Below are 51,606 nucleotides of genomic sequence, written 5' to 3' on the forward strand. Positions count from 1 at the left end.
GCCAGATACTTTTTTGCGCGCTGGTGAGTGGAAAGTGTTTACGCGCTTTATCGGTGCAACGCTGAATACCGTCAGAAAGATGACCCGCAGCATGTAATTTTTTTTGCTGAGCCAGTTTTTTAATGTCGTCCAGGCTTAGTGAACGAATGTCATCGCTTTTATTTGTCATAGTCTTTTTCCCGGGTTAGAGACCGCGTTATCGCGCCCGCAGGCGGCGATAACGCGGAACATTCACGCGACAGGTAATTATTCGATTAATTCGCCGACCAGCAGGTTCGCCAGGCCTCTGATGGTCTGATCCTGATAGAAAAGATCAACACGGATATCCACTTCAAATATGCCCGAGACAATCGAGACTACTTGTACCGCCAGCAGCGAGTTACCACCAAGTTCGGTAAAGTTGTCCAGCGCGCCGATGCCTGAAATACCCAGAATCGATTGCCATACTTTGGCAATCTCTTTTTCGATTTCGTTTTCCGGCGCGACATATTCCACGGACAGCGCCGGGCGGCCATGCGAATCGGCAATACTGGCTTCGATTTGTAAATTCTCTTCCTCTTCTTTTTCCGGGATCGCTTCAAAAATGAATTGATCCAAATCGGAGGTCACCACCACAAGCTGCGGGAATTGCAGGTGATTAAGCAGACGTTTTACCGCTTCCAGTCCTTCAAAATAAAGAATGTCTTTATTTTGTAAGTTCACTTTCACTTCCGCCATTTTGGTCATATTCCCGGCGTGGACCTGATTATTATCGGCAATTTTAATCAGCGTATAATTCTCAAGCGTTAATAGCCGTTTCCCTTGCGCCGAGAAAAAGACAATATTCATTACGATAGTATTGTCTTGCGGGTGATAAGGCTGACTGAGTTTAGCATGAACAAAACATTCGCTATCTAATGGTGCGTGGAAATCGATGTGCCCGTAGCTGATGGGCAGATAATACTCCTCCGTTATGCCTGACAGGCAGGCGATAGCCACCGAGTCGATCATGGACGGATGGAATGCGTAACGTTGTAAATCGCCAGTGAATGCCGGAGCTAATGCCTGACGAATAAACCATTCACTGTCATTTTTGCGTAGTTCCGCCGTGGTATTCCAGCGCGCGCTCAGCGCCAGGAAATCCTCACTGGTGCTCAGGGCGTAATCGCTGATAACGACCGGGCAACGCTTGCGGATCTCGTCCGGCAGCGCGTATTCCGTGTCCTGCGCTTTTAGCTCGCCAATCTGCCCGAAGGCGTGTTCCTGCCAGTTAAAGTCGAGAATGCCGCGGCTTTTCAGGCTGAACCGGTAGCCTTTGTCCTGTTGTGCGACCACCAGATTCATTTCACGTGGCCAGGCGTGATGGTAAAGCACTGGCGTACTCAGCATCAGATTTTTGACCTGTAGCCCTTCACCTGCTTTGAAGACGGCCAGATATTCATTCAGCAGGGAGAGAATAGTGGTGCCGACCAGGGTTGGCGTATTCAGTAAGCGGTGCTCGTCAATTACCCAGTCCTGGTTTACGGCCAGATTGACGCGAAACGCCTCTTCACCGGCTTTGCTGTCGATTTGCGTCAGCAGATCGCCGGTGATTTTCTCAAAGGCGTTGTTGCGGCTTTTCTCATTGAGCTGCTTATTCCAGCGTGCCGCCATTCCGATGTCACCCCACTGTCCCCAGTTAATCGACATGCTAAAGCCTGGGCGATGTTGATTACGGTAATGGGCGAACACGTCCATAAACGCGTTACCGGCACAGTAATCAATCCGCGCCGGATCGCCCACAATGGCGGTAATGGAGGAGAACAGCAGGAAGAATTCTGGCGCCCGGTCAGCCAGCAGTTCATCGATGATCAGAGTGCCGCGCACTTTGGGATCTAACACGTCAGCACAGTTGGTGCTGTTTTTGAGCGGGATGATGCCGCCGCCCGCCACACCCGCCGTGTGGAATACGCCGTCAATCCTGGAAAATTCCGCCAGTCCCGCCTTCATTCCGTCATAGTCGCACACGTCCACGTTCAGTAAATGCACGCGATTGCCGTGTTCTTCCAGACGCAAGATGCAGGCGAGTTTTTCACTGGTAGGGTCATCCACCGCGTGCTGCTGGAGCCAGTATTGCCACTCTTCGCGTGCCGGCAATGGCGAGCGGAAGGTGAGGATCAGCGTTGCATTGCTGCTCTGCGCCAGTTGCTCAGCCACCAGCATACCAAGCCCGCCTAAACCGCCGGTGATCAGATAGACGCCGTCATCACGGACAGACACGGGTTTCTGGCTTTCTTGCGAGACGAGCGGCACCTGTTGATATGCCTCTTCCCAGCGATGGAGCTGACGATAAGCCACCAGCTTGCCGTCGGTATCGATGTTACTTTCCTCGATCAGCAGGCGGGCAATATCTGCTGCTGGCGCATCCAGAGCCACATCTACCAGATGGCAACGTACTTCGTGATATTCATGGTAGAACACGCGGGCAGGGCCGGTGAGCAGGGCTTTATGCGGTGAACCGATAGGCTCGCCCGCCACGCTGAAGATATTATTAGTCACCAGCAGTAAGCGCAGGCCTGCTAACAAATTTTCGCCAATCAGCGCCTGTTGCAGATACATCGGGCTGTAGAAGGCGGCGCGGGTGAGTGGCTCGCAGACATCCATCAGACGCGTATCGTCGTTTTGTTCGCAGAGACTCCACAGATGCAGAACGCGGGATGGCGTGAGTTCGCGTGATTTCAGGCGACTGAACAATTCCACGTAGTGCGCACTGTTATCCGGATCAATAACGAACGCATCCTGATCCTCCTGGAATGCGTTGCCCTGTGCGACGGTGATCGCTGTAAAACCAGCCTCTCTTAACTGCATGAGCAGCGCATCCGCGACGCCATGATTATCGGTAAAAATCACCCAGCATTCCGTCGCTACGGAAGAGACCTTGCCGTTCATGTACTTCGCCGGAATGGTCTGGCGCCATGTGGGCATATAAAACCAGTTGCTGATGCTGGCCTGCTTTCTCTTACGCGCATTAAGCGATCGATTATCGAGTCCATTTAGCGCATCCACACTTATTAGCGGAAGACGGAATTCTTTACGTTCAAAAGGATAGCCCGGTAGCGGGAGACGCAGACGGCAATGGCCATCGTAGTAACCCGTCCAGTCAATCGCGACGCCGCAACACCACAACTGACCTAACGTGGACAGGCACTGTTCACCGGTCAACGCCACATCTTTCGCTGTAGGCAGGGAGGCGAAAATCGCCGGGTTTTCAGCGGTATTAATGTGCTGTTTCGCGGCAGACTCCAGCGAGCGGCCCGGGCCCACTTCAAGGAAAACAAACGAATGATGATCTTCCGCAATCAAAGTCTTGAACGCATGAGTGAACAGCACCGGCTGACGCACATGGTTAATCCAGTAATCCGGGTTCTGGGCCTGGCTGTCGGTGATCCAGTCGCCGGTCACAGTGGACACAAATGGGATGACGGGGGGGTTAAAGGTGATTTTCTCAATCACCTTGCGGAAATCGTTAAGCATCGGCTCCATCATGTACGAGTGGAACGCGTGCGAGGTGTCGAGGTGTTTGCAGAAAATCCCTTCGTCTTCCAGTTTGTTCTGGAAGGCTTCAATTTCAACCAAACCGCCTGCAATCACACACAATCCGGGATAGTTGGCGGCCGCAATCTCAAGCTGGCCTTCCGCTAATCGTGCGCGCAGCGTCTCCTCGTCCATCAGCACGGCAAGCATCGCACCCGCAGGTAGTTGCTGGACCAGTTTGCCGCGCATGGCGACGGCGGTAAGCGCATCTTTCAGAGACAACACGCCAGAGAGGCAGGCGGCTACGTATTCCCCCACACTATGGCCAATCATCATGTCGGGTTTTACGCCCCAGGACAGCCACAGTTGCGCCAGCGCATACTCCACCACAAACAGGGCTGGCTGGGTATACTGCGTCTCGTTGATCAGATCTTTATGGGCGCTATCGACGTCCTGGAAAATGATGTCGCGCAGGTTGCGTTCGAGGATATTCTCAAGATGAGCGCAGCAGCGATCCAGGGCCTGGCGGAAGGTTGGGTAGCTGTCATACAGCTCGCGTGCCATGTTGATGTACTGGTTGCCCTGGCCTGGGAACATAAACACCACTGATTTGGGTTTTTTGCCCGATTGCGGCGCAATCATCGTGGGCTGCGCGAGTTTACTGAGCAATGTCTCGCGATCGCGCGCAACCACAAATCCGCTGTGCGCCATATGCTGGCGTCCCACCTGAAGGGTGTACGCCACATCCGCCAGATTCAGTTCATCATGCTGTTGCAGGTGCAGTCTGAGGTTTTCACGCATCTTTTCCAGCGCGGAAGGAGTTTTCGCCGAGTAAGGAAACAGCAAGTGGCCGTCCGCCGCGCTGCTGACCGGAGCCTCAGGCGCTTCTTCCATAATCACGCAAGCATTAGTGCCGCCCACGCCGAAGGAGTTCACCAGTGCCCGCAGTGGCGCGCCGTTAGCGTCCAGCGGGTGCGTTTCGGTGTTCATGATGAACGGGCTGTGTTCAAAATCGATATTGGGGTTTGGCGTTTTGTAGTGCAGCGAAGCAGGCAACACGCGATTTTTCAGGGCCAGTGAGGCTTTGATTAGACTGGCAACCCCGGATGCGGCATCAGTGTGTCCGATATTCGTCTTGACTGATCCGAGAAGGCAGTACTGATTTTTCGCTGTGAACTCCTGGAACGTCTGGCTCAGGGAGCTGAACTCAATGGGATCACCGAGTGCCGTAGCGGTACCGTGCGCTTCCACAAAATTAATGGTAGCGGGATTGACCTCTGCGCGTTTCAGAGCTTCATTGGCAACGGCAATCTGGCCGGCGATACCCGGTGCGGTAAAGCCCGCTTTGGTATTGCCGTCATTATTAATCGCACCGCCTTTAATCACCGCGTAGATATGATCACCATCGCGTATTGCATCGCTCAGGCGTTTGAGTAACACCACGCCTACGCCACGGCTAAATACGGTGCCGTTGGCTCGGGAATCAAAGGCATAGCAATGGCCGTCGGCAGATTCCATGCCGCCCTGCATATAGAGGTAGCCACGACGCTCAGGCGTATCAATAGACACGCCGCCGGCAAGCACCATGTCGCTTTCACCGTTCAGGAGGCTGTTAACGCCCATGACAATCGCGACCATCGCGGTGGAGCAAGCGGTTTGTACGTCCACGCTGGGGCCTTTGAGGTTCAGCTTATAAGACACGCGCGTGGTGACATAATCTTTGTCGTTATTAGTCACCAGCGACGCGCCGCTTGCATATTTCTGAACCTCCTGGTTAGCGCCGGCCTGTTGCAGGTGCCAGGCTGTGCCGGTGCCGCCAAACACACTGACTTTTCCCGGATAGGTTGAAGGTACGTAGCCCGCATTTTCAAAAGCCAGCCAACTGCACTCCAGGAAGTTGCGGTGTTGGGGATCCATGATTTCCGCATCACGAGGCGTAATATCAAAGAAGCTGGCGTCAAAATGCTGTGCATCACCCAGGATCCCCCGGCGGCGAATATAGTTTGGCGCGCCGATAAGTTCTTCATCAACACCGGAGGCGCGTAGCTCTGCATCCGTAAAGGTAGTAATTGTTTCCAGACCATCGAGAAGATTACGCCAGTAGGTAGTGATATCTTCCGCGCCAGGGAAGCGACCCGCCATGCCAATGATGGCGATATCTTTATCACGAATGTTAGCGAGATTATTCATGAGCGGTGATCCCATTAGATTTATTTTCTGCTTGATCATTTTTGTTTCCTGCTGCGAACTTATGGCTTTTATCAGCCAGATAAGCGCTCAGTGTTTTAACAGTTGGATACTGAAAAAGATCCATAATCGAGACCGGAATTTCCAGATGCTTTTTAATTTCCCGGTGTACTTTTGACATTAGCAACGAGTTGCCGCCAGCATCAAAAAAATTTTCATGAACGGATAGGTTTTTATTATTGAGCACCTGTTCCCATATTTTGATAATTTCCGCTTCAATGCCTGATGAGGGAAGGACGATATTTTTTGTCATGCTTACTTGACCTTTTTTAAAAATATGATGTAGAGAAGGGCTATCCACTTTTCCATTGGGTAGCGTGGGGATAAAATCCTGTTCAATAAAATATGAAGGAATCATATAAAAAGGCAGGATGTTATAAAGATGCTCTTTTAATTGTTGCTCCTCGACAGTTTCATTTTCTTTAATGACATAAAATGCCACCATTTCCGGAATCCCCGAACGGACGTTATTTTCCAGAATGACAGCCGCATTCGCTAATTTGCTGTAATTTCGCAAAATGGCTTCTGTTTCATTTAATTCCACACGATGACCGCGCAATTTTACCTGGCTGTCGATGCGGCCGAGAAATTCCAGCACACCATCTTCCCGTGCCCGTACAATATCGCCGGTTTTATACATCAGGCCAGGCGCATCCGCTGCGAACAGCTCATTTACGAAACGACTACGGGTTTGTTCCGGGTCATTAATATAGCCCTGTGCCAGTGTATCGCCTGCCAGATAAAGCTCCCCTGAGGCGCCTGCCGGAAGCTGGTTACCCTGTTCATCCAGCACGTATGCTCTGACATGAGGAATAGGGGTGCCAATAGGCACAATGGTGTAATCCGCACCGGGCTGACACAACCAGTGGCAGGCAAAAATCGTGGCTTCTGTCGGGCCGTATAGGTTGTGAATTTGACCGGAAAACTGCGCTGCCAGATCGTCGACCAGTTTCTGGTCCAGCGCTTCGCCGCCAGAAAAAATATGCTGTAATTCATTACAGACTGCCAGCTTTTGCACTGCAACAAGGGCGCGCAGCGCCGTGGGAACAAATTGCGCCACGGTGACGCTGTGTTGCTGCATAAAATGGATAACCTGATTAGGATCATACTTCCTTTCATCGGAAATCAGTGCGCAGCTCGCCCCGGTAATCAGTGGCCAGAAAATTTCCCATACCGAGACATCAAAACTAAACGTGGACTGATTAAGCACCACATCGTGCTGCGTTAAACCAAACGCTTGTTGCATCCACCAAAGGTAATTCACTACCGTGCGGTGCCGCACCATGACGCCTTTCGGTTGACCGGTCGAACCTGAGGTATACATGACATAGCAGAGCGCATCATCATCCACCACAGGCAACGCTGTATCACTGACGGTATTCAGGTTCAGCGCGTTGATATTCAATTTTTTATCTTCATCGACCGCTATTTTAGAGGCTAATGACGGATCCGTAATAACAAAAGAGACGTCAGCATGGCGTGCGATATATAACAGTCGTTCCTGGGGGTACGAAGGATCAAGCGGAACATAACATGCACCCACCTTTAATATTCCCAGCAGACTGGTAATCAGTGAGATCCCTTTATTAAGATAAACCCCAATTTTGTCGCCAGGTTTGACGCCTTGTTTAAGAAAATAACCGGCCAGTGCGGTTGAGCGATTATCCAGTTCCTCATAACTGACTGATGACTGTTCGCTTCTCAGCGCGACGGCATGAGGCGTTTTTGTTTTCTGCGCTATAAATTGCGCATGAATTGTTTTTTCCGATTTCATAACCGGCTTCCTTTAGTATTATAAAGAATAATAATTGATGACTTTATTGAATGTGAAATCCTGACAGCAACGCAAGATACTCGTCAGATAATGTTTTTATATTATTTGCAGAGAAAACCTCTGGGTTATAATTAAAACACAACGTAAAACATTCAGCGTCCTGAATAAGCAAAGTCAAATCCAGTTTAGAATAGTGACTATATATTTCACTGACGCTTAACTGACAACCCTTGATAAGTCGCTTTTCGGGTAGTGTCGTTAAATAGTTAAAACCTACCGAAAAATGTAGCAACGGTTCATCAGATGAATGACGTAATGCATGCACGAGGTCCTGATAAGACAAATATTGGTTCTCCAGCAGGCCAAACAGATGTTTTTTGCAGCGCGCAAGGAAGTGTTTAAACGGCTCTTCGTCTTCGGTATCAATAAAGAAACTGGTCATATTAACGAAACAGCCCAGCGTCCCGGCATCCTCCTGCGAAACCCGATCGGTCGTTGGAATGCCTATCGGCTGATGACAATATGAAGTGTTCTGCAATACAAGACGGAATGCAGCAAGCAAGGTGATAAAGGGTGTGACATTATGGTGGTGCGAGAAGCGGCGCAGCCGCTCGCTCTGTTCATTTGTCAGAGTTACCAGTAAATTTTGGCCCTCTGTACAGGCAGATTGCATGACAGGTGAGGGTAATGCACCCTGACGGCGATATCCTGCCAGGGTTTGACGCCAGAATTCAGTCGCCTTCGCGTGCTGTTCCGGAGTGTTTAGCTGGCGTTGTTCATGACAATAATCGGCATACTCCCAGCCCGCGTTGATGCGATACTTCACATCACCTGCCAGGAATGCCTGATAATAACTGACAAACTGCCGGAAAAATGGCGCGATCGCGTCATGATCGAAAAGCGTGTGATGCACTCTGCCCAACAGGACATAATGATCCTTCGCGTGTTCAAGCAGCCAGAAATCCGTAAGCGGCAATTGTTCAAAATCTTCTGTGTCACGACAGGCAATCTCAAGCATCACGCTATCGCGCAATGGGCGCGCTTCAGGCAAAACCACTTTCAGCACAGGAATATTTAGTGTTGTGGGAGGGGTTATTCGGCCAGAAACCGGCTCGCTATCAAGATCAAACTGAGTACGTAGCACTGCGTTCTGCTCGAGAATACACGACACACTATGGTTAACAGCACTTTTATTAATGTTGCCCTGAATATCGATGGCGAAATAAATTTGGTAAAGCCACGGATTTTCATTCATCAATTCCAGAGTAAGGAAATAGCGTTGCCGGGAAGACAACATTCCTTCGTCTGCATCCTTAACCTCATTACCGACAAGTTCATTATTGCTGTAATAAGGAACGACGCCTGCCAGCATTCGCGGCGTGGGATTGCCAAAAAAACAGTCGAAATCAATTTCTGAATAGAACTGATGACGAATACGATGGCGAACCTGCATGATTTGTAAAGAATTGCCGCCCAACTCGAAGAAATTATCATTCGCGCCCAGGTTGATGATACCCAGCACATCCTGCCAGATATCTATCATCTCCTGCTCAAGTTCATTTGCCGCCGTCGCATACGGTACGGTGAGTGCAGGGCGCAGTGGAGACGGTTTCGGCAAACGGTGAACGTCGAGTTTGCCATTCGGCAATTTAGGTATCGCATCCAGATAAATAAAGCAGGCGGGGATCATCACTGCTGGCAATTTTGCAGCAACGAAACGGCGCAACTCCGTTTGTGGGATCCGTGCTTGCGCCGTGACCAGGTAAGCAATAATCCTGGGCATGCCCAGACTTTCATCGCAGCGAACAATAGCTTTCGCAATCCCTGGGTGAGAAATCAATGTTTGTTCAATTTCTTCTGCGGCTATGCGAACGCCATTGAGCTTAAATTGTTGATCGCGACGGCCCAAATAAAGTACGTCATTATTACTGAGCGTTTTGCCTAAGTCACCCGTGCGGTGCACTCGCCAGGTGCGACCCTGGCGTTCGAGTTGATAAAATCGCTCAGCAGTCAACGCTTCGCGATTGATATATCCCCGGGAGACGCCATCGCCCAGAATACAAATCTCACCCACTTCGCCCGGTGCAACTTCCTGACATTGCTCATCAACAATCAGTAATTCGCTGCCGCGTAAAGCTTTGCCAATAGTGACGGTATTTTCCGCTTGCAGCTGACAGAATGAGCCATTAGCAGTGGCTTCTGTTGGACCGTACAAATTAAATAAAAGAATATCCGGGACTTCGCAGAATGTACGATTTTTAAGATTGTTCGATACCGGTTCACCTGATAAAAACAAGGTCTTTGGTAGCGAAAGCGAACTGGCATCAGTTTGCTTCTGTACATAATTTAGCAACTCTTCCCAGATTGTTGGGACGCAGTAAAGGGCGCCATCCGGATATTGCTTATACCAGTCTAATAATAACGGATACTGTTGCAGAACGTTTTTTGGAAGAATATGTAATGTATCACCCCGTAATAATGGCGCATACAATTGCGTGACGGCTGCTGCAAAGCTCAACGAGGCTGTTAAGGGTAATCTGGCACGGGTTACTGGCCATAAATCTTCATTAAACCAGGAGAGATAGTAATCCATATTGGCATGCTCAATCAGTACGCCTTTCGGCACGCCGGTGGAGCCAGAGGTATAAAGAATATAGGCAAGGTCTTCGCCAGCCACATCGGGCAGTGTACAGACAGGTGGGTTTTCCGACAAAGCCAGTAAATCCTCCAGAAATACAACGGGCGTACCCATATATTTCAGTGCATTAAACTGGTTGCTTTCTCTGGACGTGATGACCAGGAAAGATGAGGAATCCTCAACAATGGTTGCTATCCTCTCTGGAGGATGAAAGTCTGAAAGGGGAACATAGGTAAATCCCGCTTTCATGATCGCCAGCAACACCGCGGGTAAATGAAGGCATGGTTCCAGGTAAACTGCGATTACACCGTGGCGATTTCCTTGTCCAAACGCATTAAATAAGTACTGTGCGATTTGCGTTGAAGTTTTTTTAAGTTGCCCGTAAGACTGAGTCTGTTGCTCAAACATTACGGCGATCGAGTCATATTTTTCCGCTGCAATTCTCTCTATCTTATTAAAGACAGGGTGTAATGAATTTTTCATTTTCCAACCTCTATCGCACTTAAAGGAATATATCTAAAACCATTTCTGAATAAAAACTCAATTCTTAAAAAGCATATTTACCAATGCCGTTGTGAAAGAAGTGTAATTGAGGTGTTTAAATTTTTTTTAAACCATCCGTCAACAAAATTCTAATAGTCGCGGTATGAAATTAAATATCAAAGGCAACGGATGACAATAATTTACAAGAAAAAACTATGTGTAATTATTTGCACTGGTAAAATCACTTACAAATAGCAATAAATATGAAGCCGGGCTGGCGATTAATATTATTTTTATGGGTAAATTATTTCTGACTGAAACAGGAGGAGGAGGTTGTTTATTAGCTTTTTTCATTTGCGCCTGATAAAAGACACAAGACTTTACAGATCTCAGTAAAGAAACTGAGAAGTTCGATGCGCGTTTTAACCTTTGTTGAACTTCATCCAGGTAGGATGGGGAAAGTAAAAGGCTGAGCTCTGGTTATCTTTTTGAAATTAAATATCTTTATTTCTGGGCGGATGGCAAAAATGGATAAATATAATGGATTCTGTAGCAAAGCAAAAAAAAACGTAAGAATAGAAAGAGATGACATGACCGACGTAAAGCATTCAACATCAGATTTCATGGCCAGCAAATTGCAAATTCTCATCCCGTCGTTTTCAGGGGTGTGCTACCAGAGTAATTTTTATGTGGAAAGCTATACAGACGCTTTAGCCTGCACATTGCTCGCTACCGAACTGAAACCAGAGATTACTCACGCAGTAATTAAAAGAAGGGCGGAATTTGTTGCCGGGCGCAGTCTGGCCAGGCACGCGTTGCAACAACTTGGCGCGGATGACAGTGTCGTTGATATTGACAAGCACCGAGCGCCGGTCTGGCCGGCAGGATTTGTCGGCTCAATCAGTCATACTGATACTCTGGCGGTCTGCGCGGTTGCTCGATGCCAGGACATAGAAAGGCTCGGTGTGGATATCGAAGAATACATCGCTGATGAGATGGCTTATTTTGTCTTCGCAAGTGTAGTAACAGAGGCGGAACGCGTGCTGTTTGACCAATACCCCCTATATCGGCATGCTTTACTTACAGTGATCTTTTCAGCCAAAGAGAGTCTCTTTAAAGCGCTGTTTCCTGTGGTGGGGCATTACTTTGGGTTTGAAGTGGCGAGGCTTAAAGAAATTAACTTTTCTGCGGGCACCCTCGTGATGGAACTGACAACGGATCTTATGCCAGAACTGGCTGTGGGACGCTGCTTTAACGGCCAGTTTCGTCTTCATGACAGCTATGTATTTACCATGATAATGGAACGAGCTGGCGCGTATTAGAGTCTGATAGAAAATGTACCGACGCTTTCTTGCAAAGGGTAGAGTGTTGGTCCCGGGAACGCGTTCTGGCATAAAGTAATGCGATCGGGACCAAATCTTGGAGCAGGGAGCGCGTGATGGCCATCAAGGGAGTAAGGCTACGTAACGTTATATGCAATTTAACATAATATACATTATGCGCACCAATAGAGAATCCCATGAAATCTGCCGTATCGTGGCGATGATTATTCTGCTCAATCAACGCACCGGCTAATTCTTCTTTCCGGATAAGCTTTCCATAAATCGTTAGTTCACGCCGCCAGGCACACACAGGATGATTGATGAGATCGAATAACAAAGGAATTCATCATCATGCACCTGTACGGCACCGAGCAGTTGATTAACTGGCGACGGGAACTGCACCAGAACCCGGAACTTTCAAACCAGGAGTTTGCCACCACAGAACGTATTACCCGCTGGCTCCAGCAAGGCGATATCCGGCTACTTCCCCTAAAGCTCAAAACCGGCGTAGTGGCAGAAATTGGCCAGGGCGAGCCGCTCATTGCGCTGCGCGCCGACATCGACGCCCTGCCGATTGACGAAAAAACTCAGCGTCCCTGGGCATCGCAGACGCCTGGCGTGATGCATGCCTGCGGCCATGACGTCCATACCACCGTGATGCTCGGCGTGGCGCATCGCCTGAAACAACAGGAATCGCGGCTGCCTGGCCGGGTGCGGATTCTGTTCCAGCCCGCTGAAGAAACCTTTAACGGCGCACAGCAGTTAATTGATGCCGGCGCGCTGGATGGCGTTCAGGCAATTTTTGGCATGCACAATACCCCGGATCTGCCTCTGGGCGAATTCCGCACCTGCGGCGGCGCGCTGTATGCCAACGTCGACCGCTTTGTGATTCGCATTCAGGGTAAAGGTGCACACGCCGCACGACCACATGATGGCGTGGATACCATCGTGATCGGCAGCCAGATTGTCACTGCGCTGCAAACCCTGCCTGCGCGCATGTTCAGTTCGCTGGAATCGGTCATCGTCAGCGTTACGCGCTTCACCGCGGGGAATACCTGGAACGTACTGCCACACACCATCGAACTGGAAGGCACAGTACGCACCCATGACGCCGCCATTCGTGAAGCCGTTCCGCAGAAGATCCGCACATTGATTCAGGGCATCGCCTCAGGCTACGGGGCCAGCGCCGATCTGGAATGGATTGCCGGGCCGCCTGCGCTGATCAATACCCCGCAATGGGCCGATTTTTCCCTGGAACTGGCGCAACGCAATGGCTATCGCACTGCCCTCGCCTCACCGCAAATGGGCGGCGAAGATTTTGCTTTTTACTTGCACCACGTACCGGGCGTTTTTATCAATGTGGGCAGCGCCAGCGACGCGGGTCTGCACCATCCAGCGTTCGATCCTGATGAAAGCCTTATCGAACCGGCAGTCAACTATTTTACCCAACTCGCTCCCCGCGCCCTTAATGCCGTGGCGGGCCTTTGAGAAAAAGGAATCATGCAATGACGTTTCCCGTTCCCGTGCTCGACCATGTGGTGATCAATGTCGCCAACCAGCTTGAGGAAGCCAGCACGCTTTACCGTCGGCTGGGCTTTCAGCTTTCTGAGCGTGGTCATCACACCCTCGGCTCCAGCAACCATCTGGCAATCTTTGAGGAGAACTACCTGGAGTTACTCGGTTTTGAACCTGGCCGTGGCGATAAGCGCAAAGATCTCTGGGAAGCCCCGCTCGGTCTGACCGGCCTGGTGTGGAAAACCCAGAGCGCTGATGATGAATTTAGCCATCTTGAACAACAAGGGCTGGATGGCGAACCGCCCGCCTCGTTCCATCGCCCGGTCCGTCTGCCGGATGGTCATGAAACCGAAGCGCGATTTAGAACGGTGCGCCTGCGCCCGTCGCTGATCCCTAATGGCCGCAGCTTTTTCTGCCAACATCAAACGCCAGACGCCGTCTGGCAACCCGCCTGGCAAGTGCATCCAAACGGGGTGAAAAACATCAGTGAATTTGTGATTGTCGCGCAGGACCCGGCGGGATCGGCGCTGGTCTACAGCCGTTTATTTGGTGAAGAGCGTTTCCAGGCCTCCCATGACGGCGCGCTGGTTCTCAAAGCCGGTAAAGCCACGGTGCGTATCGCCTCTGAAGCTTATGCCCGCCGTCGTTTCGGCGCGCTGCCGGAAGATTATGACGGAACGCCGCGTATGGCGGGCCTGAGTTTTCTGACAGGCAGTCTGGCTCAGGTGAAAACCAGTTTGCAGCACGGCGATATCACCTTTAGCGAGGAGCCAGAGGCGATCGTTGTTGAGCCTGACCGCGCGTTTAACCTGGCGTTGCGATTCCATCTCTGACAAAAAAGGCGGGATATCTCTCCCGCCTTCTGTTTTATGCCTCCCAGCGCTGTTCCTGTTCCAGCGTACTCGCCAGTTGGCGCAGCGACTGGCGGTCCACTTTATTGGTCGCCGCCCAGGGCAGTTCTGGCAGAAACGCGATGCGTCGTGGATGCTGATACGCCGGGCCGTGCGCCAGGGTATGCTGTTTCAGCGCCTCCCGGGTGACATTCTCCCCTTCCTGCAATACCACAAACGCTACCGGCACCTGGCTGCGCTCCTCATCCGGTAGCGGAACCACGCTCGCCTGACGGACCGCGGGATGGGACTCAAGCAGCTTTTCTACTTCGCCAGGGTAGATATTTTCCCCGGAGCAAACAAACATGTCGTCGGCGCGGCCAATAAAGAAGTAAAAGCCGTTCTCATCCCGACGCATGACATCGCCGCTGTAGTACCAGCCATCCTGCAACACCTGGGCGCTTTTCTCCGGCAAGCGGTGATAGCCGGGCGTCACCGCCGGGTTGCGCATCATCAGTACGCCTTCATTACCATTATGACCGTCAGCGAATTTTAGTTCGCCCGCCGCAAGCGGATACCCCAGCGACAGCGGCGGCGTGGGCAATCCACCCGGATGCGGACCAAACACCGCCGGCCCCGCCTCGGTGGTGCCGTAACCGTGGGTGATTTCCACGCCGGGAAACGCGGCGTTGATCCGGTTAAGCAAGCCGAGGGTGATCGGCGCTGAGCCCAGCATCACCTTACGTAACGCGCTGAAGTTATAGCGATCAATCTCCGGGTCGCGCAGCAGGCGGGCAAACATGGTCGGTACGGCGGTGACAATATTGATGCGGTAATGAGACAGCGCGTGGAGATAGCTCTCAATACTGAACGACGGCAGCACGACCAGCAGACCGTTGGTCGCAAAGACCCGTTTCGCCAGGAACAGGCCATTCATATGGAACAGCGGTTGGGCGACGATATAGCGCGACTGGGCGTCATCCGGCTCTACGCCGCCGCGCGTCACATCCAGCGCCCAGTACTGACCATAATGTGTCAGCGGCACGCCTTTCGGTCGCCCGGTACTGCCCGAGGTATACAGCATCATCGCCAGTTCATCTTTTTCCGGGATGACGGCGTTAAAAACCTGCGGGGTAACGATCTCACTGAAGTCGCTATCAAAATCCACCACCGCCACCCTGTCCTTCAGCAGTTCGGCGCGTGCTCCATCGGCAAAGACCAGAGCGATTGCGGCGTCTTCAATAAAATAGTGCAGCGTCTCCTGCGGCACTTTGATGTTAAGCGGCACCGCCACCAGGCCCGCGCGCATAATGCCAAAATACGCCGCCAGATATTCCGCGCGGTTCAGCGCAGCAATCCCGATGGCGCTGCCGCGCGCGTAGCCGCGTTGCTGGAGGTACTGCGCCACGCCGCCAGCCAGCTCGTCTATCTGCTGATGGGTATAGTCGCGCGGGTGTTCCGGGTCGCGCAGGTCAATAATCGCCAGCCGTGACTGGGGTAAAGCGCGATCGGTCAGATCGCCCAGGTTACGCAGTGTTTGACTCATGAATGTGCTCCGACGTCAGCTCAGATGAAAATGACAGGCCACCTGTCGCTCAGAAGTTAAGGATTGCAGGGGCGGCCGCTGCTGTTGGCACAGCGGCTGCGCATAAGGACAACGGGTATGGAAGGCGCAGCCGGACGGCGGCGAAAGCGGGCTGGGCAGTTCGCCTTCCAGCAGGCTTTCTCCGCGCGGATGGCGCGGGTCGGCAACCGGCGCGGCGGCTAACAGCGCCTGGGTATAGGGGTGCGCGGGCGCGGCCCAGATTTGCTCCGTCGGGCCACTCTCGACCACCCGGCCCAGGTACATCACCATCACACGGTGCGCGATGTACTCCACCACCGACAGATCGTGGGAAATAAACAGGTACGCGACGTGGGACTGCTGCTGGATATCGCGCATCAGGTTGATTACCTGCGCGCGTACCGACACGTCCAGCGCCGAAACCGGTTCGTCGCAGATTACGATGCCTGGCTCCAGCGCCAGCGCACGGGCGATGCCAATCCGCTGGCGCTGGCCGCCGGAAAACTCGTGAGGAAAGCGCGACGCCGCCGAAGCGGGGAGCCCTACCACTTCCAGCAATTCGGCGATCCGCGCCTGAATGGCGTCACGCGACCACCCCGCCACTTCAAGCGGTCGGGCAATAGAAATCCCGACGCGCTGGCGCGGATTCAGCGAGCCTTGCGGGTCCTGAAACATCATCTGCACATGCCGGCGAAAAGGCAGCAGTTGACGGCCCTGACGCGACAATACGTCGTCGCCGTTGAGCCGCAGTCGCCCTTGCGCCGGGATCAGCCGCATCAGGGCTTTACCCAGCGTCGACTTGCCGCAGCCGGATTCCCCCACCAGGCCGACGGTCTCCCCGGCGCGCAGTTGCAGATCGACCTCTGACACCGCGTGCACCCATCCTCCTTTGACCGGATAACGGACCGATAAACCTTCAGCTTCAAGAAGTGTGTTCATGGTATTCCTCTGCATAATGTTGCGGCGCGGTAATCAGGCACGCCGCGCGATGTTCCGGGCCGAGGGCGTTAAGACGCGGCACCCGTTCGCTACAGGCCTCGCAGGCCAGCGGACAGCGGTTGCGAAACGCGCAGCCTGACGGCAGCGCGGAGAGCGGCGGCACCCGGCCCGGAATGGCGTAAAGCCGCTCGCCGGGCTGACCACTTTTCGGCGTTGAACGCAGCAGGCCCTGGGTATAGGGGTGACCGGGCTGTTCAAACAGCGCCATTACATCCGCCTGTTCAACGATACGCCCGGCATACATCACGGCGACGCGCTGCGCCATGGCGGCCACGACCCCGAGATCGTGAGTAATCAGCAGCAGCGACATCCCTGATTCCCGCTGGATGTCGCGCAGCAGTTGCAGGATTTGTGCCTGAATGGTGACGTCCAGCGCGGTGGTTGGCTCATCGGCTATCAATATCCGCGGCTGGCAGGCAATCGCCATCGCGATCATCACCCGCTGAGACATACCGCCGGAAAGTTGATGGGGATAATCGCCCATCCGTCGCGCCGCATCGGGGATTTTTACCCGCTCCAGCAGCGCCACCGCCCGTGCAAAAGCCTCATGACGTTTAAACCCCAGATGCAGCCGCAGCACTTCCATTAGCTGATCGCCAATGGTTTTCACCGGGTTCAATGCGCTCATCGCATCCTGGAAAATCATGGCGATATCCCTTCCCCGCACCTGCTGGTACTGGCGGTTACTGAGCAGCATGAGGTCGCGGCCTGCGAACAGGATTTGCCCCTGGGAAATGCGCGGCGACCGGGTATTCAGCAGGCCCATCATTGCCAGTGCGGTCATGGATTTACCACAGCCTGACTCGCCAACCAGCGCCAGGGTTTCTCCGGCGTGCAGGTCAAATGACACCTGGTTCAGCGCGGTCACATCTTTGCCGCCGCTACGCAGCGTTACGCTAAGGTTATTTACTGACAGTAGCGCCATTATTCTCGCTCCCTGAGTTTCGGGTTGAGGGCATCGTTAAGCCCGTCGCCCACCAGGTTCAGCGCCAGTACCGCCAGCATGATCGCCACGCCGGGCACCGCGCAGATATACCAGGAGGAACGGATCAGCGTACGCCCTTCCCCAACCAGCCGTCCCCAGCTGGCGAGATTCGGGTCGCCGAGCCCGAGAAACGACACCACCGATTCGTACAGGATGGCACCGGCAATCACCAGCGACGCCATGACGATCACCGGCGGCAGTACATTGGGCAGGATCTCTTTCAGCACGATTTGGTGGTCCGCCATGCCGCTGGCCCGGCAAGCCAGTACGAACTCGCGGTCGCGCCAGGAGAGGAATTCCGCGCGGGTTAAGCGGGCGATGGGCTGCCAGGAGATCAGCGCCACGGCAATAATAATATTGCCCATATGCGGCCCCAGCACCGACACCACCGTCAGCACAAACACCACGTTGGGGATCACCTGGAACAGCTCCGCGATACGCATCAGGGTTTCATCCACCCAGCCGCCAAACCAGGCAGCGGCGGCCCCGACGCTGACGCCAATCAGCGTAGCGGCCAGGCTGGCGGCCAGGCCAATCATCAACGTCGCCCGCGCGCCGTGAACGATCAGCGCGGCAATGTCGCGCCCTAAGGAATCGGTGCCCAGCGGATAGCGCCAGTCGGTAAATGGCCAGATTTCCGGCATTGCAACGATACGCAGCGGGTCTTTGGGATAGACAATCCCGGCGCTTAACGCCATCACCACCATTACCGCCACAATAAGCGCGCCGCACACCGCGCCGGGATGGCGCAAAAACTGCCGCAGCCAGTGCGGTAACTCAATGCGCAGGGTACGCCGCAGACTTGCCAGATTTTCACTCATCGGTTGCTCCTGACACGCGGGTCCAGGCGTGAGTAAGTGACGTCGACAATGATATTAATCACGATAACCAGTAACGCACTGAGCACCAGAATGCCGAGGATCAGCGGATAGTTACGGCTCATGACGCTATCAAGCAGCACCTGCCCGAGACCGGGCCAGCTAAACACCGCTTCGATGACTATACTGCCGCCCAGCACGGTGCCGAGCTGCAATCCCAGCAGCGTCACCACCGGCAGCAGCGCGTTGCGCAAGGTATGGTGAATAACCACGGCGGCGCGGTTTAACCCTTTGGCCTGCGCGGTCCGCACGTAGTCCATTTGCGCGACTTCCAGCATCGACGCGCGCATCACGCGAGCGTAAGTCGCGGCATAAAACAGGCCAAGGGTAATCGCTGGCAGAACCAGATGATGGAGAATATCCACCGCCTGGCCCCAGGGTGACAACGTCACGCCGATGGACGCCATCCCTCCCACCGGGAACCACCCCAACTTCACCGAAAACAGGATAATCAGCATGATGCCGAGCCAGAAACTGGGTGCCGCAAAGCAAATCACCGCAAGCGTTGAGATCACTGTATCCCAGACGCTGTTAACACGGATCGCCGCCAGCACCCCGGCACCCACGCCGACCAGCACCGCCAGTGCAATGCTCGCCAGCATCAGGATCAGGGTGGCCGGGAGATGGGCCATAATCACGTCAAACACCGGCATGTTCTGGCGGAAGGAAAACCCTAAATCGAGCTGGCAGACCGACCACAGATAATTGAGCAACTGGGTCAGTACCGGCTGGTCGAGACCATACAGATGCCGCAGCCGCGCAATCATTTGCGGATCGGTGACCTGCTGCTCCGCCGTCATCACGTCCAGCAAGCTCCCTGGCACCAGATTCATCAGCGCGAAGTTAATCACAATCACGCCGAACAGCAGCGGAATGCCCTGGAGCACGCGCCGCAGGATCAGTCTCAGCATCACGTCACCCCGCCAGCCAGATGTCGCTCAGTGCGGTGCCCTGCACATTCGCATCGGAAGTAAAGTTGCGAACGTCCTTACGCGCCAGGGTGTATGACTGCATTTCAATCAGCGGCACAATCGGCACGTCGGTGCTGGCGAGACGGGCAAACTGCTGAACCAGCGCCTTACGCCTGGCTTCGTCGGTTTCGATGGTGATCGCCGCGACCAGTTGGTCCATTTCCGGGCTCTGATAACCGGTGGCATTGCGGAATGCGCCGCCTTTAACGATGCCGTCAGAGGTGTAGAACTGCGTCACCACCGGCACCGGCTCGACCGGGGCGGTAAAGTTTGAAATCGCGATATCGTAGTTGTAGTCGGTGTAGATACGCTTCAGCGCCGTGGCGCGGTCTACCGAATCCAGCTTCACGTCAATGCCGATATCTTCCAGCGCCTGTTTCAGGTACTGGCCGAGTTTGGCGTTTTCTTCAAACCAGGCGGCAGCCAGCAGATTTACGGTAAAGCGCTTGCCGTCTTTTTCCGGCAACCCGGCCTGGTCCAGCAGTTGCTTCGCTTTTTCCGGGTCGAAAGCGTATGTCGGCACATCATCGGTGAAAAATACTGGATTACTGCTGAAAATCGGTGCGACGGCAGGTTTACCGCGCCCGAAATAGATCGTGTTGAGGATAAACTCGCGATCGATGGCATGGAGGATCGCCTGGCGCACTTCCCGGCGCTTAACGTGCTCGCGACGCTGGTTAAATTCTACCGTCACCGTCCAGGCGCAGTTTTCGTAGCCGCGGGTGTCCAGGGTGATATTGCCGCTCTTCACCAGACGATCGATATCCCGCGCCGGAACCGGGTTAGAGTAACCCACCTGCATCTCGCCGGTTTCCAGTGCCGCCGTTCGGGATGCCGCATCGCCCCACCAACGAATAATCAGTTTATCGAGATACGGTTGGCCTTCTCCCCAGTATTTCTCATTGCGCGCATATTCCACATAGCTGCCGCGCACCCAGTTACCGTACTTCCACGGGCCGGTGCCCACCGGACGGTTGTTTAACGGGTTAGTCAGGATCGGCTGCCCGGCATAGAGATGCTTCGGCAGTACCAACTGGTATTGCCCGGCCAGGGTGGATTTCAGGAAGAATTCCGGGACCGGCACCGAGAACGTGAGCTTCACGGTATGCGGGTCAACGGCCTCGGCTTTTTCCAGCGCTTTAAGGGCGATACCGGCGGAGATGGCTTTCCAGTGTTCGGTGGCGTTGAATACCACGTCATCGGCGGTGAATGGCTGACCGTCATGCCAGGTCACGCCCTGGCGCAGCGCGATGGTATAGCTTTTGAAATCTTCCGATGGGGTGACGCTCTCTGCCAGCGCGGGCTGGAATACCAGCTTGTCATCAAGTTTTAACAGGCGTTCGAGGATCTTGGTCGAAGTCTGGAACGGCGAAGAGCCGCCGCCGCCCGGAACCAGTAAGGCCTGCGGCTCCAGCCCGCCCCAGGAGATCACCAGGGTGCCGCCGCGTTTCGGGATGCCGCCGCTTTCCGTCGCCGCAATGGCGCGGGTGACCAGGCTAAACCCGCTGATTTTCGCCGCCACGCCTAACGCGGCCCCGCCTGCGGCCAGGGTCAACAGCTGGCGTCGTTGTTGGTTGATTGTCATGATGATTTCTCTGGAGTCGTTAATTGCGTGGCATAGCTGGCGCGGCCAATGGCGACCAGTTGCCCGCTCTGATTAAACACGTCGACATCGGCAACGCCCACGCTACGCCCTGCTCGTCTGACGCGAGCAATCACCTGGAGATCGGTATCAATGGCGGGACGTAAATAATCGACGCGGAAGTTAATCGTGGGAAGGCCCTGACCAAGCAGCATCCCGAGGGCGAAATCGCCGACAGTATCGATGATTGAAGCCAGCGGTCCGCCGTGCCACTGCCCGCTACCGGCTTTACGCTCAAACTCGGGTCGCATCGGCACGCTGACTTCGAGGATTTGCGCTTCATAGTCGATGGCGGTGACGCTTAAATTCAGCCAGTGGATAAACGGCGAGGCGGCAAAAAGGGTGGCTAAGTCATCCTGATTGAGTAATTTACTCATGCCACCACCACCTTACCGACTACCTGGCGCTGCTCCAGCGAGGCCAGCGCCTGCGCGCCCTTATCTAACGGCCACTGACGGTCGATAATCACTTTAAGCTGTTTCGATTCCACCGCATCCAGCAAGGCGTGCAAATCTTCCCGCTCCCAGCCGTTAGAGCCGAGTATGTGCAGTTCGTAGGTCCAGATGTACCGCAGGTCTTCCGGCGGATTAAACCCGGCCGTTGCGCCGCAGGTCAGCACCCGTCCGCCGACGCGCAGTACGCGCAGGGATTTCACCCAGGTGTCGCCGCCGGTGAAGTTCACGACTACGTCGACACCGCCCGGCTCCGCGCTGCCGCGACGGCGTATCGGCTTGCCATAGCGCTGCCAGACTGCTTTCACAAAATCTTCGTTCTGGTAGAGGATTACGTCATCAGCACCCAGCGTTTTAAGCCGCTCGGCTTTCTCTTCGCTACCGGCACAGGCAATCACGGTTGCGCCCGCCAGTTTCGCCAACTGGACGCAGCACACGCCCACGCCGCCGCTGGCCCCTAAAATCAGCACTTTTTCGCCGGGCTGGATGCGGCCAATGCTTTGCATCATGCGCCAGGCGGTGCCGTAGGCCACCGGTAAGGCAGCGGCATCGGCAAAGCTGACGCTATCCGGCAGGCGAATCAGCTGATGCGCAGGCACCCGGCAGCGCTCCGCCAGCCCGCCGTGGGTGGTTTCACCAATCAGGCCGCCGTTGATCCGGTCAATTGGATCAACCACCACGCGATCGCCGATATTCCAGCCCAGCACTTTGCTGCCGACTGAAATAATCTCTCCGGCCACATCGAGGCCGATAATGATCGGGAATGGCAAATTAATTCCCGGCATACCGCGCCGGGTAAATATATCGTGATAATTTAATGACGCGGCTTTAACAGCAATAATGACATCGCCTTCGCCGGGTTGCGGGTCTGGAAAATCGTGTTCTAACGTAAATTTATCGTTGTCGCCATGTTCCCGTAATACCAGTGCTTTCATTATCTTCCCCAGGATTTTGCAAATAGCCGCCCCGCCCCGCTGGACGCTGTCAAACGGCGAGAAAACTCAACGTTATTTGGATTGCTAACACGTTAATAACAATAATTTTTTAACACCAAACTGGCGGGGAATTAAAATAGAAAAAGTACATTTGGTTATGCGGAAAATGGGATAGCCATATTAATATTCTCTTCGAATCATTTTTCTCAGGCTGGACTACGCTGACACACCCACTCCAAACAAAAAGTTTGCCACCAAACAAAAAGTAAGTTTTTTACGTGATCGCGATCGCTTTTTGCTCACGTAACGGTTGTTTAACACCCACTCTTATCGCTATACATTACAAAAAGTTTTGTTAGCTAACTAAATTTTAGGTTGATATGGAAAACATCACAGAGAATCTCGACTTCATCATTCCCATGATGGAGGGCATCGCCGGGCAATTTGGCGAAAACTGCGAAGTGGTTCTTCACGATCACGCTCAGGGACTGGAAAGCAGCATCATCGCGATCATTAACGGCCACGTGACCGGGCGTAAAAAAGGCGACCCCAGCAGCAACCTCGGGCTGGAAGTGCTGCGCGGCACCGACGTGAATGGCGATCGCCATAACTATTTCACCCAAACCCGCGACGGCAAAACCCTGCGCTCGACGTCAGTTTATTTTCGCAACAGCAGTAACAAAGTGATAGGCGCGCTGTGTATCAACCTTGATATCAGCGACATTTTGCAGGCCGAGAAAATGCTCAACAAAATGGCTGGCCGCCCCGATAGCGCACCTGCGCGTCAGGAAGAAGTGAATGAAGTGTTCGTGAAAGACGTTAACGAACTACTGGATTATCTGATTGCTGAATGCACGACGTTAATTAGCGTTCCGGTGAACAATATGACCCGCCAGGACAAACTCGACGCCATTAAGTTTTTTGACGACAAAGGGGTGTTTCTGATTAAAAAATCCGGTGAAAAGATTTGTGAGTTTCTGAATATCTCTAAATATACCCTCTACGCCTATCTGGGCGAGATTAGAGGCGATGCCCCGCCCGGCGAGGGCGAAAACTCAGGAGGCTAAATGTACACCACACCTTATGTCGCGCTGGACATGGATATCATGGAAAAGAATATAAAAACCATGGTGTCCGGGCTGTCCCGCAATAATATTCAGCACTGGCCGCATATCAAGACCCATAAATCGGTGCGGCTGGCAAAGCTGGAACAGCAGCTTGGCGCCAGCGGTATTACCTGCGCCAAGTTATCCGAAGCGGAAGTAATGGCAAAAGGCGGGATCACCTCGATTCTGCTGGCCTATCCGCTGATCGGTGAGGATAAATGCCAACGGTTTGCCGAGCTGGCGCGGCAGATCAACATCCGCACCCTAATCGATAGCCTTGCCGGTGCCGAAGGGCTTTCAAAGGCAGCGGTGAAAAACGACCTGCAATTTAATGTCGATATCGCCATCGATTTCGGTGCGCATCGCGAAGGCATCCAGCCGGAACAACTGTTGGATTTCGCGAATCAGGTAGCGGCCCTGCCCGGCTTACAAATTAAAGGCGTATTTACTTACGCGGGCACGATTTATCAGTACCACCAGGAAGCGGATATTCGTAAGGCGGCGCGTGCAGAAGCGGCACTGCTGATTAACAGCCGGGACTTATTAAAAGCTAACGGCTTTAACATTGAAATATTATCCGGCGGATCCACGCTCTCATCCTTTTACGCCGATGAATTAAAAGGCATTAGCGAATCACGCGCCGGTAATTTTATTTTTGGCGACATGAATGCCATCAACGGCGGTATTTATACCTCGCAAGATTGCGCCCTGACGATTTGCGCTACCGTGGTCAGTATTCCCCTGCCCGGCTATGCGACTATTGATGCCGGGACCAAATCGCTGACCTCGGATTTATCCAGCGTGGCGGGCTCCTATGGGCATATTCAGGAATACCCGGATATGCAACTGGTGAAACTGAATGAAGAACACGGCTATTTACGCTACGACCCAGAGAAAATCGCGTTAAATATCGGGCAACAGATCCATATTATTCCCAACCACTGTTGTGTGGTGGCCAATCTGGTGGATGAAATTTACGCCTTCCGTAACGGCGAATACTGCGAAACGATCGCTATCGATGCCCGTGGAAAAAGCTATTAAAACCTGAGTTGGGTATTTTTATGACATTGAAGCCATTAACTGCTGATGAACGGCAGGAGCTTATTACGCTCCTTTGCAGCTTGATCCAGCACCCGTCGGAAAATCCGCCGGGGAATGAAAACGCCGTCGCGCATTTTATTGCCGATGTATTAAATAAAGAAGGCATCGACACCGTACTTCAGGACGTGGTGCCGGGTAGACCGAACGTGATTGCGCGTATCAAAGGGCAGCAGCCCGGCAAACGGGTGATCCTCAATGGTCATACCGATGTGGTGCCGTGCGGCGAAGGCTGGTCGGTAGAGCCTTTTGCTGCGGTGATTGAGGGCGATCGGATTATCGGGCGCGGCGCAGCGGATATGAAATCCGGCGTGGCGGCGATGATGTTTGCCGCGATCCTTATTCAGCGCCATCGTTACGCATTCAATGGGGAATTGACCCTGCTGTTTAACGTGGATGAAGAGCGCGTCAATCTGGGAATGGAGCACTTCCTGGCGCAGGGCGTCGAGGCGGATTACGCCATCATTGGCGAGCCGACATCCCTTGAGATTTGCATCGCTCATAAAGGCGTCAGCCGTACCCGCCTGACCACGTTCGGCACCGCCGGGCATGCTGCCAAAGTCCGCGAGCCGGACAGCGCCATCGATAAAATGGCCCGTCTGCTACCGGAACTGGTACAGGAGTGCCAGCGGGTTAAACAGAAGCAGCACAGCCTGCTGGGCAACGCCTCGATGCTGGTCACCACCATCAGCGGCGGCAGCGCGCCGAACATCGTCCCGGCGTCGTGCTTCATTGAAATCGACCGCAGGGTGTTGCCTGGCGAAACGCGTCACGACATTAACAGCAGCCTGAGTGACGCGCTGGCAGGGGTTGGTTTGCAGACGGGCCAGGATTATTCGCTGGAAAACTATCTGTTTATCCCCGCGTCGGCGATTGATGAAAACCATCCGCTGGTTGAACAGGCGTGCGAGGCCGTTAATCACGTTACTGGCCACGCTAAAAAAACGATTTTCGAGGCTACCTGCGAAGCGCCCTTCTTCTCGGTTGGGCAGCATATTCCGACCATTATTATGGGACCGGGCGATCTGGCCCAGGCGCACGTTAAGGATGAATTCGTGCGTATTGAGGAATTACACCAGGCCGCAGAAATTTATTTATCACTGACGCTCGACTTACTGAAATAAACCAACAGGGAAATACTATGACCATAGAAGCTCGCTTAGCAGAGCTGGGTATTACACTCGGCGAGCCCACTGCACCTAAATTTTCGTATATTCCGGTAAAACAAACCGGCAATTTATTGTATACCTCCGGTAATGACTGCCGGGTTAACGGTGAATTAATCTATACCGGCACGCTGGGCCGGGATTTAACCATTGAACAAGGCCAGGAGGCTGCGCGCCAGTGTATTGTGAATATCCTCACCTCGCTTAAAGCTTATCTCGGCGATCTGAATCGTATTTCCGGTTGCGTAAAAATGCTGGGTTTTGTGCAAAGTGCGGATGATTTTAAACAGCAGCCGTATGTTATGAATAGCGCCTCGGATCTGTTAATCGCCCTATTCGGTGAAAAAGGCCGCCATGCGCGTTCTGCTATCGGCACTAACGCATTACCTTTTGATACACCCGTTGAAATTGAATTAATTTTCGAAATTAACGGCAAATAAAATAACCCTTATATCCGATGATAACGCCATTATTCCGTGCAGTGATGGCGTACTTACAATTATTAAAGGAACATTTATGTCTACTCAAGCAAGCTCTCGCCTGAAGCGTTTGCAAATTATGGCATTATTGTTTTTGCTCGTGGCGGGTATTATTAACTTTCTCGACAGAACCTCGCTTTCTATAGCCAATACCACTATTCGTGAGGAAATGGGCCTCACGGCCACCGAAATGGGCTTATTGCTTTCGGTGTTCTCCTTCGGTTACGCATTATGCCAGCTACCCATTGGCATGGTGATGGAGCGCTTCGGCGTTAAACGGGTTTACGGGTTCGGTATTTTCCTGTGGTCTGCCGCCCAGACTGCGCTCGGATTCGTGGGTTCATTCAGCCAAATGATCGTCGCCCGCGTAGTGCTGGGGATTGGCGAAGCGCCGCATCTGCCCACCGGCGTTAAGGTCGTCAACGACTGGTATAACATCCGTAAACGCGGCGTGCCGATGGGCATTGTGAATATGTCGTCCACGCTCGCCCAGGCCCTGGCTCCGCCGCTGTTAATTGCTCTGATGCTGGCGTTCGGCTGGCGCGCCATGTTCATTATCATCGGTGTGGCCGGCATTATCCTGTCGTTCCTGTGGATGATGTTTTATCGCAACCGTGAAGATGCAGGACTATCAGCAGAAGATATTGCCCATCTGGAAGAAGAGACCCCGCCGTCCAGTAAAGAAAAAGTCACGCTGAAAGACTGGGCCGGGCTGTTTAAGCAAAAGTCGATGTGGGGCATGATTATCGGCTTCAATGGCGTGGGCTATATGGTCTGGCTGTTCCTGACCTGGCTGCCGTCGTACCTGGAAATGTCCCGAGGGTTAAGCCTTGAGAAAACCGGCTGGGTTGCGGCCATCCCGTTCCTGTTCGGCGCGGCGGGTATGCTGGTTAACGGCGTGGTGGCAGACTGGGTGATGAAGCGCGGCGCGGATAAAATGAAAAGCCGTAAATGGATGATCTGTTTAGGGCTGCTGTGCGCTGCGGGCTTTACCCTGCCTGCCGCTTATACCGATAGCACCTTTATGGCGGTAGCCTGCATCAGTATGGCGCTGTTTTCGATTCACTTCGCGGGAACATCTGCGTGGGGGCTGATTCTGGTGTCGGTGCCGTCGCGCCTGGTGACGTCCGTGAGCGGTATCCAGAACTTCGGCGGTTTTATTGGCGGCTCGTTTGCACCGATTATTACCGGGATGATCCTCGACAGCACCGGGTCATTTACCCTGGCGCTGGTCGCCTCCTCCGTCATCGCATTTCTGGCATCGCTGGTTTATTTCTTTATGGTGAATAAACCGATTACCGACCCGGCAGCGGTAAACTGATCAACGTTACGCGGCGTGTTTTTACAGCGCCGCGTTACCTCACACCCGTCCCACCCGCATCGCAATCGGCCAGCTGATCTGCCGGGCTTTTGCCGTGTCGCCCCACAGTGTTTCAAACTCAGCAAAAAAACGCTCAACGCGCGCTTTCTCTCCGGCATCGGCGGCTTTTCTCACGGCGGACCAGGTGCAGATATAGCCAACAAAGGCGGCGAAATCCCATTCCACCTGAATCGCCAGTGGCGGCGGCGTGAGTTCGCGAAACGGAAAATCCAGCGTACGGTAGCCCTCATCGACCCGCTTCCGCTCTGGCGGCCAGTAAGGACCGATTTCACCGTCATAAAACTGGCGGAACCGGTCGTTTAATGCATCGTCCAGCTCCATAATCCCGTAGCTGATTAAGGCGATAATCGCCCCCGGCGTGGCGACACGGCGTACCTGCTGATAAAACGCGTCCAGCTTGAACCAGTGCGCGGCCTGCGCCACGGTAACCAGGCTGAAATTTGCCAGGTCGTCAGGCAATGTTTCTGCTGGCGCTGACTGATAGTGAATCCTCGGATGCGGGGTAACGTTTGCAATCTGGCTTTCGCTGGGATCGATACCGACCACCTGATCAAACGCCCCGGCGAGCAGTTGCGTTAACTGGCCCGTGCCGCACCCGACGTCCAGCGCGCGGTGGCGGTCCGGGGCAATTCCGGCAAGGTAATCGACTAACGCAGGCGGATATTCCGGGCGATAGCGCGCATAGTTGTCTCCGCCGCGATCAAACCAGTTAGTGCTTTGCGCCATGTCGCGCCTCCTTTTAGGTAAAGCCTGTTATATCAATGGAGTGTATATTATCGAATACACTCTGGATTAATTCACGGCGCAACGCGCGGAGCCCGCATGTTTTCCCGGTTTTCAACGTTACGGCGCATCCCTTCCGGCGTCTGGGTGGTGGGTGGCGTCAGCCTGTTGATGGATGTCTCCTCGGAAATGATCCACAGCCTGCTGCCGCTATTTATGGCGACTACGCTTGGGGCCAGCGTGCTGGTCATCGGGCTGATTGAGGGGCTGGCGGAAGCGACGGCGCTGATGGTGAAAGTGTTTTCCGGCGTGATTAGTGACTGGCTGGGCAAACGCAAAGGGCTGGCGCTGCTGGGATACAGTCTCGGTGCGCTGAGTAAACCGCTGTTCGCTATTGCTTCTACCTCCGGCATGATCCTCACCGCTCGCCTGACGGACCGTCTCGGTAAGGGTATCCGTGGCGCGCCGCGTGATGCGCTGGTTGCTGACGTCACCCCGCCGGAACTGCGCGGCGCGGCATTTGGGCTACGCCAGTCGTTAGATACCCTCGGTGCGTTTCTCGGCCCGCTGTTGGCGGTGGGGTTAATGTTCCTGTGGCACGATGATTTCCGTGCCATCTTTTGGGTAGCGGTGATCCCTGGCATGATGGCCGTGGCGCTGCTGTTCTTCGGGCTGCACGAGCCGCGCACACCGGTAGCGCAAAAGCGCACCAATCCTGTTAGCCGCGCGAATCTGCGCCGGTTGGGAAACGCCACCTGGTGGATCATTGCCCTGGGCGGTATTTTTACCCTGGCGCGTTTCAGCGAGGCGTTTCTGGTGCTCAAAGCGCTGGAAGTGGATATCCCGCTGGCGTTGATCCCGCTGGTCATGGTGGCAATGAATCTGCTCTATTCCGTTACCGCTTATCCCTTCGGCAAGCTTTCTGACTCCATGAGCCACAGTCAGTTGTTGCAGTGGGGCCTGGTGGTACTGATTCTGGCAGACATCGTGCTGGCGCTCAGTACCCACTGGGCAGGCGTGCTGGTCGGCGTGGCGCTGTGGGGCATTCATATGGGGATGACGCAGGGACTGCTTGCCGCCATGATCGCCGCCGCCTCGCCTGCTGATTTGCGCGGGACGGCGTTTGGCATGTTCAGCATGATTAGCGGTGTGGCATTGCTGCTCGCCAGTACCGGCGCGGGCATATTGTGGGCGTTTTCCGGTTCGGCCTCGACGTTTATCGCCGGCGCGCTGATTTGCCTGGCAACGCTGGTCTATTTGCGGGTTATGGCGGTGCGTCACGCGGGTTAATCGTCATGCCCGGCAGTAACGTTGCCGGGCATATTTCGTCAATTACAGCTGGGTAAGGTCGGTCATGATTTTATAATTAATATGCTCCGCCTGCTCGATGACACCCGCGTAATTCCCGGTAAGCACAAAGGCCAGCGTAAAAGCAAAATCAAACGCCGCACCCACGCCCTGCCCGCTGAGTAAATTGCCCGCTTTGACCACGGGCAGATCCTCATAAATGCCATCGGTAACTGTTTCATAAAACGTCCCGGAACAGACGTAACGCCGCCCTTTTAATAATCCATGTGGCGCAAGCACCTTCGCGGCAGCCGAGCATATCGGGCAAATCAATTTACCCGCTTCATCGTGGCGGCGAATAAACGCGATGGCCGTTTCATTTTTGGCGAGATGATCGGTTCCCTCCGGGCCGCCAGGAATAACGACGGCATCAAAATGCTTTTCCACACAATCAGCCAGCAATAAATCAGCACAAACAGGCACCGCATGATAACTGACGACGTTTCGCTGCTCGTCACAGGCCACCGTCGTCACCTCGATACCGAGCCGGGAAAGAATATCCAGCGTGATAATGGCCTCCGCTTCTTCAAATCCCGGTGCAAGCAAAAGCGCAATAGTTTTCTTCATTCATCTCATCCATTATTTAAATCCAGGTGGGATTAATTTGCGATGAAGCGAAAGTTTATAAAACAATGTTTTAAACCAAACGTCGAAGAAACCGGGAAAATAAGAAAACAACGCGATAAAACGCAATTAATTGAATAATTCATTTTCTATAAATATCAATGCTAGTAATTACGCAAAGATGATAAATGTTGCGATAGCATTAAATATATCATTAACTTAAAATGAATTTTTTACATCTGCATCCCGCCGTATCACAGTTTTTAATTCATAAGGGTTATAAATATATACCCCTTGATCATAATCAACCTTAGAAAAGCTTATGCAACTTATGGTCCCCTTTGGATGCAATGAGGGTGCTTATAATGAAAAAAAGACTACATGAGATATTAACTACACCAATCTCACGGCGGGATACCGTCACCACCGCCGCAAAAATAGGTTCTGCCGTTGCATTAAGCAACGCGATTTCTTTGCCATTTTCGGCATCGGCGCAGGCCGCGTCTGACGCAACGGGTGTTGATAGCGGTGAAACCGTGCGTCACAGCGCCTGTCTGGTTAACTGCGGCAGCCGCTGCGCGCTGAAAGTGATCGTAAAAGACGATCGCATTGTGCGTATCGAACCCGAAGACGCGATTGATGATGCGGTTTTTGGTCAACATCAGATCCGCCCCTGCCTGCGCGGGCGATCTAACCGCTGGCGTGTGTACAGCCCGGACCGGATTAAATATCCTATGAAGCGGGTTGGTAAACGCGGCGAAGGGAAATTCAAACGTATTAGCTGGGATGAAGCCACCGCGTTTATTGCTGAAGAACTGAAGCGCGTGACGGAAAAATATGGCCGCGAAGCCATTTATTACAACTATCAGTCCGGGGCCTATTATCACACCCAGGGCACCCCTGCCTGGAAACGCCTGTTAAATCTCACCGGCGGCTACCTTAATTACCACAATACCTATTCCACCGCGCAAATCGCCAGCGCCACGCCGTACACCCACGGCAAATACGTCGGCAGCCACTTTACCCAGATCGCAAACTCCGATCTGGTGGTGTTTTTTGGTATGAACCTGTCGGAAACACGGATGTCCGGCGGCGGTCAGGTTGAAGAACTGCGCCGGGCGCTGGAAGCATCAAAAGCCCGCGTAGTGATCGTCGACCCGCGCTATACCGATTCGGTAATCACCGAACACGCTGAATGGCTGCCGATCCGCCCCACCACCGACGCCGCGCTGGTGGCGGGTCTGGCCCATACCTTGATCAGCGAAAACCTGATTGATGAAGCGCTGGTCAATCAATACTGCGTCGGCTTCGATCGCTCCACATTGCCAGAAAACGCCGCGCCCAACGCCAGTTATAAAGATTATGTGATGGGCACCGGCAACGACGGCATTGAGAAAACGCCGGAATGGGCGGCGCAAATCACCGGTATCCCGGCCACGCGCATTAAGCAACTGGCGCGGGAAATCGTGGCGGCACGCGCCTGTTACATTGGCCAGGGCTGGGGCCCGCAGCGCCATGCCAATGGCGAGCAGACGGTGCGCGCCATCCAGACGCTCCCCGCCATTACCGGCCATTTTGGATTACCGGGCACCAATAACGGCAACTGGCCTTATGGCACTCCCTACGGCGTACCGCTGCTGCCCACCGGCACCAACCCGGTTAAAGCCTCGATCCCCTGCTATCTGTGGACCGACGCAATACTCAATCCAGAAAAAATGACTGCCACGACGATGGGCGTGAAAGGCGTCGAGAAGCTGAACGTCGGCATTAAGCTGTTTTTCAACCAGGCCGGGAACGCGCTGCTGAACCAGCACGGCGATATCAACCGCACCCGTAAAATCCTCGCTGATGAATCGCTATGCGAAACCATTATCGTGATTGAAAACCACATGACGCCGAGCGCCAAATACGCCGATCTGCTGCTGCCGGAAACCAGCTATCTGGAAGCGGAAGACCTGGTGGATAGCTCGTATGCGGCGGGTTCGCACAACTACATGATCGCTTTGCAAAAAACCATTACGCCGATGTGGGAAGTGCGCAGCACCTACGATATTTGCGCCGATATCGCCGGGCATCTGGGGCTGCGCGAGCAGTACACCGAAGGCCGCACTCAAGCGCAGTGGGCGGAATACCACTATCAGCAGGTGCGGGAAAAACGCCCCTATCTTCCAGAGTGGTCGGTCGCCAAAAACAAAGGGATTATCGACCAGAAAATCGCCACCGAACGCCAAAGCATCGCGTTTATCGATTTCCGTGAAGACGCGGCGGCCCATCCGCTGGAAACACCGTCTGGTAAAATTGAGATCTACTCTCAGGCGCTGGCGGATCTGGCACAGAAATGGACGTTGCCGGAAGGCGATCGCATCCCGGCAGTGCCGGAATTCTGTGTGGTGAAAGAGTCACACCTTAATAAAGAACTGACGGCGAAGTACCCGCTGCAACTTAGCGGCTTCCACACCAAAGGCCATACCCACTCGACTTACACCAATGTGCTGGCGCTGCATGAAGCAGTACCGGATGAAGTGTGGATCAACCCAATTGACGCCAGCGCGCGGCAGCTCTCTTCCGGCGATATCGTGCATGTGTTTAACGATCGCGGCGTGGTGGAGATCCCCTGCAAGGTGACGCAGCGTATCCTGCCGGGCGTGGCGGCGATGCCGCAGGGCGCGTGGACGCGGCTCAACAATCAGGGCGTGGACGTGGGCGGATGCATTAACTCGCTGACCAGCCATCTGCCATCGCCGCTGGCGAAAGGCAACCCGCAGCATACCAACCTGGTTGAGATCAAACGCGCTTAAGGAGTGAATGAAAATGAAACAATATGGCTTTTACGTTGACTCCTCGCGCTGTTCGGGCTGCAAAACCTGCCAGGTGAGTTGCAAAGACAATAAAGATTTAGAGGTGGGGCCGAAGCTGCGCCGGGTTTATGAATACGGCGGCGGCAGTTGGGTGCAGGAAGGCGATAGCTGGCACAACGATACCTTCAGTTATTACCTGTCCATCGCCTGCAACCATTGCGATCAACCCACCTGCGTGGCGGGCTGCCCGACCGGGGCAATGCACAAGCGCGAGGAAGATGGTCTGGTTCTGGTGGACGATTCCCTCTGCGTGGGCTGCCGCTACTGTGAAATGCGCTGCCCGTACGGCGCGCCGCAGTTTGATGCCAAAGCGAAAGTGATGCGCAAATGCGACGGCTGTCTGGATCGGCTGGAGAAAAACCTGCGCCCGATCTGCGTGGATTCCTGCCCGCAGCGTGCGCTGGACTTTGGGCCGATTGACGAACTGCGCCAGAAATACGGCGCGGAAAACCAAATCGCCCCGCTGCCATCGGCAAGCTTTACCCATCCTAATCTGGTGGTGAAACCGCATCCGAAGGCGCGGCCAACCGGCGATAAAGAAGGCGCTATTCAGAATTTACGGGAGGTGCGTCATGCATGAGTTACCGTTGGTGTTCTTTACCGTCCTGACGCAAAGCGCGGTCGGCGCATTTATCCTGCTGCTGATTGGCGCAACGCTGGGGCACATTGAGGCGCGCCGTCTGGCAATCGGACTGTTTGCGGCAGTGTGCCTGTTCGGGCTGGGCGTGGTGATGGGGATTTTCCACGTTGGGCAGCCGCTGCGCGCCATGAATATGCTGTTCCGCGTTGGGCATTCGCCGATGAGCAACGAAATTGTGCTCTCTGCGGTATTCGGCACCGTCGCAGGCCTTGCGGCGCTGGGGCTGTTGTTGGATCGCGGGGCGCGTAAGCTGTTCGTTGCGCTGGCCTGGCTGGCGGCGGCAATTGGCGTGGTGTTTGTTTTCGCTATTCCGCGCATCTACCAGTTGCCGACGGTGACGACGTGGAGTTCCTCCTGGACCACCGTCATGATGGTGTTAACGCCGCTGATTGGCGGCGGCGCACTGGCGGCGGCGCTGGGCGTGCGTCGTTTGGGGCTGATTGTTAGTATCGCGGGGATTATCGCCAGCTTCTGCCTGCGCCCGGGCTATCTGTCTTCCATCCTGTTAGCGGATGCCCCGCTGGCGGCGGCGCAGTCCGACTGGTTTACCGCTCAGGCGGTGCTACTGGCGGCGGGTGCGCTGGGCGCGCTGGTGTTTATGCGTGCCAGAAGTGGCCAGGCACTGCTGTTCGCTACCGCTGCGGTGGTGATCTCAGCGGAACTGGTAGGCCGTATCGCGTTTTACAATCTGTGGACGTTACCGATGTAACAGGTTACGGGCGGGCTTCGGTCCGCCCTGTAGCGGTATTAATAAGGAATTGTGCATGACATCTGCTGCTGTACTGCCGCGTATTCTCGGCGCGTTATTTTACTACTCACCAGAACGTCCCGAGGTTAAGGCACTGATCGCATGTCTGCCGACGCTGCCATCGCTCTATGCCTGGGCCGACCCACAAACCGTTTCACCGCTCTGTGAAAACTGGCCCGTTGCGGCTGAAGATGAACTCAACTGGCAGTATTCGGTGCTGTTTGAAGGCCAGGGTGAAATGGTCGCGCCGCCCTGGGGTTCGGTGTATCTGGAAAAAGACAATCTGCTGATGGGCGAAACCACCGCCGGGTATTGCGGTTTTTTGCGCAGCTACGGCCTGGCGTTTGATGGGCAGCAACAGGAGCCGGAAGACCAGTTTGGCCTGATGCTGCTCGCGTACTCTGCGTTTTTAGAGCGCAGCAACCGGCAAGCCGCCATGGCGTTGCTGGAACAATATCTTTTACCCTGGGCGCCGCGTTATCTGGCGTTATTGCAACAAAACGCTGTGAGTCCTTTCTACGCCAGGCTGGCGCAGATCGCCGACCTGTATTTGCAAGATGTAAAGCAGCAGCAGGCGCTTAATCCCGTTGAACGGCGGATTTTCATGTGATGAACAAAAACGAGCGCTACTACCAGGAATACATGTCTCATCGCCACGTTAGCCGCCGCGGGCTGTTTCGGGCATTTGTGACAGCGTCACGCAACGTAGCGCCGCCGCCTGCTGCGCTGCCACCGTGGCCGTTACCGCCTGGCACCGTCACAAGCGCGGAATTTTTCGCCCGGTGCGATCAATGCCAACACTGCGTGCAGGCGTGCCCGATGGGCATTCTGATCGCCCGTCAGGACGGGTTTCCGCAACTGACCATTGAATACGCCAGTTGCGACGGCTGTGGAAAGTGCATTCAGGCGTGTTCTGGCGGCGCGTTACAGCCTCAACCGCGCTTCGATACCCGTTTACGCCCGTCCTTTTCCGATGCCTGTACGCACGGTTCGCGTGGGTGCGAAATTTGCGTGGAAGGTTGCCCACAGCAGGCGTGTGTTATTGGCGGTTCAGGCCTGCCGGAGGCTGATCACGACCGCTGCAACGGCTGTGGCGAATGCCTGATCCAGTGCGACCGTCAGGCCGTCACGCTACATTCAGTTATATAACCCTGAAAGAGATAAGGTTGAACTCTTGTTCGATTCATCTATAGTGTCGGACTTCGTAAATAATCTGTTAAAAATCCATCATGTTGCTTACGCCGCCCTGAGTTACCCCTTAACTCTTCGCACTGAATAGCCCAGTGCCTGAAAGACATCCCTTCAGCGGATGCGCTTTGCGTTGCGTAAAATTGTTAATCACTAACCATTGAGAAATCACTATGTTGCTGTCCTCGACGCGTAAGGACTGGCTGGGCAATGTCCGTGGCGACATCCTGGCGGGTATTGTTGTGGCGCTGGCCCTGATCCCGGAATCCATTGCGTTTTCCATTATCGCGGGAGTCGACCCAAAGGTCGGCCTCTACTCTGCTTTTTGTATCACCGTGGTGATCGCCTTTTTCGGTGGGCGTCCGGCAATGATCTCCTCCGCGACCGGCGCGATGGCGCTGCTGATGGTGACGCTGGTGAAAGAACACGGGTTGCAATATTTGCTGGCCGCTTCAGCGTTAACCGGGGTGTTCCAGTTGCTGGCCGGGTATGTAAAGCTCGGCAGCCTGATGCGCTTTGTCTCCCGTTCGGTGGTAACCGGCTTTGTTAATGCGCTGGCGATCCTGATTTTTATGGCGCAACTGCCGGAGCTGACGAATGTCACCTGGCACGTTTACGCGTTAACCGCAGGCGGGCTGGCGATTATCTATCTTTGGCCGCGAATCAATAAAACCATCCCCTCGCCGCTGGTTTGCATCCTCGTGATTACCGCCCTCTCCCTGTGGCTCAATCTGGACGTGCGGACCGTGGGCGATATGGGACAACTGCCCGACAGCCTGCCGGTGTTTTTGATCCCGGATGTGCCGTTTAACCTGCAAACGTTGTGGATCATTCTGCCGTACTCCGCAGGGCTTGCTGCTGTGGGCCTGCTGGAGTCGATGATGACCGCCACCATCGTGGATGATATGACCGACACGACAAGTGATAAGAATCGTGAGTGTAAAGCCCAGGGCATCGCCAATATTTGCACGTCAATGATCGGCGGCATGGCGGGTTGCGCAATGATTGGTCAGTCGGTGATTAATGTAAAATCTGGCGCGCGCGGGCGGCTTTCTACGCTAACGGCAGGCCTGGTGCTGCTGGTACTGGTGGTGTTTTTAAATCAGTGGGTATCGCGCATCCCGATGGCGGCGCTGGTGGCGGTGATGATCATGGTTTCCATCGGCACCTTCTCATGGCGATCGATTCTTAATTTGCGTTCCCATCCCCCATCAACCAGCGTCGTGATGCTGGCGACGGTCGCCGTGGTGGTTGCTACCCATAACCTGGCGTTTGGTGTGTTTACCGGAGTGCTGATTGCAGCGCTCAACTTTGCCACTAAAGTGGCGCGCTATATGAACGTGGACAGCATCCGGAAGGGTGAAACGCGCACTTATCACGTACACGGCCAAATCTTTTTTGCCTCCGCTGACCGTTTTGTTGAGCACTTCAACCTGCGTGAACCGCTGCAAAACGTGGTTATTGACGTGCGTCATGCCCATTTTTGGGATATCACCGCCGTGGGTGCGCTCGATAAAGTCGTGATGAAGTTCCGTCGCGCGGGCGTTGAAGTGGAAATCATCGGGATGAGCGAGGCCACGCGTACTGTGATCGACCGTTTCGCTCTGCATGATAAATCCGACGCCGCCGCTAATCTCGCGTCCGGCCATTAATTCTCTTGAAGACGGGCCGGAGCGCTGGCCCGTTGCTAAAATCCCACACTTATCATCACGTTAATAATTTCTGCGGTTTACGTTAACGTATGGGCTGGTTTCGTTTTTGTGGAATTTTCATGCCCAATAAATTCGCTTCATCACAAATCTTTTTACACTGGCTGACGTTGATATTACTGGCGCTGGCCTATGCCGCGATGGAATTACGCGGCTTTGCCCAGCGCGGTTCGTGGCAGGGATTTGCTTTGATCGTCACGCATTTTAGCGCCGGAACGCTGGTGCTGTTGGTGATGTGTCTACGTCTCTGGCTGCGTTTACGGCACCGCACGCCGCCGATTCACCCTGCACCGCCGCGCTGGCAAACGGGGCTGGCGCATCTGACGCATAGCGCAATCTACTTGCTGTTTATCGCGTTACCGATAATTGGCATCGCATCACGCTGGTTCAGGGGCCGCGACTGGTGGCTGTTTGGGGTAACGATGCCGGTTGCTGCCGTTCCTGATATGGCGCTTTCTCATGCGCTAAGTCACTGGCACGGATTCCTTGCGCCACTGGGTTACTGGCTGATTGGTTTACACGCCGTCGCCGCGTTAGCCCATCATTATCTGTATAAAGATAATACTCTGCTGCGTATCTCTCCATTTCGCGAACAATAAGAATTTTCCCGGCGGAAGATTATTATTCCGCCTTTTTTTGTTTTAGAAAAAGTGAAAAATAGCCAATTCCTGGCGGGCTAGAATGGTAGTTACAGATAATTAACAGGTTCACCTTCGATATTTAACCAACCCACAACGACGATAATGAAACTGCATTTCAAATCTTAAAGAACGTTGTTTCTTTTGTGATGCGGTTATCAGATAACGTTTAAATCCTGGTGCTAACATAACTGCGCTTTAGTTTACCTTTCCATACAAACGCGCTTTTTTGGCGCACAGAAACAATAGCTCCAGGTGGGGAATTAAGATGGACATATTATTAGGGTTAGTGAAAACGCCCGCAGTAATAATAGCGATTGTGGCATTTCTGGGTTTGTTATTTCAAAAGGCTTCCATTTCTCGATTAATAACCGGCACGTTCCTTTCCTTTATTGGTTTTACCATGATAAAGGTTGGCGGCGGCATCTTGATGAAAGTGTTGACCGCGTTTAGCTCACTGTTCTCTAAAGCTTTTGATATCGTCGGCGTCGTACCCAGCAACGAAGCTATCATGGCGGCCACGATCGATAAATTAGGCGCGACGGCGGCATTAATCCTGCTGTTCTCGATGATTTTAAATATTCTTCTGGCGCGTTTTACCCGATTTAAGTTTATCTATCTGTCGTTGCACCTGGTGCTATTTATGGCCTTTGCCCTGACGGCGGTATTAATGCAGTTCGGCTTCAGTAATGTCCAAATGGTGGTGATTGCCTCATTGTTTATCGGCTGTTATATGGCCATTTCACCGTTTATCCTTAACCGCTTTAGCCGTGAAATTATCGGTTCAGATGAATACGCCATTTCTCATGCGGCGATCTCTTCCTATGTGATCGGCTCTTTTATGGGCAAATGGTTTGGTAATAAAAAGACCGATACCGAACATCTGAATATCAGCAATAAATTCGATTTTATTCGCGAACCCAACATCGCTACCCTATTGACGATGTTAGTTCTGCTGCTGATTTCCTGCATCTTCGCTACCCAGCCGCAAATTAAAGATGCGATGACCATGGTTTACGGCGCAGGCGCGGGTGATAAAAACGTCGTTATCTTTATCCTTGAGCAATCTGCGATCTTTGCCTGCGGCCTGTATCTGGCGAAAGCGGGTGTAAACCTGTTTACCGCTGAAATCGTTCCGGCGTTTAAAGGCTTTGCCCGTGTGTTTGCCCCTGGCGCAGTTCCTGCGGTTGACGTGATGGTGCTGTTTACCAAAGCGCCGAACGCCACACTGATCGGCTTCCTGATTAGCTTCCTGGTGGAACTGGTTTGCATCATCATCTTCCCGTTCATCGGCCTGCCGATTATTGTTCCGGGGATCATGGCAAGCTTTATAACCGGCGGCGCAGCGGCGATTTTTGGTAACGCAACCGGCGGTTTCCGTGGCGCAGTGATTGCCAGTAGCATCAACGGCCTGCTGTTGTGCGTACTCCCGGCGTTGACCCTGCCGATTTTCTCCCAACTCGGCGCGCACGGCGTGACCTTCGCTGATCCGGACTTCACAATCCCGTCGCTGATTCTGGATTACATCCTACGTCTGTTCAGCTTTATCTAAACCATAAACGCCTCGCGAAGAGGCGTTTTCTGCGTTAACCCGCGTTCAAATTGCACTCCTGGTTGAAAATTAGTGGCAGTACTTTTATATTCGGCTCATGAACTGAGCCGAATATTTTTTTATACGGCTCATCACAGGAGAACAGCATGGCAAATTTACCCTGGATCTGGGCACAACCTGACTGGCCGCATTTTTGCTGGCAGGACGAGGCGCTGCTGCCGCTGACACGAGCGATTCAGCGCAAAACCGGTATTTTGCTGGGTAAAACCTCAGCAACCGATAATGAAACACGCCAGGCGCTGGATAATTTATTAGCCAACATCCTCGCTTCCAGCGCAATCGAAGACGAGCGGCTCAACGTGCAGTCTGTGCGTTCTTCGCTGGCGCGACGTTTAGGCGTGAGCGATGAGAGCCCGTGGCCGACCAGCGATCGCTCCGAGGGGCTGGCCGCCATGATGTTTGACGCCATTGATAATCGACGGGAGTCACTGACCCTGGCGCGCTTGTATCAGTGGCATCAGTGGCTGTTTGCCGAACAGAATAGCTGGCTGGGCCGGGTTATTGTCGGCACCTTGCGCAGCGATGAGCCGATGCAAGTGGTGTCTGGACGGTTAGATAAACCCAACGTGCACTTTGAAGCGCCACCGCGCGATGGCCTGGAGGCGCAGTTAACTCAGTTTATCGACTGGTTTAATGAAAGCCGCGACGATCCGCTACTCGATCCACTGTTGCGTGCCGCTGTCGCGCATCTGTGGTTTGTCACACTGCACCCCTTTGATGACGGCAACGGAAGAATGACGCGAGCCCTGACCGACCTTGCGCTGGCACAGGCAGATAATCAAAGTATTCGCCTGTATGCAATGTCGGTGGCGATCCTGGAAAAGCGTAACGACTACTATCGTATTCTCGAGCAAACGCAAAAAGGGCCGCTCGACATCACGCCCTGGTTAATCTGGTTTTTAGAGAAGCTTGATACCACCCTCGATCATGCGCTGAAGACTGTCCAGCGGACGTTGCTGAAATCGCGCTTCTGGCAGCGCCCTGCAACCCTCGATATCAGTTCGGAACAGCAGAAGGTCCTTAACCGTTTGCTTGATGGCGGCGAAAGCGGTTTTGATGAAGGTATCAGCGCCAGCCAGTATCAAAAAGTAGCAAAGGTCAGTAAAGCGACGGCTACCCGCCATCTCGCTCAACTGGTGGAAAAAGGGCTACTCGAAAAGCTGCCAGGCGGTGGGCGTAACACCCGCTATCAGATTGCCGGGGGTGAATGAGCCGAATCTACGCCCTATTCACCTCATTATTTGAGCCGAATCGAGGTGTTATTCGGCTCATCGCCATTTAGCTCTGTAGAACGAGTTTTGCACCGTGGCCTGCGTTGTTCTTATATTGTGAGAAAAACAATGTATGTTGTAACTAATAAAAGGTAAAAATAAACCTGGCCGTAGCCAGGCTCATCGGTAAAACAATTAGCAGAGCGGTTTAACGGCGGCGCGCATACCGACTGTCACAATCTGTTCAAGGTCCGCAGCGACTTTATCAGTTAAACCAGCAACCTGATTCAGGTCCTGACCCCAATGTTCACTGTCAGCCAGCACTTTTGTAACCAGTTCACGAGCCGTCATCGTATTTGCGTTCACCGCCCTCCACCACTGAGAATAACGTTCCAGCCAGTGTGCATCATCCTGTAACGGATAAGTGACACCGTCACGCTCACCGCGGTAGAAAGCCATCAACGCTGCCAGGGCGAAGGTTAAACGCGCCGGTAACGCCCCACTCGCTTTTTGGCCAGCCAACAGCTGCGGCAGAATACGCGTGCGGAATTTGGTCATGCCATTCAGGGCAATCGACAGTAACTGGTGTTTGATGTACGGGTTGCGGAATCGCCCTACTACCGCCTTCGCGAACGATGCCAGTTCATCCGCCGGTAAATCCAGCACCGGGATGATCTCTTCGGCAATGGCTTTCTCAACAAACGCGCAGACTTCTGCATCGTTCATCGCTTCGCCAACGGTATCGATACCGGCCTGGAATGCCACCGGCACCAGTGCGGTATGCGCGCCGTTCAGGATGGCGACTTTACGCTCTTTGTAGGGTTTGATGTCGTCAACAATCAGCACATTGAGCGCCAGTTTGTCGAGACGCAGTTCCTGCGCCAGGGATTTCGGCCCCTGGATCACGAACAAATAGAAATGCTCGGCGGTATCCAGGAAGCTGTCGTGATAACCCAGCTCTGCTTCGAGGCTGGCGACTTCGTCACGCGGATAGCCGGTAACAATACGGTCCACCAGGGTAGAACAGAAGGTATTAGCGGTAGTCAACCAGGCAACGAATTCCGCGCCCAGGTCCCACTCCTGCGCATAGCGCAGTACCAACTCCTGCAACGCATCACCATTATAGTCGATGAGCTCGCAAGGAATGATGATCCAGCCTTTGTCGGTGGCACCGTGGAAATGCGAGAAACGTTCGAACAGCAGACGCGTCAGTTTAGCCGGATAGCTAACCGCTGGTGCATCATCAAATTTATCGCCTGCATGATAGCTGATGCCCGCTTCGGTGGTGTTAGAGAACACGAAGCGGATTTCCGGGTTATGCGCCAGCGCCAGGTAGGCATCGTACTCGCGATACACATTCAGCTCGCGATTAACGGAGCGAATCAAACGTGCGTCGCTAACGGCCTCGCCCTGCTCATTCAGGCCGCGAATAATGGTGGTATACAACCCGTCCTGGGTACTCAGCGACGGCGGGAAATCGCTGTTGATAGGACGCACAATCACCACACCGGCGTTCAGGTCAGTGTGTTCGTTAAGGAGATCAACTTGCCAGTCAACAAAAGCGCGCAGAAAGTTCCCCTCACCGAACTGGATGATGCGTTCTGGATAGTGCGCTCCGGGAAAATCGCGGCGATTTAAAGTTTTCACAATAGGTTCCTTGGTGGATTTAATTATCAGTCAACCTAATCATTAGCCACCCTAACCTAGCAGAAACGTATAAATCTAAAACCCTGTTTTGATCAAACTGAGCCAAAGTATTCAAAAAATTTATGCAACACTAAAATAATTTTAAACAAAGGGAGGTTAAAACAAGGCTCAACAGGCGAATATGCGGTTTTTACCGTCACGCTTGGCGGTATACAGCGCATCATCTGCGGCTTTTAGCCAGTCGGTAGTGGAGGTCATTTCACGGGTGGCAAAGGCAATGCCGATACTTAACGAGCAAGGATAAGAAATACCATGTTCGGCCTGTAGCAGAGCCGCCTGCTCCATAATTGCGTGGCCGATAGCCCTGGCCTCCTCCATTGACGTGTTCGGCAGCAGCACCACGAATTCGTCGCCGCCCAGCCGCGCGGGCGTATCCTGCTGGCGAGTGAAACGGCGCAGAATTTCAGCCACTGCCACCAGCATGGAATCACCGACTTTATGCCCGTAACGATCGTTAACCTCTTTAAAATCGTCAATGTCGATAAACATCAACGCCGACAGCCGGTGGCGCTGGTTGATTTTATTCAGCTCATGATGAATACGCGGCTCCAGCAGACGCCGGTTAGCGATATCCAGCAGTGGATCCATCATGGCGATGCGCCCCAGCTCGTCGCTTTTTTGACGTAGTTTTATGGCAATGGAATCGGTTAACGCACTCACCGCCAGCACATAAATGGCGATTAACGGCAGCGTGGCATAAGTAGTACGCTGGCTGATCGTGAGTTCTAACGGCATGCCGCGCGCAACCCAACATGCCAGGAACCCAATAACCAGCGCCCCTGCCGCTTTACGCAGCAGTTCTACCCCACCCGCAGCCAGACGATCGGAAAGCAGGATCGCCGCAATGGTGACGGAAGGCAGCGGATTAGCCGACATCATGGCAATCCAGAACCCGCCTGCGGCGGCGTCCAGTACCAGGCTGCGATGTTCGGTTATCAAGGGCTGGCGGGTGCGGCGCGCCAGCAAAAACGCCACGGTTGGCCAGATGAACGCGTTGACGCTCAGCAGGATTAGCCAGCCATGATGAAGATGCTGTTCAGTTAAAACGGAAAGAATGGGAATGAAACAGAGAAAGGTGCCTAACATCCGCATAAAATACATGCGGCGGATAAATTTCAGACCGGCAACGCCATCACGATTATTGATATATTCACTCAGTGGCATTACGCGGCTTTTCCGAAATAAATTCCACAACATCTTATTAATGTTATTTTTGGGTAGCAAGCTATTTTATTAACAAAATCACCCTATTGTTAATACATATCCGCAAGCGAGCCGCAACCACCAATATTGGTAGTTCGCTATAATATATCGGGAATACTTTTGTTTACTTCTGTAGCCGATGCTGAGGACGCCGACGGCGGGTTGCGGCCACTGTTTTTGCAACGATAAGCGAGTTTATGGCAAACCAAAGATTAACAAAAAAATACATCCTGTTAAAAAATGGAGCGACCAATATTTTGCGCCAGGATTTCCAGCACGGCGATGCCTGCCAGAGAATTCCCCGCGCCATCCAGTTCCGGGCTCCACACCGCAATCGACATCTCATGCGGCACTATCGCCACAATGCCGCCGCCGACACCGGATTTCCCCGGCATCCCCACGCGCCAGGCAAACTCGCCGGCGTTTTCATACAATCCGCTGGTCGCCATCAGGGCATTAATTTGCCGGGTTTGTAATGGCGTGATGATGGGACGATTGCCGTCAGGCAACGTTCCCTGGTTCGCCAGAAACAAAAAGGTTTTCGCCAGTTCAAGACAGCTCATCTTCAGAGCGCAATAGTGGAAATAGTTTTGCAGCACGCCGATCACGTCGTTATCGAAATTACCAAACGACTTCATCAGATAGGCGATAGCGGCATTACGGGCCGAGTGCTCGAATTCAGAGCGGGCAACGCGGGCGTCATAGCTGATGTCGCTTTCCCCGGAGAGCATACGCACAAACTCCAGCATTCGCTGGCGCGGCGCGCTCAACCGGGTTTGCAGCATATCGCACACCACCAGCGCCCCGGCATTGATAAACGGATTGCGCGGAATGCCCTGCTCCAGTTCAAGCTGCACCAGCGAGTTGAACGGCTGACCCGAGGGATCTTTCCCGACGCGCCGCCAGATCTCATCCCCTTCATAGCGATCCATCGCCAGCACCAGGCTGAGCACTTTGGAAATCGACTGAATAGAAAACCGTTCATGGGCATCGCCAGCAGTAAAACAGCCGCCGTCCACGGTGCATATCGCAATACCCAGTTTATTAGCCGGAACTTCCGCCAGCGCCGGAATATAATTGGCGACTTTACCCTGGCCGAGCAGCGGCCTGACCTGCGCCAGAATGGAATCGAGCACCGAATTATCTAATACCAAAGCCACATTCCCTCTCCCTGCGCCGGGTAAAAAACGCCGGGAGTATAACAGAGTCAGGCGGGAAGGCGGAAACGCGCCACCGCCGCACTCAGCCGCCGGGACTCCTGCCCCAACTGCCCGGAAGCATGGCTCATCTGCGCCACCAGCCCACCGGTTTCCGTCACCACCTGGTTTAACGTGCTGATGCGGCGAGTCACCCGGTGGATCCGTTCTCCCTGATTGAGCGTTGCCCCGGAAATCTCGCTTAACAGCCCGGTGAGATTGCCTACCAGCGACATAATCTGCTCAAGGGTATTTTCCAGCCGGGAGACCGCGCCTGAACCCTGTTCTATCCCCTGTAGCGAATGGTGGATCAACTGCTCGATGGTCTGGGTGGAATGGCTGCTTTTGCGCGCCAGCAACCCGACTTCCCGGGCGACAATGGCAAACCCACGGCCATGCTCCCCGGCATGAGCCGCTTCTATTGCCGCATTCAGCGCCAGAATATTGGTCTGAAACGCCACGCTGTTGATCATGGCGACGATGCCGCGCATCTCTCCGGCGCGGGAAACCATATCCTGCATCGAGTGATTCACCCTCTGCATCATCTCTTCCCCGCCGGCAGCCACCTCGCGGGCACTGTCGGCTCGCTGATTAGCGACCCTGGCGTATTCAGTATTCTGCTCAACGTGAGATTCCAGGGCATGAATATGGCTGGTAACGCGCTCCAGCTCCTGGGCCTGGCGCTGCGCCTGCTGTGAAAGCGCATCGTTATCGCGGGTGAGATTATCCACGGTATCCGCTAACGCGCCGGTGACGTCACGCATTTCATGCACCAGCTTCATTAATCCCTGCTGCATGGTATTGATACTGGCGTTCAGTTCGCGCATCTCGCGGTTGCGGGTCAGGGTGACTGGCGTGGCGGTCGAGAGGTCTCCCGCCGCCAGCCGGTGCAGATGATAGATTAATTTACGCAGCGGCTTGATCACCCATGCTGACATCCCCCGCCATACGGCCAGGGCAATCACCAGCAACATCCCCAGCGCAGCGATAACGCTTTTTTGCGCCATCGCTAATCCGGCAAGCAACTGCTGGCTGTGTTGCGCATTGCGGGTTTCAATTTGGCTCTGATACTCCACCCAACGGGTACTAAAGTCTGCCTGGAACGCCTGTACCGGTACGCTGAAAAAGGCGTCGATACGGTGAGTGGCGGCGAGGCCATCTGCCTGCTCTTTCAGCGCCTGATAAAAGGCCTGATAGCTGGCCAACAGGTTCTCATCCTGCGGCGTGGCGTGTTCCCGGTAGCGAATAAACGCCTGGTGGGAGTGGCTTAATGCCGTTTGCGCTTCATCCATCAGGCTCTGCCAGCTGCCTTCGGAGCCGGTCGCAGCGTCTTGCATAAAATAGACGCCTGAGCGGTTAAGCAGGTCGCTGGCCGTCAGCAGCGACACGCGCGCCTCTTCCATCCAGGCCTGCTGTTGCTGAAGCTGCTCCCGCCGCGCCAGATCCCGTTCGGTATCATGGAGCAACGAAGAAAGCATTACGGTGGATAAAATCTGGAGCGCGGAGAAAAGCGCGATCGCGCACAGGATCGCGCTTAATAAGCGGAACTGGATACGGCTGAACGGACGGGCCAGCTTGCGGAAAATTTCACTTAGATTCATGATTTTCTTCAGTAAAAAGCGTTAACGCCGCGAGTCTACTGAGCGAAAATGACAGAATCATTGCACAAAAATGACAATCACCCTTTGCGGTTGCGCCATACGGTCTGAGCGTTGCAAAACTCATGCAGGCCGAAGTGGGACAATTCGCGGCCAAAGCCGCTTTTCTTCACGCCGCCAAACGCCACGCGGGCGTCCGATGCGCTGTAGCCGTTAATAAATACCCCGCCGCATTCCAGCCGTTCGGCAAACCAGAGGGCGCGCTGTTCATCGGCGGTATACACCGTGGCGCTCAAACCATATTCGCTGTCATTGGCCAACGCCAGAGCGTGTTCGGCATCTTTTGCTACCGTCATCGCCGCCACCGGGCCAAAGAGTTCTTCACGAAACGCGGTCATTTCCGGGGTCACGTTGCCCAGCACCGTCGGCGGATAGTAATTCCCCTCGCCTGCGGGTTTTTCCCCACCCAGTAACAGGGTCGCGCCCTGTGCCAGCGAGGCCTCAACCTGACGGTGCAGTTCGTCGCGCAGATCCGACCGCGCCATCGGGCCGATAACCGTCTCTTCATCCTGCGGCAGTCCCATACGCAGCGCGGCAGCACGTTCGACAAACAGCGCGGTAAAACGCGACGCGATGCCTTCTTCGACGATAAAGCGTTTCGCCGCGGCGCAGACCTGCCCGGTATTCTGATAGCGTCCCGCCACGGCGGCACTCACCGCCTGTTCCAGATCGGCATCGTTGAGTACGATAAAGGGATCGGAGCCGCCCAGCTCCAGTACGCATTTCTTCAGCGCCGCCCCGGCCTGCGCGCCAATCGCCGCGCCCGCACGGCCGCTACCGGTCACCGTTACCGCCGCGATACGCGGATCGCGAATGATCTCGCCGACATCTTCATTGGTCGCGTTAATCACGCTGAATACGCCATCGGGGAGACCCGCGTCGCTGACGATATCCGCTATCAGTTGTGCGCAGCCCATCACCGACGGGGCGTGTTTTAACAGATAACCGTTGCCCGCCAGCAGAATCGGCACCATGCCGCGTAGCACCTGCCACAGTGGGAAGTTCCACGGCATTACCGCCAGGATAGTGCCGATGGGACGATATTCAATCACCGCATCGGGCACCTGGGTTGGCTCCGCCCCCAGCATCGCCGGGCCGTGTTCCGCGTACCAGTCGCACAGCGCCGCAGATTTAGCGACTTCGCCGCGCGCCTGGCGAATGGGCTTGCCCATTTCGCGGGTCATCAGTTGCGCCATCTCCTCGCCACGCTCGCGCAGGGCCGCGCCGACATCACGCAAATGCTGCGCACGCTGTTCACAGGCAAGCGCCCGCCATCCGCGGTACGCCTCTGCACAACGGGCCAATGTTGCCTCGCGGTGGGAGGCGGTGGCATAGGGATACGCCGCCAGGGTTTGTCCGGTCGCCGGATCTACGGTAATCGCGTGGGTCTCAGGAGTGGCGCTCATCGATATTCTCTTTTGCAGTGAAACATTGCTTCAGTGTGGTTCGGGATGGTATTTATGAAAAGTGAATAATATTAACCATCCCATTCTTAATACGAGAACACTATGGATTTGACGCAGCTTGAAATGTTCAACGCCGTGGCGGAGACCGGCAGCATCACCGCTGCCGCCCGAAAAGTGCACCGAGTCCCTTCAAATCTTACGACCCGCCTGCGCCAGCTCGAGGAAGATTTAGGGGTGGAGCTGTTTATTCGCGAAAATCAACGCTTGCGGCTGGCCCCCGCCGGTTACAGCTTCCTGGAATACAGCAAGAAAATTCTCGACCTGGTGAGCGAGGCGCGCAGCGTGGTCTCCGGCGACGAGCCACAGGGCGTGTTTTCACTGGGGTCGCTGGAGAGCACCGCCGCCGTGCGCATACCGGGCGTACTGGCGACCTATAACCAACGCTATCCGCGCATCCAGTTCGACCTGGCCACCGGCCCTTCTGGCACCATGATTGACGGCGTTCTGGAAGGCACGCTCAGCGCCGCGTTTGTCGACGGTCCGGTGCTGCATCCTTCGCTGGACGGGTTGCCGGTATACCGGGAAGAGATGATGCTGGTGGCTGCCGTTGGGCATCCTAAAGTGAGCCGTGCAAGGGAAATCAATGGTGCCAGTATTTATGCCTTTCGGGCCAACTGTTCTTATCGCCGCCACTTCGAGAGCTGGTTTAATGCCGATCACGCCATGCCGGGTAAGATCCATGAAATGGAGTCTTATCACGGGATGCTGGCCTGCGTGGTTGCTGGCGCAGGGCTGGCGCTGATGCCGCGCAGTATGCTGGAGAGTATGCCGGGGCATCACCAGGTTGAAGCCTGGCCGCTGGCGGAAAAATGGCGCTGGCTGAATACCTGGCTTATCTGGCGGCGTGGCACCCGGTCGCGCCAGCTTGATGCCTTTATCGACCTGCTGCCCAAATGTGAATAACCCCTGCCCCGGTGGTTTTTACCGGGGTAGAATGAAATGCTCCCTTATATTTACATTTTGCGCACCGTATTTTACCCATTGCTGCATCATCATGATTACAAACGCACTAACCTCGTAACCTGGTTAATAACATTGTCTTTTTTTACAGCATTTCTGATTAAGAAATGCCAGGGCTGAATAAAATATCATCCGCCTTCACATTTTTCAGAAGACATTCCTATGTTGCAAAAAGCAATTATTTCGGAAATCGATATCGAACTCATGACGCTTAATCAGGCGATCCGCGATCATTTCGCCTGGGCCAATAAGCTGATTGAATTTTCATTATTTGATGACCGAATGGATAACAGTTTTACCGACCCCAAATCCCATGAGATTTGCGCATTTGGTCACTGGCTTCGTTTGCAAATCGCGTCATCCGAAGAAAACACTGAGGCTTTGTTGGCTATTGAAGCCACGCATGAAATCATGCATGACGCCATGCGTGAGGTGATCAACTGTATTGGCAACCAGCGGGCGTTGCGTGAAAAGCTGAATAATTATTTTCACGCCCAGATGCATTTTCTCGAAGCCACAGATCGTTATAAAACTGAGTTAATCTCGCTACGCAACTGCTATGACACGCTAACCGGACTGCCGCTCAGGCAGTTGTTGTATAAGGATTTTTCGCGCATCGCCAGCCTGCGCCGCAATAAAAACTCCACTTTTTATTTGTCGTTAATTGATATTGATTATTTTAAATCGGTTAACGACACCTGGGGCCATAATGTGGGGGATATCATTCTTCAGGAATTAGGCCAACTACTGGCATCCAATGTTCGGGTAGCAGACCGAAGCTACCGGTTCGGCGGTGAGGAATTTATTGTGCTACAGGAGTGCCAGAGTTATCGGGATTTTACGGCGGTGATGCTGCGCATAATGAATATCGTCAGAAAGCATTCGTTTATTATTCCCAGCGGGGCCATCACTATTACGGTCACCTGCGGAACCACAACAGTGCAAGAAAAAGATGAACTCCAGGCGATTATCGACCGGGCCGATAAAGCGATGTATTTCGGCAAGCAAAACGGCAGAGATCAGTGTCGGTTCTGGAGTGTAAACAAAATGATCGATATAGAAGAAACCGCGTCAGTCACAGCGCTGTGACGATTGCCCTGTCCCTGATTATCAGGGACAGGGAATACGGTTAGCGCAGCATTACCTTGCCAATCAAATAAGTCGTCGCTCTTCCACCGATTAACACTCTGTCGCCGCGTAACTGGCAACGGAGCTCACCTCCGCGCGCTGACACTTGATGCGCCAACATCTCAGTTTTGCCCAGTTTATCTGCCCAGTATGGGATCAGCATGCTGTGGGTGGAGCCGGTAACCGGATCCTCCGCCACCGCCTCGCCGGGGCAGAAAAAGCGGCTCACGAAATCCTGGTTTTCGCCCTGGGCGGTAATGCACACCATTTTACCGAGCGGCTCCAGGCCGTGGATATCTGGCGTTAACGCTTGCAGGCGCTGCGGGTCGTTCATCACGATCAGCCAGTCGCGGGCCACGCGGGTCTCCTTCACCTCGCTGCGCACGATACCGAGTTTTTCAAACAGCAAGTCCGGCGCGTCGGCGGCTTCAGTTTGCCAGGCTGGGAAATCAAGCGTCAGCCACTCGCCTTTGCGGGTCACGCTCAGTTCGCCGACAAAACGGGTCGAGAATTTAATTTCCGTGTCCGGGAAATCGAGATATTCGAAAATCACATGCGCGGCGGCAAGCGTGGCGTGCCCGCACAGGTTGATTTCATATTGCGTGGTAAACCAGCGCAGCTCGAAACCGGTATCGGTGCGGACAAAATAGGCGGTTTCCGACTGATTATGCTGCTTTGCCATTTTTAATAGCGTTTCATCGGGGAGCCATTCGGTGAGCGGGCACACCGCCGCCGCGTTTCCGCCGAAGGTTTTATTGCTGAACGCGTCAATCATGTAGAAATCAATCGTTTGCATTGGGGGGGTTCCTGGGGGGTTGTGGGGATCACTATGACATAGATGGGGGGCGTGGCGGTATAGGTGTGTGTGTATGTGTATGGTGGAAGGGTTCCGTTCGCTTAGGCTATGTTCATCTATGCGGCTTCAGTGACGGCGAACGTGTCAGGGGCGCTCGCCGCCGCGCCCCCAACCCCCCCGGCTCCCGGCCAGCAAAATCGGCGGCTTTGCCGCTTCCCTCGGCTCCCTCTCCTCGCTTCAGGTCGGTCGGGATACGGCATCCTGCCTTTCCCGACCTCAGCCCCGCTTCCCTGCGGG

General features: G+C 54.1%; 40 protein-coding genes (1 of these 40 running past the window's edge). 20 read left to right on the forward strand and 20 right to left on the reverse strand.

Features of this window, described 5'->3' with window-relative positions; genetic code table 11:
* From RT120_RS03765 to RT120_RS03780, 4 genes are all read right to left on the reverse strand, one after another.
* Nucleotides 1-169, reverse strand: the start of a protein-coding gene (locus RT120_RS03765) for an amino acid adenylation domain-containing protein (RefSeq protein ID WP_312979554.1). The gene continues 3,896 nt to the left of window position 1, outside the view; 169 of the gene's 4,065 nt are visible here — the first part of the coding sequence; it begins with the start codon at nt 167-169; its stop codon lies off the left edge, out of view.
* Between the two features lie 77 nt (nt 170-246).
* Nucleotides 247-5,682 carry a polyketide synthase gene (locus RT120_RS03770; RefSeq protein WP_312979557.1) on the reverse strand — a complete coding sequence of 1,812 codons (5,436 nt, stop codon included), beginning with the start codon at nt 5,680-5,682 and terminating at the stop codon, nt 247-249.
* A complete protein-coding gene (locus RT120_RS03775) occupies nt 5,675-7,513 on the reverse strand; it encodes a non-ribosomal peptide synthetase (RefSeq protein WP_312979560.1) in 1,839 nt (612 codons plus the stop codon). The genes RT120_RS03770 and RT120_RS03775 overlap by 8 nt, the downstream gene beginning before the upstream one ends.
* Nucleotides 7,514-7,556: 43 nt before the next feature.
* The gene (locus tag RT120_RS03780; protein ID WP_312979563.1) at nt 7,557-10,634 is read right to left on the reverse strand and encodes an AMP-binding protein; all 3,078 of its coding nucleotides are present in this window, start codon (nt 10,632-10,634) and stop codon (nt 7,557-7,559) included.
* Nucleotides 10,635-11,122: 488 nt separating this feature from the next.
* On the opposite strand from RT120_RS03780, the gene RT120_RS03785 reads away from it, so the two are divergent.
* The 3 genes from RT120_RS03785 to RT120_RS03795 all read left to right on the forward strand — a co-directional run bounded on the left by RT120_RS03785 (nt 11,123) and on the right by RT120_RS03795 (nt 14,304).
* The gene (locus tag RT120_RS03785; RefSeq protein WP_312979565.1) at nt 11,123-11,956 is read left to right on the forward strand and encodes a 4'-phosphopantetheinyl transferase superfamily protein; all 834 of its coding nucleotides are present in this window, start codon (nt 11,123-11,125) and stop codon (nt 11,954-11,956) included.
* A gap of 351 nt (nt 11,957-12,307) precedes the next feature.
* Nucleotides 12,308-13,444 (forward strand): amidohydrolase, encoded by a 1,137-nt coding sequence (locus RT120_RS03790; RefSeq protein ID WP_312979567.1) that lies wholly within the window; start codon nt 12,308-12,310, stop codon nt 13,442-13,444.
* A gap of 17 nt (nt 13,445-13,461) precedes the next feature.
* Complete coding sequence (locus tag RT120_RS03795; protein ID WP_312979570.1) at nt 13,462-14,304, forward strand: VOC family protein; 843 nt, start codon at nt 13,462-13,464, stop codon at nt 14,302-14,304.
* A gap of 34 nt (nt 14,305-14,338) precedes the next feature.
* Here the strand turns inward: RT120_RS03795 and RT120_RS03800 are convergent, their stop codons facing one another.
* Genes RT120_RS03800 through RT120_RS03835 form a run of 8 tightly spaced genes read right to left on the reverse strand, consistent with a single transcriptional unit; the run spans nt 14,339 to nt 22,727 of the window.
* Nucleotides 14,339-15,847 (reverse strand): class I adenylate-forming enzyme family protein, encoded by a 1,509-nt coding sequence (locus RT120_RS03800; RefSeq protein WP_312979573.1) that lies wholly within the window; start codon nt 15,845-15,847, stop codon nt 14,339-14,341.
* 15 nt (nt 15,848-15,862) lie between these two features.
* Nucleotides 15,863-16,804 (reverse strand): oligopeptide/dipeptide ABC transporter ATP-binding protein, encoded by a 942-nt coding sequence (locus RT120_RS03805; protein ID WP_312979575.1) that lies wholly within the window; start codon nt 16,802-16,804, stop codon nt 15,863-15,865.
* A complete protein-coding gene (locus RT120_RS03810; protein ID WP_312979578.1) occupies nt 16,788-17,789 on the reverse strand; it encodes an ABC transporter ATP-binding protein in 1,002 nt (333 codons plus the stop codon). Before RT120_RS03810 ends, RT120_RS03805 begins: the two co-directional genes overlap by 17 nt.
* Nucleotides 17,789-18,670, reverse strand: a complete 882-nt coding sequence (locus RT120_RS03815; protein WP_312979581.1) for an ABC transporter permease — start codon at nt 18,668-18,670, stop codon at nt 17,789-17,791. Before RT120_RS03815 ends, RT120_RS03810 begins: the two co-directional genes overlap by 1 nt.
* Nucleotides 18,667-19,638, reverse strand: a complete 972-nt coding sequence (locus RT120_RS03820) for an ABC transporter permease (RefSeq protein ID WP_312979584.1) — start codon at nt 19,636-19,638, stop codon at nt 18,667-18,669. The genes RT120_RS03815 and RT120_RS03820 overlap by 4 nt, the downstream gene beginning before the upstream one ends.
* A gap of 4 nt (nt 19,639-19,642) precedes the next feature.
* Nucleotides 19,643-21,283 carry an ABC transporter substrate-binding protein gene (locus RT120_RS03825; protein ID WP_312979586.1) on the reverse strand — a complete coding sequence of 547 codons (1,641 nt, stop codon included), beginning with the start codon at nt 21,281-21,283 and terminating at the stop codon, nt 19,643-19,645.
* Nucleotides 21,280-21,717 (reverse strand): PaaI family thioesterase, encoded by a 438-nt coding sequence (locus RT120_RS03830; protein WP_312979588.1) that lies wholly within the window; start codon nt 21,715-21,717, stop codon nt 21,280-21,282. Before RT120_RS03830 ends, RT120_RS03825 begins: the two co-directional genes overlap by 4 nt.
* Nucleotides 21,714-22,727 carry a zinc-binding alcohol dehydrogenase family protein gene (locus RT120_RS03835; RefSeq protein ID WP_312979590.1) on the reverse strand — a complete coding sequence of 338 codons (1,014 nt, stop codon included), beginning with the start codon at nt 22,725-22,727 and terminating at the stop codon, nt 21,714-21,716. Before RT120_RS03835 ends, RT120_RS03830 begins: the two co-directional genes overlap by 4 nt.
* A gap of 380 nt (nt 22,728-23,107) precedes the next feature.
* On the opposite strand from RT120_RS03835, the gene RT120_RS03840 reads away from it, so the two are divergent.
* From RT120_RS03840 to RT120_RS03860, 5 genes are all read left to right on the forward strand, one after another.
* Nucleotides 23,108-23,794 (forward strand): helix-turn-helix transcriptional regulator, encoded by a 687-nt coding sequence (locus RT120_RS03840; RefSeq protein ID WP_312979592.1) that lies wholly within the window; start codon nt 23,108-23,110, stop codon nt 23,792-23,794.
* Nucleotides 23,795-24,874, forward strand: a complete 1,080-nt coding sequence (locus tag RT120_RS03845; RefSeq protein ID WP_312979594.1) for an alanine racemase — start codon at nt 23,795-23,797, stop codon at nt 24,872-24,874.
* Nucleotides 24,875-24,894: 20 nt separating this feature from the next.
* Nucleotides 24,895-26,055 (forward strand): M20 family metallopeptidase, encoded by a 1,161-nt coding sequence (locus RT120_RS03850; RefSeq protein WP_312979596.1) that lies wholly within the window; start codon nt 24,895-24,897, stop codon nt 26,053-26,055.
* 17 nt (nt 26,056-26,072) lie between these two features.
* Nucleotides 26,073-26,537: a RidA family protein gene (locus tag RT120_RS03855; RefSeq protein ID WP_312979599.1), complete on the forward strand. Its 465-nt coding sequence runs from the start codon at nt 26,073-26,075 to the stop codon at nt 26,535-26,537.
* A gap of 76 nt (nt 26,538-26,613) precedes the next feature.
* Complete coding sequence (locus tag RT120_RS03860; protein WP_312979602.1) at nt 26,614-27,897, forward strand: MFS transporter; 1,284 nt, start codon at nt 26,614-26,616, stop codon at nt 27,895-27,897.
* Between the two features lie 39 nt (nt 27,898-27,936).
* Here the strand turns inward: RT120_RS03860 and RT120_RS03865 are convergent, their stop codons facing one another.
* Complete coding sequence (locus RT120_RS03865; protein ID WP_312979604.1) at nt 27,937-28,683, reverse strand: class I SAM-dependent methyltransferase; 747 nt, start codon at nt 28,681-28,683, stop codon at nt 27,937-27,939.
* Nucleotides 28,684-28,779: 96 nt separating this feature from the next.
* Here RT120_RS03865 and RT120_RS03870 point away from each other — a divergent pair, with 96 nt between their 5' ends.
* Nucleotides 28,780-29,970: an MFS transporter gene (locus tag RT120_RS03870; RefSeq protein ID WP_312979605.1), complete on the forward strand. Its 1,191-nt coding sequence runs from the start codon at nt 28,780-28,782 to the stop codon at nt 29,968-29,970.
* A gap of 42 nt (nt 29,971-30,012) precedes the next feature.
* Here the strand turns inward: RT120_RS03870 and RT120_RS03875 are convergent, their stop codons facing one another.
* Nucleotides 30,013-30,594 (reverse strand): DJ-1 family glyoxalase III, encoded by a 582-nt coding sequence (locus RT120_RS03875; protein ID WP_312979607.1) that lies wholly within the window; start codon nt 30,592-30,594, stop codon nt 30,013-30,015.
* A 362-nt stretch (nt 30,595-30,956) separates the two neighbouring features.
* Between RT120_RS03875 and RT120_RS03880 the strand changes: the two genes are divergently transcribed.
* The 9 genes from RT120_RS03880 (at nt 30,957) to RT120_RS03920 (ending at nt 41,195) form a co-directional block, all read left to right on the forward strand.
* A complete protein-coding gene (locus RT120_RS03880) occupies nt 30,957-33,389 on the forward strand; it encodes a DMSO/selenate family reductase complex A subunit (RefSeq protein ID WP_312979610.1) in 2,433 nt (810 codons plus the stop codon).
* Nucleotides 33,390-33,402: 13 nt separating this feature from the next.
* On the forward strand, nt 33,403-34,029 hold the full coding sequence (locus RT120_RS03885; RefSeq protein ID WP_312979693.1) for a DMSO/selenate family reductase complex B subunit: 627 nt from the start codon (nt 33,403-33,405) through the stop codon (nt 34,027-34,029).
* Nucleotides 34,022-34,798 carry a dimethyl sulfoxide reductase anchor subunit family protein gene (locus RT120_RS03890; protein WP_312979613.1) on the forward strand — a complete coding sequence of 259 codons (777 nt, stop codon included), beginning with the start codon at nt 34,022-34,024 and terminating at the stop codon, nt 34,796-34,798. Before RT120_RS03885 ends, RT120_RS03890 begins: the two co-directional genes overlap by 8 nt.
* A gap of 55 nt (nt 34,799-34,853) precedes the next feature.
* A complete protein-coding gene (locus RT120_RS03895; protein ID WP_312979616.1) occupies nt 34,854-35,447 on the forward strand; it encodes a molecular chaperone in 594 nt (197 codons plus the stop codon).
* The gene (napF, locus tag RT120_RS03900; protein WP_312979695.1) at nt 35,447-35,986 is read left to right on the forward strand and encodes a ferredoxin-type protein NapF; all 540 of its coding nucleotides are present in this window, start codon (nt 35,447-35,449) and stop codon (nt 35,984-35,986) included. The genes RT120_RS03895 and napF overlap by 1 nt, the downstream gene beginning before the upstream one ends.
* 212 nt (nt 35,987-36,198) lie before the next feature.
* Nucleotides 36,199-37,677 carry a SulP family inorganic anion transporter gene (locus RT120_RS03905; RefSeq protein ID WP_312979620.1) on the forward strand — a complete coding sequence of 493 codons (1,479 nt, stop codon included), beginning with the start codon at nt 36,199-36,201 and terminating at the stop codon, nt 37,675-37,677.
* 119 nt (nt 37,678-37,796) lie between these two features.
* Nucleotides 37,797-38,333: a cytochrome b561 gene (gene cybB, locus RT120_RS03910; protein ID WP_312979631.1), complete on the forward strand. Its 537-nt coding sequence runs from the start codon at nt 37,797-37,799 to the stop codon at nt 38,331-38,333.
* A gap of 307 nt (nt 38,334-38,640) precedes the next feature.
* Complete coding sequence (locus RT120_RS03915) at nt 38,641-39,924, forward strand: PTS ascorbate transporter subunit IIC (protein ID WP_312979642.1); 1,284 nt, start codon at nt 38,641-38,643, stop codon at nt 39,922-39,924.
* Nucleotides 39,925-40,070: 146 nt separating this feature from the next.
* On the forward strand, nt 40,071-41,195 hold the full coding sequence (locus RT120_RS03920; RefSeq protein WP_312979645.1) for a Fic family protein: 1,125 nt from the start codon (nt 40,071-40,073) through the stop codon (nt 41,193-41,195).
* A 195-nt stretch (nt 41,196-41,390) separates the two neighbouring features.
* On the opposite strand, the gene RT120_RS03925 is transcribed toward RT120_RS03920, so the two are convergent.
* The 5 genes from RT120_RS03925 to sad all read right to left on the reverse strand — a co-directional run bounded on the left by RT120_RS03925 (nt 41,391) and on the right by sad (nt 48,365).
* Nucleotides 41,391-42,842, reverse strand: a complete 1,452-nt coding sequence (locus RT120_RS03925; protein WP_312979656.1) for a tagaturonate reductase — start codon at nt 42,840-42,842, stop codon at nt 41,391-41,393.
* Nucleotides 42,843-43,010: 168 nt separating this feature from the next.
* On the reverse strand, nt 43,011-44,003 hold the full coding sequence (locus RT120_RS03930) for a diguanylate cyclase domain-containing protein (RefSeq protein ID WP_409515019.1): 993 nt from the start codon (nt 44,001-44,003) through the stop codon (nt 43,011-43,013).
* Between the two features lie 335 nt (nt 44,004-44,338).
* Complete coding sequence (gene glsB / locus RT120_RS03935) at nt 44,339-45,265, reverse strand: glutaminase B (RefSeq protein WP_312979661.1); 927 nt, start codon at nt 45,263-45,265, stop codon at nt 44,339-44,341.
* 47 nt (nt 45,266-45,312) lie between these two features.
* Nucleotides 45,313-46,902 (reverse strand): methyl-accepting chemotaxis protein, encoded by a 1,590-nt coding sequence (locus RT120_RS03940; RefSeq protein WP_312979663.1) that lies wholly within the window; start codon nt 46,900-46,902, stop codon nt 45,313-45,315.
* 77 nt (nt 46,903-46,979) lie between these two features.
* Nucleotides 46,980-48,365, reverse strand: coding sequence for a succinate-semialdehyde dehydrogenase (gene sad, locus RT120_RS03945; protein WP_312979665.1), 1,386 nt, complete (start codon nt 48,363-48,365; stop codon nt 46,980-46,982).
* A gap of 102 nt (nt 48,366-48,467) precedes the next feature.
* Here sad and ptrR point away from each other — a divergent pair, with 102 nt between their 5' ends.
* Complete coding sequence (gene ptrR, locus RT120_RS03950) at nt 48,468-49,328, forward strand: putrescine utilization regulator PtrR (protein ID WP_312979666.1); 861 nt, start codon at nt 48,468-48,470, stop codon at nt 49,326-49,328.
* 219 nt (nt 49,329-49,547) lie between these two features.
* Nucleotides 49,548-50,474: a diguanylate cyclase gene (locus RT120_RS03955; RefSeq protein WP_312979673.1), complete on the forward strand. Its 927-nt coding sequence runs from the start codon at nt 49,548-49,550 to the stop codon at nt 50,472-50,474.
* A 40-nt stretch (nt 50,475-50,514) separates the two neighbouring features.
* On the opposite strand, the gene RT120_RS03960 is transcribed toward RT120_RS03955, so the two are convergent.
* Nucleotides 50,515-51,309: a PhzF family phenazine biosynthesis protein gene (locus RT120_RS03960; protein ID WP_312979676.1), complete on the reverse strand. Its 795-nt coding sequence runs from the start codon at nt 51,307-51,309 to the stop codon at nt 50,515-50,517.
* Between the last annotated feature and the right edge of the window lie 297 nt (nt 51,310-51,606).

Origin of the sequence: Atlantibacter sp. (assembly GCF_032062175.1) — a bacterium.
In the GTDB taxonomy this organism is placed as follows: domain Bacteria; phylum Pseudomonadota; class Gammaproteobacteria; order Enterobacterales; family Enterobacteriaceae; genus Atlantibacter.

Bases quoted from the DNA above. Each gene is read 5' to 3' on its own strand.
- RT120_RS03770 (WP_312979557.1), bottom strand. From the start codon at position 5,682: ATGAATAATCTCGCTAACATTCGTGATAAAGATATCGCCATCATTGGC.
- RT120_RS03775 (WP_312979560.1), bottom strand. From the start codon at position 7,513: ATGAAATCGGAAAAAACAATTCATGCGCAATTTATAGCGCAGAAAACA.
- RT120_RS03780 (WP_312979563.1), bottom strand. From the start codon at position 10,634: ATGAAAAATTCATTACACCCTGTCTTTAATAAGATAGAGAGAATTGCA.
- RT120_RS03790 (WP_312979567.1), top strand. From the start codon at position 12,308: ATGCACCTGTACGGCACCGAGCAGTTGATTAACTGGCGACGGGAACTG.
- RT120_RS03795 (WP_312979570.1), top strand. From the start codon at position 13,462: ATGACGTTTCCCGTTCCCGTGCTCGACCATGTGGTGATCAATGTCGCC.
- RT120_RS03800 (WP_312979573.1), bottom strand. From the start codon at position 15,847: ATGAGTCAAACACTGCGTAACCTGGGCGATCTGACCGATCGCGCTTTA.
- RT120_RS03805 (WP_312979575.1), bottom strand. From the start codon at position 16,804: ATGAACACACTTCTTGAAGCTGAAGGTTTATCGGTCCGTTATCCGGTC.
- RT120_RS03810 (WP_312979578.1), bottom strand. From the start codon at position 17,789: ATGGCGCTACTGTCAGTAAATAACCTTAGCGTAACGCTGCGTAGCGGC.
- RT120_RS03815 (WP_312979581.1), bottom strand. From the start codon at position 18,670: ATGAGTGAAAATCTGGCAAGTCTGCGGCGTACCCTGCGCATTGAGTTA.
- RT120_RS03820 (WP_312979584.1), bottom strand. From the start codon at position 19,638: ATGCTGAGACTGATCCTGCGGCGCGTGCTCCAGGGCATTCCGCTGCTG.
- RT120_RS03825 (WP_312979586.1), bottom strand. From the start codon at position 21,283: ATGACAATCAACCAACAACGACGCCAGCTGTTGACCCTGGCCGCAGGC.
- RT120_RS03830 (WP_312979588.1), bottom strand. From the start codon at position 21,717: ATGAGTAAATTACTCAATCAGGATGACTTAGCCACCCTTTTTGCCGCC.
- RT120_RS03835 (WP_312979590.1), bottom strand. From the start codon at position 22,727: ATGAAAGCACTGGTATTACGGGAACATGGCGACAACGATAAATTTACG.
- RT120_RS03840 (WP_312979592.1), top strand. From the start codon at position 23,108: ATGGAAAACATCACAGAGAATCTCGACTTCATCATTCCCATGATGGAG.
- RT120_RS03845 (WP_312979594.1), top strand. From the start codon at position 23,795: ATGTACACCACACCTTATGTCGCGCTGGACATGGATATCATGGAAAAG.
- RT120_RS03850 (WP_312979596.1), top strand. From the start codon at position 24,895: ATGACATTGAAGCCATTAACTGCTGATGAACGGCAGGAGCTTATTACG.
- RT120_RS03855 (WP_312979599.1), top strand. From the start codon at position 26,073: ATGACCATAGAAGCTCGCTTAGCAGAGCTGGGTATTACACTCGGCGAG.
- RT120_RS03860 (WP_312979602.1), top strand. From the start codon at position 26,614: ATGTCTACTCAAGCAAGCTCTCGCCTGAAGCGTTTGCAAATTATGGCA.
- RT120_RS03865 (WP_312979604.1), bottom strand. From the start codon at position 28,683: ATGGCGCAAAGCACTAACTGGTTTGATCGCGGCGGAGACAACTATGCG.
- RT120_RS03870 (WP_312979605.1), top strand. From the start codon at position 28,780: ATGTTTTCCCGGTTTTCAACGTTACGGCGCATCCCTTCCGGCGTCTGG.
- RT120_RS03875 (WP_312979607.1), bottom strand. From the start codon at position 30,594: ATGAAGAAAACTATTGCGCTTTTGCTTGCACCGGGATTTGAAGAAGCG.
- RT120_RS03880 (WP_312979610.1), top strand. From the start codon at position 30,957: ATGAAAAAAAGACTACATGAGATATTAACTACACCAATCTCACGGCGG.
- RT120_RS03885 (WP_312979693.1), top strand. From the start codon at position 33,403: ATGAAACAATATGGCTTTTACGTTGACTCCTCGCGCTGTTCGGGCTGC.
- RT120_RS03890 (WP_312979613.1), top strand. From the start codon at position 34,022: ATGCATGAGTTACCGTTGGTGTTCTTTACCGTCCTGACGCAAAGCGCG.
- RT120_RS03895 (WP_312979616.1), top strand. From the start codon at position 34,854: ATGACATCTGCTGCTGTACTGCCGCGTATTCTCGGCGCGTTATTTTAC.
- napF (WP_312979695.1), top strand. From the start codon at position 35,447: ATGAACAAAAACGAGCGCTACTACCAGGAATACATGTCTCATCGCCAC.
- RT120_RS03905 (WP_312979620.1), top strand. From the start codon at position 36,199: ATGTTGCTGTCCTCGACGCGTAAGGACTGGCTGGGCAATGTCCGTGGC.
- cybB (WP_312979631.1), top strand. From the start codon at position 37,797: ATGCCCAATAAATTCGCTTCATCACAAATCTTTTTACACTGGCTGACG.
- RT120_RS03915 (WP_312979642.1), top strand. From the start codon at position 38,641: ATGGACATATTATTAGGGTTAGTGAAAACGCCCGCAGTAATAATAGCG.
- RT120_RS03920 (WP_312979645.1), top strand. From the start codon at position 40,071: ATGGCAAATTTACCCTGGATCTGGGCACAACCTGACTGGCCGCATTTT.
- RT120_RS03930 (WP_409515019.1), bottom strand. From the start codon at position 44,003: ATGTATTTTATGCGGATGTTAGGCACCTTTCTCTGTTTCATTCCCATT.
- RT120_RS03940 (WP_312979663.1), bottom strand. From the start codon at position 46,902: ATGAATCTAAGTGAAATTTTCCGCAAGCTGGCCCGTCCGTTCAGCCGT.
- sad (WP_312979665.1), bottom strand. From the start codon at position 48,365: ATGAGCGCCACTCCTGAGACCCACGCGATTACCGTAGATCCGGCGACC.
- ptrR (WP_312979666.1), top strand. From the start codon at position 48,468: ATGGATTTGACGCAGCTTGAAATGTTCAACGCCGTGGCGGAGACCGGC.
- RT120_RS03955 (WP_312979673.1), top strand. From the start codon at position 49,548: ATGTTGCAAAAAGCAATTATTTCGGAAATCGATATCGAACTCATGACG.
- RT120_RS03960 (WP_312979676.1), bottom strand. From the start codon at position 51,309: ATGCAAACGATTGATTTCTACATGATTGACGCGTTCAGCAATAAAACC.